Below are 57,671 nucleotides of genomic sequence, written 5' to 3'. Positions count from 1 at the left end.
TTATTTTGGAGAGCGAGGAGTCATATTATCAACTGGCAAAGTAAGCTGGGAGCATGTAATTAATCCTGCATCATGATTTAGTCTGCTGATGATTATTGAGTGTTCCGATTTCCGTGGATCATATGCAGGGTTGTCAGCACAGTTAATTAGTGCGGATTGCCCGTGGAGCCGCGCCGTTCGGGAGGGGATTGGCAAGGTTTTAAGACGCGACTGTTTGAGCTGCGCGACGTTAGCGCGCAGCGAGTTTTCGCGTCGCCTTGCCAATTGCCGGACGGACGGGGTTTCGTGGTGATCGGGCGCGCGGGGGTTGCAAGGGGCGGGGCAAGACCCACCCCTTGCTCGTTTGGCGGGCGAAACCGCCGGTTCACCGCCTGCGCAGCAGGCTAATTGCTGATTTTGGTGCGCAAATCTTTGCAGGATTTTCACACATCTATAATGCTGGTGTATGTATTTCAACGTAAGCATTTATAAATAATGGTTAGAGTCATATACCCACTGAATTGATACAAATCCAAGCCCAAAAAAACGCTGACTCGCAGCGGTTTTTTTATCAAAACATTCAACAAGCAAGTGGGGTGATATAAACCCCGCACATCCCAATGCATCCCACCGCAGCACGCCGCGTCCCGCTGCATCAAGGTGGAATGCACTTCGTTTATTCCACCCTACGTATACTTTCTGTTTATATCTGACGCTAAGTTATTGTCTTGGGTCATGCTCAAATAAGCTTTTGGCGTGGCTGAGTCTTGGCTGGGGTGTTGGCTGTGATGTCAAGGTTAAAAATCAGCGTTAACCGTGGGGGAGCATACTCAATTTAGGTGTGGGATGTTGACTGTGTAGCGGCTGTAAATTGGGCGCATTTGTAATTGGCTATCTCGAAGGTGGGTCAGATTGTGTGGTGCTTATATGGTTAAAAAACACCAAATATAGTTGGGTATTGTACTTTAGGTCTTTATTTATAAGGCTTTTAGCTAGATACCTATGGTATTGCGATGGTTTTCTGCTGTGCGAGTGTTGATGGTTTTTAAAGTGTGAATCAAGGGGTAGGCTGATTTTTCACCGTGTTTCGGGTTGAGCGTGGCGGGTTTTAAATTTTTGCGCTATTGATTTTGTATTGTGTGAGTTTTTGCGTCGCCCTTCGTTATGGCAAGGCGCACAATAGCGCGTTTATGAAGGCGGGTTGCAACCGCTATTTCGACCAACCTAGCAATCACAGTGAAGCTATGAACCACCAACAAATTGATACCATTCACAATGCCGCCAAATCTGGGCATGTCGAGCTCATTCGACTGGGCATTGCCTTAATCTTTATTGTCGGCATTGTGCTGTATACCGCTTCACGTGGCACCACGCCGAGCATCATGCTGATTGTGGCTTCGGTTGTTGGTGCATATATGGCCATCAATATTGGGGCGAATGACGTGGCGAATAATGTGGGTCCTGCGGTCGGCTCTAAAGCGCTGACGATGGGTGGGGCTTTAATTATTGCTGGGATTTTTGAGGCGACAGGGGCGATTGTGGCGGGCGGCGATGTGGTGTCGACCATCCGTAGCGGCATTATTGACCCGAGTTTGATTCCGGATAAACAAACCTTTATCTGGATTATGTTGGCGGCTTTGTTGGCGGGTGCATTGTGGCTCAATATTGCCACGGTGGTAGGGGCGCCAGTTTCGACCACGCATTCCATTGTTGGGGCGGTTTTGGGGGCGGGTGTCGCGGCTGGTGGCATGGGGATCGCCGATTGGGGGCAAGTGGGGATGATTGCCATCAGTTGGGTGATTTCGCCTTTGCTCGGTGGTATTTTTGCGGCGATATTTTTATATCTGATTAAACGAACGATTACTTACCAAACCAATATGCTCGCCGCGGCGGCGAAAATGATTCCAGTGTTGGTGGGGTTGATGGCGTGGACTTTTAGCACTTATTTAATGCTCAAAGGTTTGAATAAAATTTGGAAAGTTGATTTTTGGTTTGCTGTTGGGATTGGCTTCGCAATCGGTGCGGTTGTTTGTGCCATTTTGGCGCCGGTGATTCGGTCGCGAATTAACGATGTGGCCAATAATAAGCAAAGCGTGAATCGTTTCTTTACCATTCCTTTGATTTTTGCTGCCGCCTTGTTAAGTTTTGCCCATGGCGCCAATGATGTGGCCAATGCAATTGGTCCTTTAGCCGCAATTAATGATGCGCTAATCAGTAGTGGGACTAGCTTGCAAGACAGTGCCAGCATTCCACTGTGGATTATGGTGATTGGCGCGATGGGTATTGCACTCGGTTTGGCGCTGTATGGGCCTAAGGTGATTCGTACTGTCGGTTCGGAAATTACTGAACTCGATCAAATGCGGGCTTTCTGTATTGCGATGGCGGCAACGATTACGGTGATTTTTGCCAGTCAATTGGGTTTGCCGGTGAGTTCGACACATATTGCGGTCGGTGGCGTGTTTGGCGTTGGTTTCTTGCGTGAATACCTTAAAGCCAACCATGCGCGTACGCTGGATGAAATTAAGGCGCATCATCCAGAAGGCGATGAGACTGCGGTAGATACGTTCTTGCTGCGCTTTAATAAAGCCGGCTTAAAAGAAAAAGCCTTGATGTTGCAAGAGCTGAAGCAGCAAGCCAAATCGCAACTTGATCCGGCGCATTTTTCTAAAATGGAGCGCAAAGGCTTGAAAAAAGTCTATCGCCAAGAACTCGTGAAACGCTCGCAAATTATGAAGATTGCGGCCGCATGGATTGTAACGCTACCCATTTCGGCCTTGCTGTCGGCGATGTTGTTCTTTATGTTGCGCGGCATGTTGATGCCGGCTTAAGCCACTCGATGAAAATAGCGCCAGCAAATGACTGGCGCTTTTTTATTGGTTTCGATTGAAGGCGATTGAGGAATTAGATTGGTATGGGTATGTTGTATTTTATTGCTGGTGATGTAGTAGGGGTGTGTTTTGTTTAGCGTATCTATGTTGGGTATTACTTTGTAATCGTTATTGCATAATGGCTGTATCTATATACTGATGGCGCTAAATAGTTAAGCGCAAAAAAACCGCTGACGTGTCAGCGGTTTTTTTATCCAAACTCAAGCAATTTAGTCTTGGTGGTAGTTTGGTGCTTCTTTGGTGATTTGCACGTCATGAACGTGTGATTCACGGATACCGGCTGAAGTGATTTGTACGAATTCAGCTTTGGCGTGAACGTCGTCAATCGTTGCGCAACCGAGATAACCCATTGATGAGCGTAGGCCGCCAACCAATTGGTGGATCACGGCAGACAATGGGCCTTTGTACGGTACGCGGCCTTCGATGCCTTCGGGTACCAATTTGTCGGCATCGGCAGTTTTGTCTTGGAAGTAACGATCAGACGAGCCGTTCGCGCCGCTCATTGCGCCGAGTGAGCCCATACCACGGTAGCTCTTGTATGAGCGGCCTTGGTAGAGTTCAACTTCGCCCGGCGCTTCTTCAGTACCACCGAACAAGCCACCCAACATCACCATATGCGCACCCGCGGCGATGGCTTTAGCGATGTCGCCCGAGAAGCGAATCCCGCCGTCGGCGATCAATGGTACGCCAGTGCCAGCGAGGGCTTCAGCGACATTGGCCACTGCTGAAATTTGCGGTACGCCAACACCAGCTACGATACGGGTGGTGCAGATTGAGCCTGGGCCGATGCCGACTTTAACGGCGTCTGCGCCAGCTTCAACCAAGGCTAAAGCGGCTGCGGCAGTGGCAATGTTGCCACCGATGACTTGAACGTGTGGGAAGTTGGTTTTAACCCAACGCACGCGATCAAGAACGCCTTGACTATGGCCGTGTGCGGTATCGACTACGATCACGTCAACACCTGCTTCAACCAATAATTTAACGCGCTCGTCAGTACCAGCGCCAACGCCAACAGCGGCACCAACGCGTAAACGACCTTGTTCATCTTTAGCCGCTAGCGGATGCTCGCTGGTTTTGATGATGTCTTTTACGGTGATGAGGCCTTTAAGGCGGAATGCATCGTCGATCACCAGAACGCGTTCCAGACGGTGTTCGTGCATTAGGGCGCGAGCGTCGTCGATGCTGGTGCCTTCGCGAACAGTAATCAAGCGTGCTTTGGGTGTCATGATCGATGAAACAGGCACATCAAGACGCGTTTCAAAACGAATGTCACGGTTGGTAACGATACCAACGAGCAAGCCTTGGTCAATGACCGGCAAGCCAGAGATTTTGTGTTGTTGAGTTAGTTGCAATACATCACGAACCAACATGTCGGGGGCAACGGTGATCGGGTCTTTTACAATCCCTGATTCATAGCGTTTTACCTTGGCGACTTCTTGTGCCTGACGGGCTGGGGTCATGTTTTTATGCAAGATACCGATGCCGCCTTCTTGTGCCATCGCAATGGCTAATGGGGCTTCGGTAACGGTATCCATCGCAGCGGAAACCAGCGGCAAATTCAGGCGGATATTGCGCGTGAATTGCGTCGCCAGCGAAACATCGCGCGGCATAACATTGGAATGAGCGGGTACAAGCAAAACGTCGTCGAACGTAAGGGCTTTTTGCACGATGCGCATGAGTAGAATCCTTTTCGCCAAAAAAGCATTATACCGAAACCATGATGACACGCCTATTGCATTAATCGTGAAATAGGGGGTTGCGGCGTGAAATTAGCTTGAGTTTAGCTGCATTTTTAGATTGCCAATCCAAAAATGCAGGGTAATTGCCGTTTATTTGCTTGTTGTGTGTGTCATATTTATATCGGCAAACCAGCCACTGGGTTGGTATTGATGCGTTAAATTCAGCGCGCCATGCGCCCTTTACTGGCTTAGGGTTTATTCGTTGTTCCATTGTCGTGACTGGAGAATTCAATCATGAAACCAGTTGGCTCAATTGCGCCAAAAACGGCGCTGATTTTGTCTGGCGGTGGTGCGCGGGCGGCTTATCAGGTGGGGGTGTTGTTGGCGATTGCCAAAATATTACCACGTGGTAGTCAAAATCCATTTCCGATCATCTGCGGTACTTCGGCGGGGGCGATTAATGCCGCGGCGATGGCGGTGGGGGCAGGGGATTTTCATCGTGCAGTGCTGCAATTGGCGCGGATGTGGCAAGGTTTGCGGGGTGAATCGATTTATCTGGCCGATTTGCCATATTTAAGCAAAACGGCAGCGCATTGGTTGTTGGCTTTATTGTGTGGTGGTTTGGGCGAGCGTAATCCACGCGCCTTTTTAGATAATGCGCCTTTGCGTGCTTTATTGAGCCGCGAAGTGGATTTTGGCCAAATTGAACGACATATCCAAAGTGGTGCTTTACGTGCGGTGGCGATTTCGGCGCTCGGTTATAGCAGTGGGCAGTCAGTGTCTTTTTTTCAAGGTGCGGCGGATCTGTCTGTTTGGTCAAGAGCGAAGCGAGTAGGGGTACGTACTGAGCTCAATGTCTCGCATTTAATGGCGTCTAGCGCTATACCGCTGATTTTTCCTGCGGAACATATCCATCGTGAATATTTTGGTGATGGCTCAGTGCGGCAAATCGCCCCGCTGAGCCCGGCGATTCATTTGGGCGCTCGACGCGTGTTGGTGATTGGGGTTGCGCCGCGTTCTGATCATGGACCGACGCGGCTGCATAGTCCGTCTTATCCCACTTTGGCGCAGGTGACGGGGCAACTTTTTAATAGTGTGTTTTTAGATAGTTTGGATACCGATTTAGAACGAATGACGCGGATTAATCGAACCTTGTCGTATGTGCCGCTGGCCGCGCGGCTTAACGGTCAGCTTGAATTGCATCCGATTGAGGTGCTGACGATTTCGCCATCCAAACCGCTAGAAAAATTAACTTTAAGCTTTAGTCGGGATTTTCCATTGGGAATGCGGTTTTTATTGGGCGGCTTGGGGGCGTTTCGACGGCAGGGCTCGGTGGTGGCGAGTTATTTATTATTTAGTCAGGCGTATTTGCGGCAGTTGATTCGATTGGGCTATCGAGATGCGATGGATAAAGAAGCTGAGCTGAGTGTTTTTTTGACTGCAAATTCTAAGGCAAGCAGCGTAGAATAGTTATTTTCTATCTTGTCGGAGTTTGGGCATGGCTTGGTTGCGTTGGCGTGTGGGGTTTTTTGCTCTGTTTTTGCTCTGTGTCGGCATGATGGGGTTTGCACTTTATCACCAGTTTTATCAGTGGCTTATGCCGTGTTTACTTTGTGTTTACGAACGCATGCTAGTTATTACGCTGGGTTTACTGAGTTTGCTTTCGGCAATCTGGCAGCCAACTACCAGGCGCGGGGTGATGTGGTTTTCTGGCGTGTATGCCGCAGTGGCATTGTGGGGCGCAGGAATCACTGTTTGGCATTTAATGCTGCAATATGCGCCGGCAGAAACGGGGGTGAATTGCGCGTCTAGTTTACCGTTTCCTATTGATTTAAATGCCTTACCTGCTTGGATTTCTGCGGTGATTCGTCCGGTTGGTGATTGCTCGGTCGTGGATTTTTCTTTGTTTGGCATGTCGATGCCATTTTGGCTGCTGGTGGCCTTTGTCGGCTTTTTAGTGCCTTTGTCGTATTTGGCTAAAATCCGTTTGCTTGAAATTCGTCGCCGAGGTCTGTGATATGACATTGACTGAATTACGTTACATCGTTGCTGTGGCGCGTGAACGTCACTTTGGGCGCGCAGCCAATAGCTGTTTTGTATCGCAGCCCACGTTGTCGGTGGCGGTAAAAAAACTAGAAGAAGAGTTGGGTGTGGTGCTGTTTGAGCGCGCCGCTGGTGAAGTGACGGTAACGCCGAGCGGTGAGCGTATTGTTGAGCAGGCGCAGCGCGTGCTTGAAGAAGTGTCGATGGTGAAGCAGTTGGCCGAACAAGGGAAAGATCCGTTGGCTGGAGCCTTGCGCTTGGGGGTGATTTACACCATTGGGCCGTATTTATTGCCGCATTTGATTCCGCAATTGCGCCGTATCGCGCCGCAAATGCAATTATTGCTCGAAGAAGATTACACCGTGCGTTTGGCCGAAATGCTCAAGCAAGGCGAGATTGATCTGGCGATTTTGGCTGAGCCGTTTCACGAAGGCGGTATTTCTACCCAAGCGTTGTATGACGAAGATTTTATCGTGGCAACGCCTAAAGGGCACGAGTGGGAATTGCTCGAGTCGGTATCGTCTGAGCAATTGTCAGATGAAAATGTATTGTTGTTGTCGCCAGGTAATTGTTTTCGCGATCAAGTTTTGCAAACCTGCTCCGATTTAAATCGCGAAAGTATGTCGGTGGGGAGTTTGCAGCGGACATTGCAAGGCTCGTCATTAACGACGATTCGGCATATGGTCGCCGGTGGTATTGGTGTGACCGTATTGCCTGCGACGTCGGTGAGTGTGGCCGATGAGGCTTTGTTAACCTTACGTCCGTTCACGGGGCCAGTGCCTTCACGGCGCGTTATCTTGGCTTGGCGACGCAATTTCCCACGTCAGGCGGCGATTGAAGCGGTGCGGCAAGCTTTGTTGCAATCCGATTTAGAGCCGATTCATCGTCTGCCGGATGCGCCGATTAATTCATAGTCTTTGACTAATTTCTTTGACTAATAGAAATCCACGGCGGCCGATTTTTTGATGCGCTATTGCGTTCTTAATACCGGCTCAATCCCGAGTTGCCGTAGTTTTTTTACGGCGATATCGGCTTGTGATTTGCTCTTAAACGGGCCAATTTGCACTCGGGTTTCTAGGTAGGCCGGAATGCCAGCCGTTTGTAATTGTACGAGTAGTTTTTCGGCATTATTCGCGTGCAAAAAGACCCCGGCTTGAACGCTATAGCCTTGCTGCCCAGTGGTTGCTGCTGGGTAGTTATTGCTTGGTTTGACGGGTTGGCGAGCGGCCATTGGCGTTGGTGCATTCATTAATGGTATGGGTAACGGGTCTGGTTTGGGCGCACTGCGCGTTTGCTCCGCCACGACGGCACGCGGTGTCGTTGTGCTTGGCTTGGGGGCCGGATTGCTAATGGCTTGAATCGGTGTTTGATTGTGACTGAGACTTGAGCTCGGACTCGGACTCGGACTCGGACTCGGACTGAGGGTAGGAGCGCTTGCCACTTCACTGCTGATGTTCGGATTGGGCGTTGCCGATTCGATCTCGGAGGCGGCAACGAGTGGCGTGAGGATTTTTGCTGTCTCCACATCACTGGCGATTTTAACTTCAGGTACCGCATTTTTTCGTTCTTGATCAAACCATGCAATGGCAGCAAGTACAATGCCGATCAATGCGGCAGCGATGCCGAGTCGCCACAAGAGTTGGGTTTTTAATTGCTGCTGTTCTTTCTGCTGCAAGATGGGGTCAAGTCCATCACTCATCTGTCAGGTGCTCGCTATGGTGTTATACTGTTGGGCTATTTGCCTCAGATTTAAGGCTTCAAGTCTCTTGCTCAAACTCCCTGTGTTGCGGCGAGGTGGATACGATGTGATCCATTTTTTGTGTTGCCGCTGATTACGGGGGCTTAAATAGGGCTTGAATTCGGTCTTCGTGAAATAAATATAATTCGCACGAGGCTAGCTTAAATTACATTATGCTGCAAAGTTTCTTTCGTTAAATTGAAAATAACGACTCACACTGGAGATAAAAATGGCTGTTGAACGTACCCTATCGATTATTAAACCTGACGCTGTTGCAAAAAATGTCATTGGTAAAATTTATGATCGTTTTGAAACTGCGGGTTTAAAAATCGCTGCGGCGAAACTAAAGCACCTAACACGTGCCGAAGCTGAAGGCTTTTACGCAGTACATAAAGAGCGTCCTTTCTTTGGCGCTTTGGTTGAATTCATGATTTCAGGTCCAGTCATGATTCAAGTGCTTGAAGGCGAAAACGCGATGAAATTGAATCGCGATTTGATGGGCGCAACCAATCCAAAAGATGCCGCTGCCGGTACGATTCGTGCTGACTTTGCCGATAGTATTGATGCCAATGCAGTACACGGCTCAGATAGTTTGGAAAATGCCGCAATTGAAATCGCTTATTTTTTCGATGCAGCTGAAGTGTACGCACGTTAAGTTTTAGCTTGTAAGTAGTGGTGGTAAAGACGCTCGCTTGGCTCGCTAAGCGAGCGTCACTGATGAAATAAATGGCGTAAGCCTTGGTGGATAAAGACATGGCAATAAATTTGTTGGATTACGATGCGGAGCGTCTAGGCCAATTGATGGTACAACTCGGTGAAAAGCCGTTTCGTGCCAAACAACTGATGAAATGGATTCATCAGCGCGGCGTAGCGGATTTCGATGCGATGAGTGATATCGCCAAATCGTTTCGGCAAAAATTAGCTGTCGATGCCTGTATTGCACCACCGGCGATGATGGCCGAACAAATTGCCAAAGATGGCACACGTAAATGGTTGTTGGATGTTGGCACGGGTAACGGGGTTGAGGCGGTGTTTATTCCCGAAGATGACCGCGGTACTTTATGTGTTTCTAGTCAGGTGGGCTGTGCGCTCGATTGCACTTTTTGCTCGACGGCACGGCAAGGATTTAACCGTAATTTATCGACTGCTGAGATTATTGGGCAGTTATGGTGGGCCAATCGTCGCCTCTCTTTTGATGCGGCGCGTGTTGGTACTGCGACCAATGACGATACCCGGATTGTATCGAATGTGGTCATGATGGGCATGGGTGAACCACTGGCCAATTATGATAATGTGGTTGCTGCGATGCGTTTGATGTTGGATGACAATGCGTATGGCTTGTCACGCCGCCGCGTGACCTTATCGACCTCAGGCATGGTGCCGCAAATGGATAAGCTGCGCGAAGATTGTCCGGTTGCGTTGGCAGTGAGTTTGCATGCGCCGAACGACACCATTCGCGATCAAATTGTGCCGATTAATAAAAAATATCCACTCAAAGAATTGATGGATGCATGCAATCGTTATTTAGAAAAAGCACCGCGTGATTTTATTACTTTTGAATATGTGATGCTTGATGGCATCAATGATAAGCCTGAGCATGCGCATCAATTGGCGGCATTGGCGCGATCGACTTCGTGTAAGTTTAATTTGATTCCGTTTAATCCGTTTCCAAATGCGGGTTATCAGCGTTCAAGTCGTGAAGCGATTCATCGTTTCCGTGATATTTTATTACAAGCAGGTTACATTGTTACCGTGCGTAAAACGCGTGGCGATGATATTGACGCCGCTTGCGGGCAATTGGCGGGGCAGGTTTTGGATAAAACCCGCCGCACCGAAAAAATGCTCGAAACTCGGCCAATTATTTTTAAATCAGGAGGCGATGCGTGAAAAATACTTTATTGCTAGTGGCGTTGTGTCTTGGCCTAAGTCATTTTGCACTGGCGAATGAAGATTCTCGCGCAAGCGTTAGAACGCGACTCGCGTCCGAATATTATAAAGTGGGGCAGTACCCCATTGCCGTGGATGAAGCCAAAAAAGCCATTGCCGCCGATGCCAAATATGTCTTGGCTTACAATGTGATGGCTTTGTCGTATTGGGCTTTGGGTGATAAAACCACTGCGGCTGATATTTTTAAGCAGGCTTTAAAGATCGAGCCGAACAATTCAGATGTGAATCACAATTACGCGAATTTTCTTTGCGCTAATGGTCAGGTTCAGCAAGCTGAAACTCATTTTACTACCGCGCTCAGCGATCCTTTGTATCCAACGCCAGAAAATACCATGATGGCCGCGGCCAATTGCGCTTTAAGCAATCAAGACAATGCTTTGGCTGCGCAGTGGTATAAAAAAATTCTGATACAAAGACCAAATTATTTACAAGCTAAATTTCAGCTGAGTAATTTAATGTTAAAGTCGGGGGACTTGCCTGAGGCAAAGCGTTTGTTTGTTGATCTATATCGATCAAGTAAGCCAACCCCCGTTGAATTGTTATGGCTGGGTGTGAGAATCGAGCGTGCCATTGGCAATAAAACCGCCGAGCAACGCTATGCCAAAGAGTTACTCAGCGCTTTCCCCGATTCAGTAGAAGCCACTAAGTTACAGATTGGAAAATATGACTGATCAGTTTGAATCTTCATCGACCGCAAGCTTGTTGCCTGCAGGTCGACAATTACGCAATGCACGAGAAGCTTTAGAATTAAGTCCAGAGCAAGTTGCTAATCAATTAAAACTTGCGGTACGCCAAGTGCTGGCGATTGAGCAAGAAGCCTTTGATGAATTGCCAAGCAATTTATTTATCCGAGGTTTTGTGCGTAATTATGCGCGGCTGGTGCATTTAGATCCTGAGCCTTTGCTGGAATATTTGGCGCAGGTGTTGCCTGTAGAGCAAGTGTCGACCACCTTGCTTGATGCGCCTTTGGAAACAAATGGCACGATTCCATTTAAAAGTAAGCGTCGGCGTCAACCATCAGCAATTGTATTGATGGGCGTATTGGGCTTGGCTTTGGGGGTAGGGGGCGTATTTTGGTATTTGCAGCAACCGGCCCATCCTGAGCTGGCTTTGCCAGAGATGGAAAGCCAACCGATTGTTGATGTGGATCCGGCATCTGCAGTACAAGAAGAAGTTATTGTCGCCAGTGCCGCCAGTGCAATTGCGCCAGCGAGCGCACCACAAGCCGCCTTGCCGGTTGCTAGTGCACCACAGGTTCAAAAAACCGTTACGGTTCCCGCTAGTGCAGCATCGGCAGTGGCTGAAGCGCATTCAATTAAAATCACCTCGCAGACCGATAGCTGGGTGCAAATTGTGGATGCCAATGGCAATAAAGTGTTGTCCGAGATTATTCGTCCGGGTTACGAGCGCGTGGTGGCCGGTGTGCCGCCTTATCGCGTGAAGGTCGGTAACGCCCCAAAAACCCAATTGTATTTTAATGGTCAAAATGTGGATTTGAGTGCTTATCTCAAGCCCGGTTCTGATGTGGTTAATATGGAATTGAAATAATCGTATGTCGAGCCTGATTACACGTCGTAAAACCCGTCAAGTTCAAGTCGGCCATGTTTGGGTCGGTAGTGATCATCCTGTCGTCGTGCAGTCGATGACCAATACTGATACGGCCGATGCTGAAGGCACGGCAAGACAGATTTTTGAATTGTGGCGCGCCGGTTCTGAGGTGGTACGTATCACCGTGAATAGCCCAGAAGCCGCAGCTCAAGTTGCCAATATTAAAACCAAGTTAGAGAACTGGGGTTGTAAAGTTCCGTTGGTTGGCGACTTTCATTACAATGGCGATCGCTTATTGCGTGATTACCCAGACTGCGCACAGGCCTTGGCGAAGTACCGGATTAATCCGGGTAATGTCGGTAAAGGCAGTAAACGCGACGAAAAATTTGCGTCGATGATTGAAAAAGCCATCGAGTATAAAAAAGCGGTGCGCATTGGCGTGAACTGGGGATCGCTTGATCAAAGCATTGCTGCGCGGATGATGGACGAAAATAGCAAGCGCTCTAAACCACTCAGTGCGGATGCAGTGATGCGCGAAGCGTTGATTGTGTCTGCGCTCGAATCCGCTGAGCAAGCAGTGAAGTGGGGCTTATCACCCGATCAAATTTTACTGTCGTGCAAAGTGTCCCATGTGCAAGATTTGATCGCGGTATACCGCGATTTGGGTGCGCGCTGTGATTACCCATTGCATTTGGGTTTGACTGAAGCGGGCATGGGTAGCAAAGGGATTGTGGCATCGAGTGCTGCGTTGGCGATTTTGATGCAAGAAGGCATTGGTGACACGATTCGGATTTCGTTGACGCCAGAACCCAATGGCGATCGCACGAAAGAAGTGATTGTGGCACAAGAGTTATTGCAAACCATGGGTTTGCGTAGTTTTACGCCATTGGTTACGGCTTGCCCTGGTTGTGGTCGTACCACGTCGACGGTGTTTCAAGAGTTGGCACAAGACATTCAAAGCTTTTTGCGTGAAAAAATGCCGGTGTGGCGTAAAGACTATCCGGGTGTAGAAGAAATGAAAGTCGCGGTCATGGGCTGTGTGGTCAATGGTCCGGGTGAATCAAAGCTGGCTGATATTGGGATTAGTTTGCCGGGTACCGGTGAAGTGCCAGTGTGTCCGGTGTATATCGATGGCGAAAAAGACGTCACGCTCAAGGGTGAGCATGTGGCTGTGGAGTTTCAGGCCATTGTTGAGCGCTATGTGATGACGCATTACGCTGTGGGTGGTTCAAAACGGCGTGAACAAGCAGCAAAAATTATTCCATTAACTTCAATTTGAATGGGTATTGCTCTGTAGCCTTTTTAAATATTGAGCTGCAATCAAATACCCTTTCTTGATTTAATTTAAAGTTTATAAAAATATGGCTCAAACCATCCAAGGTATTCGCGGCATGAATGATGTGCTGCCGCAAGAATCAAGTCGCTGGCAGTTTTTTGAACAAGTTACACGTGAATGGCTAGCCGCCTATGGCTATAGCCAGATTCGGATGCCGATTGTTGAATCAACGCATTTGTTTATTCGCGGTGTTGGTGAACATACCGATATCGTTGAAAAAGAAATGTACGCCTTTGAAGACAGCCTTAACGGTGAAAAACTGACGCTGCGCCCAGAAGGGACGGCGGGTTGTGTGCGAGCCTGCATTGAGCATGGCTTACTTTACAATCAAACCCAACGTCTGTGGTACACCGGCCCAATGTTCCGCCATGAACGTCCGCAAAAGGGGCGCTATCGTCAGTTTCATCAAATGGGCATTGAGGCATTTGGTTTTTCAACGCCCGATGTCGATGCCGAAGTGATTGTGATGCTGGCCGATTTATGGCCACGCCTTGGTTTGAGCGGAATGAGTTTAGAGCTTAATTCTTTGGGCGATATTGAAGAGCGCGCAGCACATCGCGCCAAGTTGATTCAATATTTGGAAGGGTATATCGATATCCTCGATGAAGATAGCAAGCGCCGGCTCTATACCAACCCATTGCGTGTTTTGGATACCAAAAATCCAGACTTGCAAGAAATGGCTGAAAACGCGCCGCAACTGATCGACTTTTTGGGTGAAGCATCTAAAACACACTTTGAAACGGTCAAAGCGTTGCTCGATGATGCAGGGATTGCCTATACCCTAAATCCACGCTTAGTGCGTGGCCTTGATTATTACAATCGAACTGTTTTTGAATGGACGACCACACAATTGGGCGCGCAAAGTACTGTGGCAGCCGGTGGTCGTTATGATGGTTTGGTTGAGCAATTAGGCGGTAAGCCTTGCCCAGCGGTTGGTTTTGCGATCGGTATTGAGCGCTTAATGTTGCTATTGGAAATCAACGAAGTTGCGATTCCTGCTCAATTGCCAGATGCTTACGTGGTGCACCAAGGCGAAGCCGCGGCTCGCAATGCATTTACTGTGGCGCGTCAATTGCGCGCAGCAGGCTTGAATGTCATTTATCATGGCGGCAGTGGGAGTTTTAAATCGCAATTTAAAAAAGCCGATCAATCAGGGGCACGTTTTGCCGTGGTGATTGGTGAGGGTGAAGTGGCGTCACAGACCGTTAATTTAAAAACACTGATCGGCGAGCAGCAAGGCAAACAAGAAATCGTGCCGCAAGATCAGTTGGCACAAGTGATTCGCAGTATTTAATTTATTCAGGGGATAACCATGGCCGCATTTGATTTACAAGAACAAGAACAAATCGCCACCATGAAAGACTGGTGGCAAAACTGGGGTAAATGGTTGGCGCTAGGGCTTGCAGCATTTTTGATTTCGTTTTCGGCTTGGAAAGGCTGGCAAGGATGGCAAAAGCAGCAAATTGCTAAGGCCGCTGAAGTGTATGCGCAAATTGAAAACAATTTGACTGACGATGGCAAATTTAAAGCGGGTGTTTTGTTATTGAAAAATGATTACAGCAAAACACCGTATGCGCCACGCGCGGCTTTAATTGCCGCTAAATTGGATTATCTAAAAGGCGATGCAGCGGCTTCACGCGCTGAATTAACTTGGGTGATTGATCATAGTCAGGAAGCGGCATTGCGCGATACAGCGCGCTTGCGATTGGCCAGTATTTTGGCCGAAGAGAAAAAATATTCAGAAGCTTTGGCGCTATTGAAAACGCCAGAAGAAGAGGGCTTTTCTCCGCTTTATGCTGAGCTACGCGGTGATATTTTCCAAATGCAAGGTCAAATTGCCCCTGCCGCTGATGCGTATCGCCAAGCCATTGCCAAGCTGCCAAAAGACGCACCGAATTTGAAATTAGTAGAAATTAAATTGGATGTATTGGGAGATAAGTAAGCATGAAATGCCTTCGTCCATTATTGCTACTCAGCGTCTTTAGCATTAGTGCTTGTAGTACTACGAGTAATGCGCCTGAACCCGCCAAATTGCCTGTTGTTACGACAACAGCAAATATCAAGATTGATTGGAAATCCGCTGTCGGCGGGAAAACAGAATATCGTTTTCAGCCCGCTTTTAATGGTGAATTGATTGCTGCTGTCGGTGGCGATAATGAATTGGCGTTGTTTGAGCGCGCGAATGGCAAAAAACGTTGGCAAATTAAAATTGCGCAACCCGTTGCTGGCGGTGTCGGTATATCGGGTGGTGTGATTGCGGTTGGTAGCAGTAATGGCGATGTGTTGACGTATGATTTAAATGGTCAACCGATTTGGTCGGCTAAAGTCACGAGTGAGGTGATTTCTGCCCCTGTTGTGAGTGATGACTTGGTCATTGTGCGCTCTGGCGATGGCAAAGTGAGTGCTTTTTCTGCGGATAAAGGCGAATTAAAATGGATTTATCAGCGTCCACAACCGGCTTTATTGTTACGTAATTATGCGCCGCCCGTGGTTGCTGACGGCGTGGTGTATGTGGGGCAGGCTGCCGGACGTTTGACCGCAATTTCGATCGCAGATGGTCGTGTACTCTGGGAAGCACCAGTTGCTTTGCCGCGTGGCGCGAGTGAGCTCGAGCGAGTGACTGATATTGTTGCACCGCCAGTGGTGCGTGGCGATATGGTTTGTGCCGTGGCTTTCCAAGGGCGTGTTGCTTGTTTAGGCGCTAAGCAAGGCAATTTGCTATGGACGCGGGAAATTTCCAGCTGGACGGGCTTAGCGATTGATAGTCAAAACGTGTATGTTACCGACGCCAAGGGGCAAATTAATGCCTTTGAACGCACAACAGGTCGCAGTATTTGGCGCCAAGATTTATTAGCTAACCGTTTAATTTCTGCGCCAGCGATTTTGGCTGGCAATATCTTAGTCGGTGATTTAGATGGTTATATCCATGTTGTAAACCCAGAAGATGGTCGCTTTGTTGGGCAATTGCCTACCGATGGTGGCCGCATTTATTTAGCACCGCAATCTGATAGTTCGCAAGCGATTGTTCAGACCGGAAAAGGCAGTATTTATCTGCTCAGCACTCAGTAATACCCATCGACATTAGGGCGGCGCAGTTGCGCCGTCATATGGATGGAATAAGGAATTGAATTGAAACCAACTATTGCCCTCGTCGGGCGCCCCAATGTGGGCAAATCAACACTATTTAATCGTTTAACCAAAACCCGTGATGCTTTGGTGGCCGATCAGCCAGGCCTGACGCGTGATCGTCACTATGGTCATGGTAAAGTTGGAGAGAAACCTTACTTGGTGATCGATACTGGTGGATTTGAGCCGGTTATTGATGAAGGTATTATGTTTGAAATGGCCAAGCAAACTTTGCAAGCCATTGATGAAGCCGATGCCATTGTTTTTATTGTTGACGGTCGTAATGGCTTAACACCACAAGACAAAATGATTGCCAATCGTTTGCGTCAAGGTGATCGCCCTGTTTGGGTGGCGGTCAATAAAATTGAAGGCATGAATAGTGCGGTGATGACCGCCGAGTTTCATGAGTTCGGTTTAGGTGACCCGGTTGCGATTTCAGCCTCGCATGGCGAGGGTGTTCGTCACCTGATTAATGAAATCTTGGAAGGATTCCCAGATCCTGAGCCAGAAGAAGAACAAACACACCCTAAATTTGCCATCGTGGGTCGTCCAAACGTGGGCAAGTCAACCTTGGTGAACGCCATTCTTGGTGAAGAGCGCGTAATTGCTTTTGATGCGCCAGGTACAACTCGTGATTCAGTTGCTATTGATTTTGAACGAAATGGCTCCAACTATACGGTAATTGATACTGCCGGTGTGCGTCGCCGCGGTAAGGTGACCGATATGATCGAAAAGTTTTCGGTCATTAAAACCATGCAAGCGATTGAAGATTGCAATGTGGTGATTTTAGTTTTGGATGCAACGCAAGATGTATCGGATCAAGACGGTAAGATTGCTGGCTTTGTTTTAGAGTCAGGTCGTGCTTTGGTCGTCGCCATTAATAAATGGGACTCGGCCAATTTAGAGCAGCGTGAAATTATTAAACGCGATATGGCGCGCAAGCTCGCCTTCCTCGATTTTGCGAAGTATCACTATATTTCGGCTTTGCAAGGTAGTGGTGTTGGTGATTTGTTTGGTTCAATTAATCAAGCCTATGATGCGGCGATGATTAAGATTCCTACGCCAAAACTAACACGTGCATTGCAGTTGGCAATGGAGCGTCAACAACCGCCATTGGCCGGTAAGATTCGTCCAAAAATGCGTTATGCTCACCAAGGTGGTAGTAATCCACCGGTTGTGATTATTCACGGTAACGCTTTGGAAGCAGTTCATGCATCATATTGGCGTTATTTAGAGCATTTCTTTATTAAAACCTTTAAATTGCAAGGTACGCCTTTGCGGGTGCAGTTTAAAAAGACTGATAATCCATTTGAAGGCAAAGAAGCGCCAAATCGTGGACGTCGTGGTCCACAAAGTGCAAAAAATGCACTAAAAAAGCGCTAAAAATTGCGTTATAGTACTAAGCTGCCAATAATTGTATTGTCGGTGTAAGATGTTCCAAGCGAAACCGTACAGACGGAAAACTAATAACAAGTCGGAGAATAATAATGAGTGCTAAGGGACAAATGCTGCAAGATCCGTTTTTAAATATCTTGCGTAAAGAACACGTGCCCGTTTCAATCTACTTGGTCAATGGCATTAAATTGCAAGGGCAAATTGAATCATTTGATCAGTACGTTGTATTGCTTCGCAATACGGTGACTCAGATGGTTTATAAGCATGCTATTTCAACGGTTGTTCCTTCTCGCGCGGTGAATGTACCGCATGATAATCCTGCCGCAGCCAGTGCAGAAAGCTAATTAGATCGAGCATTCGTTAGCCCCGAAGGCTTCGCTTTTCGGGGTTTTATCTTGCGCGGCGTTTTGTTTTTCTGGAAGTGAAGAGGTATGCATGTTTGAACGCCATCAGGGCGGTGATGAAGCAATTTTGGTTTGTCTGGATTTTGGCGAAGCTGATTTTGCCGACAGTCAAGAAGAATTCATCGAGTTAGTGAAGTCCGCTGGAGTTCATCCACTGGCGGTTATTCAAGGTAAGCGTCAGCGGCCTGACCCAGCTTATTTTTGTGGTAGTGGTAAAGCGGATGAAATTGCTGAGGCGGTTTTAGCGCATGATGCAGGGTTGGTGATTTTTAATCATCAATTATCCCCAGGCCAAGAGCGAAATCTTGAAAGTAAAGTCAAGTGTCGAGTGCTCGATCGTACCACCTTGATTTTGGATATTTTTGCGCAGCGTGCCCGAACCTCTGAAGGTAAGCTCCAAGTTGAGTTGGCCCAGCTGGCGCACATTCAAACGCGATTAATTCGTGGCTGGACTCATCTGGAACGCCAAAAGGGTGGGGTGGGTTTGCGTGGGCCGGGTGAAACGCAGCTCGAAACTGACCGGCGCTTAATTGGGATTCGAGTTAAGCGCTTGAAAGATCAGTTGCTGATTGTGCAAAAGCAGCGCGCGACACAAAGAAAGCGACGAGATCGATCTGGGCAGTTCACCGTTTCAATTGTTGGTTATACCAATGCTGGAAAATCAACGCTATTTAATGCATTAACCAAAGCAAAGCTCTACGCAGCAGATCAACTTTTTGCGACGCTAGATACTACCAGCCGCAAGTTATACATCGATGCTGATCATTCGGTGGTGATTTCCGATACTGTTGGTTTTATTCGCGATTTGCCTCACACCTTGGTAGCGGCATTTCGTGCAACTTTAGAAGAAACGATTGAAGCGGATGTGTTATTGCACGTGGTTGATATCAATCATTCAATGCGTGATTTGCAAATTAGTGAAGTCAATAAAGTATTAACTGAAATTGGTGCGGAACATATACCGCAGTTGATGGTCTTTAATAAGATTGATCAGCGTGATTTGGCTGCCGAAGTTGAACGTGACGAATATGGTAGTATTCGCAGCGTTAAATTAAGCGCCTTGCGTGGCGAAGGATTAAATCTTTTGCGCGAAGCACTGGTTGAAGCGATGAATCAAACCGTTAAGGAAGATAAATGAGTCAAAATGATCCGCAATGGGGTGGTGACCGAAATAAAAAAGGTGGTCCACCGAATTTGGATGAGATTTTTCGTAATATCATCAATAAAATCAATGCTTTGCTCGGTAATAAAATCCCTCAAAATAATGCGCCAGTGAATCAATCATCTGGCTCTGGTGCGACTGGGGTATTTGTTGTTTTGGGTGCTTTGTTGGCTTTGTGGCTGGCATCGGGTACCTACATGGTCGACGAGCGTGAAGATGCAGTGGTAACTCGCTTTGGTAAGTATGTTGAAACCGTGGTTCACCCCGGTTTGCACTGGCATTTGCCGTATCCGATTGAATCGCGCGAATTGGTGAATATGACCGAAATTCGCAGTCTTGATGTCGGCGTGCGTGGCGATGCGGGTTCAAATAGTGAAGCCTCTTTGATGCTGACATCTGATCAGAACATTATTCAGATTCAATTGGAAGTTCAGTACACCCTCAATTCAGCGAAAGACTTCTTGTTTGACAATCGTTTTATTGATGGCGGTCGTGATGTTGTAAAGCAAACGGCCGAATCAGCCATTCGTGAAGTGGTTGGCCGCAATAAAGTGGACTACGTGCTCAATGAAGGTCGTGGCAAGATTGCAGAAGATACCAAAGAAATTATGCAGTCGCTGCTGAACCGATATGGCACAGGGATGACGATTGCACGGGTGAATATTTCGGATGTACAGCCACCTGAGCAGGTACAAGCCGCTTTTGCCGATGCCGTTAAAGCACGTCAAGACAAATCGCGATTGATTAACGAAGGTACTGCTTACGCCAATGACGTGATTCCAAAAGCCAGCGGTATGGCTGCGCGTTTGAATGAAGAGGCAGAAGGCTATCGTGAGCAAATTGTTGCTCGAGCAGAGGGTGATGCCTCACGCTTTAAACAAATCGCCGCTGAATATGTGAAATCACCACAAGTAACCCGTGATCGTATGTATTTAGATGCAATGCAAAGCATGTATCAAAACACGACCAAAGTTTTGGTTGATCAAAAGGCCGGTGGTAGTTTGTTGTATCTACCTTTGGATAAATTGATGCAAATGAATGGCGCAGCTGCATCGGTTAATGCGGACGCAGCCAAACCAGCGGCAACGTCTTCGGCTCCTGTAGCTGTTAATTCTGAAACCCCAGCGAATCGCGTTAATCGCGGTGAGCGTGACGGTCGTTAAGGAGGAAGGCAAATGAATCGTATTCTTCCTGTGTTATCAGCGGTAATGCTGGTGTTATTTTTAGCTTCATTGTGTTTGTTTACTGTAGATCAACGTCAATATGCCGTGATTTTCCAGTTTTCTGAAGCTAAACGGGTCATTAAAGATCCTGGTATTCATTTCAAATTACCATTTGTACAAGATGTTCGTTATTTTGATAAGCGCATTCAAACCATCGATGAGAATATGCCTGCACGGATTCAAACCATTGAAAAAATGAATGTGAATGTAAATAGCTACATCAAATACCAGATTTTCGATGTAGAGAAATACTACAAAGCTGTCGGTATGGATGAGCGCAAAGCGGTAGATCGACTTCGCAATACCGTGAACAACATGCTGCGTGATGAATTTGGTAAGCACACCGTACAAGATGTGATTTCGGGCAAACGCGATAAGGTGATGGAATATGTTGGCAAAGTGGCCAATATTGATGCCGAACGTATTGGTATCCGTGTCATTGATGTCCGTATCAAGCAAGTTGATTTTGAGCCAAGCACTTTAAACTCGGTGTATGAGCGGATGCAATCTGAGCGTAAAGCCGTGGCCAATCAATTACGTGCAGAAGGTAGTGCTGATGCTGAAAAAATTAAAGCCGATGCTGATAAACAGCGCGAAGTAATCATGGCAGATGCGTATAATAAGGCGCAGCAACTTAAGGGTGCTGGTGATGCTAAGGCGGCAGCGATATACTCGGATGCTTATGGCAAAACCCCTGAGTTCTATGCTTTTTATAAGAGTCTAGATGCTTACAAACAAAGTTTTGGTAAGAAAAGCGACTTGATGGTGGTTGATCCAAGTTCGGACTTTTTCAAATACATGAAAAATCCACGTGCTGGATCAGGCAAATAAGTTTGTAGTGTAACGGTTGTTGTTTTATTAGGGCTTGGGGCTAATACCTTTTAAAGGTATTATGCCCTTTGCCTTGTCTGCCATTGGGTGTGCAAGTGGATTAAAAATTGCCGCCATGAGTGATCGCCAAATATGAATTTTGGATTTCGCTTGCTAATGGTTGGCGTGTTGATTTCGCTGGTGGTGTAGTAGGTATTGCTACCCATATCTTGTTTTACGCCCGCTCTGTGGGGATACCGCAGGCGGGCATTTGATTTGTCTGGACTATGCGCAACTGGATCCTACCCGAATACATTTCCGATGTACTCCCTATGGAGTCGCGTCAACTTGAAACGCTACGTCGTTCCTTACTCGATCTTTATGCTCGGTATGGCTATGAGCAAGTTGAGCCACCGCTGGTTGAGTATGTCGAATCACTCTTTACGCAAGACGATAGCGCACTCGATTTAAAAACCTTTAAATTGGTCGATGAGTTGTCGGGCCGTCAAATGGGCTTGCGTGCCGACATCACGCCGCAAGTTGCACGAATTGACGCGCATATCTTGAATCGCAAAGGTGTTGCGCGCTTGTGCTATGCCGGATCGGTAGTGACCACGCGACCAGATGGCTTGATGTCGAATCGTCAGCCGCGTCAAATCGGTGCTGAAATTTATGGTTGTGCCAGTATTGGTGCGGATATTGAAGCGATCGAATTAATGTTTGCCAGTTTGGCTTTAACTGGCGTGACTGATTTTTGTCTTGAGATTGGACACATCGGTTTATTTAACGCGATGGCCGATGTAGCGCATTGGCCAAATGATGCTAGACAAGCGGCATTTAACGCTTTGCAGCAAAAAGATGTACCGGCATTAGAAGCGCTGACTGCCGATTTGTCGCCAGAGTTGCGCCAAGGCATTTTGGCTTTGCCGCTTTGCTATGGTGGCAGCGATGTGCTGGTCCGCGCTCGTCAAGCCTTGCCTGCCATTGATGCGGTCACTGCGGCGTTGGATGCTTTGCATGAATTAGAGGCCGCATTGCTCAATCGCGGAATGAGTGTGCGCTTTGATTTGGCCGAGTCGCCAGGTAGTTACTACCATACCGGCTTGGTATTTAATGCTTACGCCAATGGCTTTGCCAGCGCCGTGGCGCGTGGCGGGCGTTATGACCGTGTCGGTGAAAAATTTGGTCGCTCACGTCCGGCAACTGGGTTTAGTTTGGATTTACGTGCATTGACTTCATTGCCATTTCCAACGCATCAGGCCGCGATCTTAGCGCCGCAAAGTGACGATATGGCGTTGATTGAGGTGATACGCACATTGCGTAATGCCGGTGAAATTGTGATCGTAGATTTGGGCGTTGATGTCACAGAAGTGCATATTAACCGCTCATTGCAATTGATTAATGGTCAATGGCAGGTTGTGCCATTGCAATAAATTGGTGTTTTCCCTGTAAAGGGCTGGCTCATTGAGCATTTTAAAGTTAAAGTTCGGGCGCGTTGCGTTGCTGTTGCGACGATAGCCATTGTTTTGAATAGCATTGAGGTTTGGAAATGAGCAAAAATGTCGTCGTAATCGGCACACAATGGGGTGACGAGGGTAAGGGTAAGATTGTTGACTGGTTAACGGATCACGCCCAAGGTGTGGTGCGCTTTCAAGGCGGTCATAACGCAGGCCATACATTGTGGGTTGGCGGTAAAAAAACAGTTTTGCGCTTGATTCCATCGGGCATCTTGCATGCAGGTAAAGCCTGCTTTATCGGTAATGGCGTGGTGATTTCTCCGACGGCCTTGCTGCAAGAAATTGATGAGCTTAGCGCAGCCGGCATTGACGTTGCCAGCCGTTTGACCATTTCTGAAGCTTGCCCATTGATTTTGCCGTACCACATTGCCATCGACCAAGCGCGTGAAGCGGCTAAGGGCGAGAAAAAAATTGGCACGACAGGTCGTGGTATTGGCCCAGCGTACGAAGACAAAGTGGCGCGTCGCTCAATTCGCGTGCAAGATTTATACCATCCAGAACGCTTTGCAGCTAAATTGCTGGAAAACCTCGATTGGTACAACTTTGCATTGAAGAACTACTTCAACGCACCGACGCTCGATTTCCAAACTGTTTACGATGAAACCATGGCCTACGCCGAGCGCATTCGCCCAATGGTTGGCGATGTATCGCGTACCTTGTATGACATGAATAAAGCTGGCGAGCCATTGTTGTTTGAAGGCGCGCAAGGCACCTTGCTTGACGTCGATCACGGTACTTACCCATTTGTGACTTCAAGTAACTGTGTTGCCGGTGCTGCTGCGCCGGGCGCGGGCGTTGCACCACAAATGTTGCAATACGTATTGGGCATTGTGAAGGCCTACACCACCCGTGTTGGCTCTGGTCCATTCCCGACTGAATTGTTCGACGACGTTGGCGCAGGCTTGGCTGAACGCGGTCACGAGTTCGGGTCGGTAACGGGTCGTGCACGTCGTTGTGGTTGGTTTGACGCTGCAGCGCTGAAACGCTCAATTCAAATCAACGGTGTTTCAGGTTTGTGTGTGACCAAACTTGACGTGATGGATTCGATCGAAACCATTAAATTGTGTACTGGTTATATGTTGAATGGCAAAGCCATCGACATCTTGCCAATTGGCGCAGAAAACATTGCCTTGTGCGAGCCAATCTACGAAGAAATGCCAGGTTGGTCTGAATCGACATTCGGCGTGAAAAAATTCGAAGAATTGCCATTGAACGCGCAAAACTATCTGAAACGCATCGCAGAAATCTGCGAAGCGCCAATCGCCATTATTTCGACTGGCCCAGATCGCGACGAAACCATCGTTCTGCAACACCCATACCAAGACTAATCGTCTGTGTATATGAAAAAACCGCTGTGCTTGCAGCGGTTTTTTTTACGTCTGGGCTTTGGGCGCAAATAAATAGATTTATTAATCCGCCACTTTACTAAACCGTGCGAGAGTAGCGCCATCAATGATCACGTTCTCTATAAACATTGAGTACGGCCGCACCCACAAAGCGCCTTCGCCATACAGTGGCCGATACACCACCATCCATTCTGTCGTTTCACTGTGCCGTGCCAAGTCGATGACTTGGTAGCGATTGCCTTTGTAATGCTGATATTCGCCAAGGGCGAGTTCTGGACGTGGGGTCATGGGTATTGCTCTCTAAGTTTTATTTAATAGTGGCTATAAGCAGATACATACTAAAAGACCTATGCTGCTGATTTGTTATTGATCTTACTTTAGTGCTTTTTGATCATTATTTCACAACGCGTGCTTGTTGCGATAATTTCAGCCTCGCCACCGATTGGGAAGGTGAGTTGTGGTGTTGTATGTCCAAAATCAAGGTTGCATATGACGGGGATTGAATTCAATTCAGGTTTTGAGTGAATCAGTTTACAAATTTGTTCGAGCGTAATCTGTGACGCTGTTTGAAACCGACCAATCACAATACCTTTTACAGAATGAAATGATTTTAGATGGATGATAGATTGTAAATTACGGTCAAATTCACTGAGTGTATTCAGCTCCAGCAGATTATCTTCCTCGAGGAATAAAATTGCATTTTCTGGTTCTGGTAAAAAGCAACTGCCTTGCAATAAATTGAAAGTGCATAAATTTCCACCAATAATCGTTCCTGATGCTTGGCCTGTATTAATGACCTGATATCCTGTGTTGGGATAGAAATCACGTTGATCTTGATTGATGTACCACTCATCATCCGACCAATATTGGGATGGCGTGATTGAATATCCATTCTCACTCATTAAACATTTTTTAAAATATTCGATGGTGTAATCAAGCTCTTGCGCCATGCCTAATGTCGAAAAATGTGGTCCGTTATAGGTAATGAGCTCTGTTTTTGTATAAATGGCATTGCTTAAAGCCGTGATATCTGAAAATCCACACAGTATTTTGGGGTTAGATTTGATGATTGAATAATCAATTTTATTCAGTAATTGATTTGAGTTGTGGCCGCCAATTGCAGTCAAAATACCTTTAACGGTTTTATCAGAAAACGCAGTATGCAGATCGTCAATTCTAGCTTCAATCGATGATGAGTGAAACTCATCCATTTGATGGCAATTTTTAGAAAAACAAACTTCTAAGCCGATTTCATTGAGCCTTGTAGTGGCGAGTTCGATCACGTGCTGAGAAATGATGCCAAGGCTTCTTGATGGTGCAATCACACAGATTTTATCGCCGCGCTGCAATTTGTCTCCTGTCATTTGTTCCTCTGTTTTGCGCTATGCTGGGTTAAATATCTATTGGGTATGTTGTTATAAGCTTTGTTAATTAATGGTTTGATACCCATACTCTTGTTGGCGATGGGTGTTTTTCATCGTCATTGTTACTTGCTTAATCTAATCCGATGATTTGGCATAAAAAAACAGCCACCGATTATGGGTGGCTGTTTGCTTTAGCGTGTTGAGATTACAATTTGCTCTCAACCCAGACTGCGGCCGCTTGCATGGCTTCTTGCAGTTTGGCGGGCTCAGTGCCACCTGCTTGAGCGATGTCAGGGCGTCCGCCGCCTTTGCCGCCAACCAGTTGTGCCGCGATATTGACCAGTTCACCGGCTTTGATTTTGCTGGTGAGATCTGGCGAAACACGGGCGATCAGGCTGACTTTACCTTCAGAGACACAAGCGAGTAGGGCGATGCCGCTGCCCAGTCTATCCATCAATTTATTGCTCATTTCACGCAAAGTAGCTGGATCAACGTCTTCTACCACGCTGCCAATACATTTCACGCCATTGATGGTGCGTAGCCCAACGCCAATCAGTTGGTCCAATTGGCCAAACGCCATTTGACCTTTGAGCGTGCTGACTTCTTTTTGCGCCGCTTTCAGGTCAAGTTGCAGTTTTTCCAATTTGCCAATCAATTCGCCTGGATGTGCGCCAACGATAGACGTTGCGGTTTTCAGTTCAGCGTCTTGGGCTTGCACTGCGGCGAGCGCAGCGGTGCCAGTGATGGCTTCAATCCGGCGTACACCGGCCGCAATGCCGCTTTCGGCGACGATTTTGAATAGGCCGATATCGCCAGTGCGTTTAACGTGCGTACCGCCACAAAGTTCCGTCGAGAAGTCGCCCATTTTCAAAACGCGCACTTCATCGCCGTACTTTTCGCCAAACAAGGCCATCGCGCCAAATTTAATGGCGTCGTCGTAGCTCATTAAGCGCACTTGGGCTTCTTCGTTAGCCATGATGACGTGATTGACCAAGCTTTCGATTTTGGCGATTTCGTCCGCAGTGACCGCTTTCGGGTGTGAAAAGTCAAAACGTGTGCGTTCGGCATTCACCAGCGAGCCTTTTTGCTCTACGTGCGTACCAAGTACTTCGCGTAGCGCTGCGTGCAATAAATGCGTCGCCGAGTGATTGCGTTGGCTGGCTTGGCGTTTGGCAATGTCGATACTGGCAGTGACTTCGTCGCCGACATTGAGCGAGCCGCTGATGATTTGGCCTTGATGACCAAATACATCGGCTTTCACTTTTTGTGTGTCGGTCACATTAAATACGCCAGGGCCAGCAATCACGCCAACATCACCAGCTTGACCACCGGATTCGGCATAGAACGGCGTGTGATCGAGTACGATCACGCCTTCGTCGCCATTCTCTAGTGTTTGAACTGGTTCGCTGCCTTTGTACAGTGCTAACACTTTAGCTGAACGGCTAGCTTCGGTGTAACCGTGGAAGCACGATGCCTCGCCTTCGTAGGCCAATCCTGCCGTCATTTTAAATGAGCCTGCAGCTTTGGATTGCTTGCGTTGAACATCCAGTGCGGCTTCAAAACCAGCAATATCAACGGTGACATTGCGCTCGCGGCAGACGTCAGCAGTCAAGTCAATCGGGAAGCCGTAGGTGTCAGATAATTTGAATGCCACATCGCCATCGAGTACTTGCTTGCCGCCGGCCAGAACGGTGTCGAGTAAAGCCATGCCGTTTTCAAGTGTGCGGCCGAAGATTTCTTCTTCGTTTTTGAGGGCCTCAACGATGTGTTCTTGGCGTTGACGCAATTCTGGGTACGCATCACCCATGACTTCAGCCAATGGCGCAACCAGCTTGTGGAAGAAGTGGCCTTTTTGACCAAGCTTATAACCATGACGCACTGCGCGGCGAATAATCCGGCGCAATACATAGCCACGGCCATCGTTGGCCGGTAAAGCACCGTCGGCGATCAAGAACGCACAAGAGCGAATATGGTCGGCAATGACGCGTAGCGATGGCGAATCGGCATCCGCTGCGCCGGTTTCACGTTTCGCTGCAGCGAGCAGATGTTGGAACAAATCGATTTCGTAATTGGCGTGCACACCTTGCATGACCGCAGAAATACGCTCCAAGCCCATGCCGGTGTCTACCGATGGTTTTGGTAGTGGATGCAAGACACCCGCTTCATCGCGGTTAAATTGCATAAACACGTTGTTCCAGATTTCGATGAAACGGTCACCGTCTTCTTCTGCCGATCCTGGAGGGCCACCCCAGTGATGCGCGCCATGATCGTAAAAAATTTCGGTACATGGGCCACAAGGACCGGTGTCGCCCATTTGCCAGAAGTTATCCGATACGCCAGGGCCTTTATTGTCACCAATGCGAACGATGCGATCGCTCGGGATGCCAATTTCTTGATTCCAAATATCAAAGGCCTCGTCGTCCGTGGCGTACACGGTAACCATTAGTTTTTCTTTGGGAATGGCTAGCCATTCTGGGCCAGTCAAAAATTCCCAAGCAAAGAAGATGGCATCGCGCTTGAAGTAATCGCCAAAGGAGAAATTACCTAGCATTTCAAAAAAGGTGTGGTGGCGCGCGGTATAGCCGACGTTTTCTAAGTCGTTATGTTTGCCGCCTGCGCGAACGCATTTTTGGCTTGAGGTGGCGCGAGTGTACGAGCGTTTATCAAAACCTAAAAAAACGTCTTTAAATTGGTTCATCCCAGCATTGGTGAACAAAATGGTCGGGTCATTCAAAGGAATTAAGCTGGATGACGCCACAATTTGGTGGCCCTTGCTGGCAAAAAAGTCCAAGAACTTTTGGCGAATCTGAGCGGATGTCATGGCTACCTGCGGTAAACGAAGCAAACCGTCGATTTTACGGTAAAAGGCGCTATATCGGTAGTCGTGTCGTGCATACGTCGGCTTTCTAACGCAGCTGTGCATGAAAATTGGCGGTAAATGAAGTATTACAGAGGCTGTTCCAGATGGGTTTGTAGATTGATGAACTGATTTTAGTGATGGCAATGTAAAGCTTTCCCCTCCTAGTTGCCTTGTATGGCTAGTGATACATTTCATTTTTTGTAAGAATTTGTTTGTTGTTTGCGCTGATGTTTGTCGGTGGTGTTAGTCGTAACTCGCGCTGCTTGTTGAGTGGCGGTTTGTTATTTTGCATTTTAATGAATTGGCTTTAGTCAAAGGATCTTGAAATGAAAAGCATATTTAAATGGTGTTCGACTGTGGTGCTTGGCATTGTTTTGGCAGGCTGCGCAGGGATGGGTATGAATCAGCAGCAAACTTATGAAGTCCAGCAAGGGGTAATCGAACAAATTTCTTTGGTACCTTTAACGCATTCCGATCAATTGGGGGTAGGGGCGATTTTAGGGGGTGCAGCAGGTGCGGGGTTGGGTAGTTTGATTGGCGCAGGTACTGGGCGTGATGTTGCGATGGCAGTGGGGGCGATCGCCGGTGCGGTGGCAGGGAAGTATGGCGAAAATCGTTATGATGGCAATCAGCAAGGGCAACAAGTTGTTGTGCGCTTAAATAGTGGTGTGTTGGTGGTGGTGACTCAGCCGTATGAAGCCAATATTTATAAAGGCCAGCGTGTTTATATTGAGGGCTCTGGCTCAAGTGCGCGTATTGCACCGATGTAATTGTGGCGGGGGTTTTAAATAAAAAAGCACGAATGAATTCGTGCTTTTTTATTGGGTATATCAATGTAGCTTATGCTAAATAAGGCATGTCGCTAAATACCTAGATAAGTCCAAGTCCTTTAAGCATGATGACTAGAATCAGTGTTGGTGTAATGTAGCGAACCAAAATAAACACGGCTTTAATGACAAGGCCATTATTGAGTTGCCCATCATTGCTCAGTTGTTTTTGTAGCTGTGGCAAGCCATAAACCCAGCCGACAAATAGACAAATCAAGATGCCGCCAATTGGCATTAAAATGTTTGAGCTGATGTAGTCAAAAAGATCGAATGGATTTAAGCCAAATAAAGTCCAGCTGGCGGTCAGTGAAGATGATAGCGACGCCGGAATCCCAAATAAGCCAATCACCCCTAATGTGAGTAAAGTGGCTTTTTTGCGACTGAATTTAAAGCGTTCAGACAGCATGGCTACCGGCACTTCCATGATCGATAAAATCGCACCCGTTGCTGCAATGGCGGCCAAAACAAAAAACAGCGCCATAAAAAACTGCCCAAAAGGCATGCTAGCAAAGACGGCTGGGATGGTCATAAATACCAGCGATGGACCGGCTGCCGGCTCAAAACCAAATGAAAACACCGCAGGGAAAATCGCTAAACCCGCCAGTAATGATACGGATAAATCAGCCAGCATCACGCGAGTGGCCGTTAATGGAATGTTTTGTTCTGTGCGGAAGTAGCTGCCATACGTGAGCATGGTGCCCATGCCGATCGATAGCTTGAAAAAAGCTAAGCCAACAGCAGTCAGCATGACCGAGGCGGTAATTTTGCTAAAGTCAGGCGCAAACAAAAATTTCACGCCTTCCATTGCGCCTGGCAGCGTCAAGCTACGGATGCACAATAAAATTAATAGCAAAAACAAAATGGGCATTAATTTTTTGGCTGCAGCTTCAATGCCTTTGGAAACGCCCATCATAATGATGGTGCCTGCCCATGCTAATACCACCCATTGCCAAAATAAGGCTTCTAGCGGATTGGAAACCAGGGCGCCAAATGCTGCTTTAGCGCTGGCGGGGTCTGTGCTGTGGATGCTGCCGGTGATTGATTTGAAGATATAGGCAAACACCCAGCCAGCAACACCAGTGTAAAAGGCTAAGATCAGTACCGCCGAAATTAAGCTCATATAGCCAATCACGGGCCAAAAACGCTGTTTTTTCGGTGCGAGTACTTCAAATGTGGTGACCGCATTGGCGCGAGAGGCGCGTCCAAGCATAATTTCAGCAATCATAACAGGGAGGGCGACTAATAAAGTGGCCAGGACGTAAACCACTAAAAAACTCGCGCCGCCATTTGTGCCGGTCATATAGGGGAACTTCCAGATATTACCTAAACCAACTGCGGAACCTAGTGTGGCGACTAAGACACCAAATGTGGAGGTGAAACCATCGCGACTTGCGCTCATGCCATGCCCTTGTAGTAAATTGTAAACAACAGCACACTATTCAGAGTTAGCTAGTGTATTGTCCATGAGGGAAAACCCGAAACTTAGGCTTTGATTGATTCAAACTAAGGCTTTTAACGGGGTTGAAATAGTACAAAACCACTTTGCTTGGGTTTGATTTAGTGGCTTTGTTTTGTTTGATTCGCGTGGAATCTAGCGGGAAGCGATTGTAGTGGTTTAACTGATGACTTGTAACTAATTGCTTGAGTCAAAATTCAAATAGGACGTAGACAAATTTAATGAAAACACCAAAGAGATTAGAACCATTGGTGGAAGATGGTTTGGTTGACGAAGTCTTGCGTCAATTAATGAGTGGCAAAGAGGCCACTGTTTATGTCGTGCGTTGTGGCGATGAAGTTCGGTGCGCTAAGGTATATAAAGACGCCAACCATCGCAGCTTTAAAAAAAATGCCGCCTATCAAGAGGGCCGCAAAGTAAAAAATAGCCGCCAAGCTAGAGCGATGGAAAAAGGTTCTCGTTATGGTCGGCAAATGCAAGAAGAAGAGTGGCAAAATGCGGAAGTCGATAATCTGTATCGCTTAGCGGCTGCTGGTGTGCGTGTGCCAACTCCGTATATCTGTTTTGAAGGCGTGCTGTTGATGGAGTTGGTGACGGGTGAAGATGGAAATGCGGCCCCTCGCTTAAATGATGTCGAAATGAGTGCTGAACTTGCTCGTGTCTATCATGGCGAGTTACTTAAGCAGGTCGTTTTAATGCTTTGTGCTGGGGTGATTCATGGCGATTTGTCAGAATACAATATTCTGGTGGATGAGCATGGTCCCGTTATTATTGATTTGCCACAGGCCGTCGACGCCGCAGGTAATAATCAAGCTGCCGCAATGTTAGAGCGCGATGTGGATAATCTGGCTGAGTATTTTGGACAGTTTGCGCCTGAACTAAACGGTTCGCAGTACGGTAAAGAAATTTGGAAATTGTATGAGGGCGGCTTGCTGCATCCCGAAGTGCAACTCACAGGTAAAATTAAGCAAGATCATCGTAAAGTAGATGTGCGTGGTGTTTTGCGAGAGGTTGAGCATGTGAAAGAAGAGCATCTGCAGCGCCAGCTGCCAGATTTTCAGCCATAAATAGCGCTTGTTTTGTTGGTTTAAGAGAAAGGGCGCGTAAGCGCCCTTCGTTTCTGGTGGTTTTGTTTCGGTTTTTACATGTTTTAAAATCAAAGACTTAACGCGATACTTGGATTTTATTTTCACCTAGGTGTTGACCGAGTTGCGAGTCTGGCGTATATTTCGGCCTCTCTGCTGCTGACACAGCAAACGAAACAAGCGGTTTTCCAGCTGGTTTCGGTGTCTAAGCCACTGATCTTTAACAAAATACAGCCGATGAGTGTGAGTGCTTGGTTTGCCAGTCAAACAAGTGCTTACACTCAAGATTTAAAAGAAATCTTGGTTTTTAACCAAGTGTTTCTTTGAGTAATGAGTACTAAGCCAAGTATGTAAATTCAGCTAGATTAAACGAAAGAGTTTGATCCTGGCTCAGATTGAACGCTGGCGGCATGCTTTACACATGCAAGTCGAACGGTAACAGGGTGCTTGCACCGCTGACGAGTGGCGAACGGGTGAGTAATACATCGGAATGTACCCAGTAATGGGGGATAACGCTTCGAAAGGAGTGCTAATACCGCATACGCCCTGAGGGGGAAAGTGGGGGACCGCAAGGCCTCACGTTATTGGAGCAGCCGATGGCTGATTAGCTAGTTGGTAGGGTAAAGGCCTACCAAGGCAACGATCAGTAGCGGGTCTTAGAGGACGATCCGCCACACTGGAACTGAGACACGGTCCAGACTCCTACGGGAGGCAGCAGTGGGGAATCTTGGACAATGGGCGAAAGCCTGATCCAGCAATGCCGCGTGCGTGAAGAAGGCCTTCGGGTTGTAAAGCGCTTTTGTCGGGGAGGAAATCCTAGTGGTTAATAACTGCTGGGGATGACAGTACCCGAAGAATAAGGACCGGCTAACTACGTGCCAGCAGCCGCGGTAATACGTAGGGTCCAAGCGTTAATCGGAATTACTGGGCGTAAAGCGTCCGCAGGTGGCTTGATAAGATAGACGTGAAATCCCTGGGCTCAACCTAGGAATTGCGTTTATGACTGTCTCGCTAGAGTATGGGAGAGGGGGGTGGAATTCCACGTGTAGCAGTGAAATGCGTAGAGATGTGGAGGAACACCGATGGCGAAGGCAACCCCCTGGCCTAATACTGACACTCATGGACGAAAGCGTGGGGAGCAAACAGGATTAGATACCCTGGTAGTCCACGCCCTAAACGATGTCTACTAGTTGTTGGGCTTTTCGGAGCTTAGTAACGCAGCTAACGCGTGAAGTAGACCGCCTGGGGAGTACGGTCGCAAGACTAAAACTCAAAGGAATTGACGGGGGCCCGCACAAGCGGTGGATGATGTGGATTAATTCGATGCAACGCGAAAAACCTTACCTGGTCTTGACATGTACGGAATCCTTTAGAGATAGAGGAGTGCCTTCGGGAACCGTAACACAGGTGCTGCATGGCTGTCGTCAGCTCGTGTCGTGAGATGTTGGGTTAAGTCCCGCAACGAGCGCAACCCTTGCCATTAGTTGCTAACATTTAGTTGAGCACTTTAATGGGACTGCCGGTGACAAACCGGAGGAAGGTGGGGATGACGTCAAGTCCTCATGGCCCTTATGACCAGGGCTTCACACGTCATACAATGGTCGGTACAGAGGGTCGCCAACCCGCGAGGGGGAGCTAATCTCACAAAACCGATCGTAGTCCGGATTGCACTCTGCAACTCGAGTGCATGAAGTCGGAATCGCTAGTAATCGCGGATCAGCATGTCGCGGTGAATACGTTCCCGGGCCTTGTACACACCGCCCGTCACACCATGGGAGTGGGTTTTACCAGAAGTAGCTAGGATAACCTTCGGGAGTCCGGTTACCACGGTAGGATTCATGACTGGGGTGAAGTCGTAACAAGGTAGCCGTAGGGGAACCTGCGGCTGGATCACCTCCTTTCAAGAGAAAGATTGGTAGATTAAGTACTCACACTCATCGGCTGTAGATTTGAAAGAAACGATATGGGTCAGTAGCTCAGTTGGTTAGAGCACCGTGTTGATAACGCGGGGGTCATAGGTTCGATTCCTATCTGACCCACCAGTATCACGGGGGTTTAGCTCATCTGGTAGAGCACCTGCTTTGCAAGCAGGGGGTGAACGGTTCGAGTCCGTTAACCTCCACCATTATCTGCTGTAGAAAATAGAATTCTATGTATTGCACGTTGTTATGTGCAGTGTATTTTATTCTGGTTTCTAAAATTAGAATGATTAGTCATTTAATGATTAATTAAATATCGCTCTTTAACAAAATAGAAGAAGTAATTAATTCCAATAAACATTGTAATGGAATTAGATTTGAGAATAACTGCTTGCAGTTGTTGTTGAGTTTAGTTTCAAAGTAAAAATATTGGGTTGATTGTATCTGTTCAGTTGTGCTGGTCTCATGCCAGTGTAACTGAACCGCAAGTGAAATGAGAACTCACTTGCAAGTCGCAAATACGATTTCAGTAATCTGAGATACGTTTTACGTGTTTGAGGTTATAGGATCAAGCGAATAAGTGCATCTGGTGGATGCCTTGGCGATGATAGGCGACGAAGGACGTGATAGCCTGCGATAAGCGTGGGGGAGCTGGCAAAGTGCTTTGATCCCACGATTTCCGAATGGGGAAACCCGGCCCTTTTGGGTCATCCTAGACTGAATACATAGGTCTAGCGAAGCGAACCCGGTGAACTGAAACATCTAAGTAACCGGAGGAAAAGAAATCAACCGAGATTCCCAAAGTAGTGGCGAGCGAAATGGGAAGAGCCTGTACGTGATAGCAGTAGACTTAATAGAATGGAATGGAAAGTCCAACCATAGTGGGTGATAGTCCCGTATATGAAAAGTCAATTGTGGTACTAAGCGTACGAGAAGTAGGGCGGGACACGAGAAATCCTGTTTGAAGATGGGGGGACCATCCTCCAAGGCTAAATACTCATCATCGACCGATAGTGAACCAGTACCGTGAGGGAAAGGCGAAAAGAACCCCGGGAGGGGAGTGAAATAGAACCTGAAACCGGATGCATACAAACAGTGGGAGCCCTTGAAAAATGGGGTGACTGCGTACCTTTTGTATAATGGGTCAGCGACTTACGTTCAGTAGCGAGCTTAACCGAATAGGGGAGGCGTAGGGAAACCGAGTCCGAATAGGGCGCATAGTTGCTGGGCGTAGACCCGAAACCAAGTGATCTATCCATGGCCAGGATGAAGGTGCGGTAACACGCACTGGAGGTCCGAACCCACTAACGTTGCAAAGTTAGGGGATGAGCTGTGGATAGGGGTGAAAGGCTAAACAAACTTGGAAATAGCTGGTTCTCCTCGAAAACTATTTAGGTAGTGCCTCATGTATCACTGACGGGGGTAAAGCACTGTTATGGCTAGGGGGTCATCGCGACTTACCAAACCATGGCAAACTCTGAATACCGTCAAGTGCGAGCATGGGAGACAGACCTGGGGTGCTAACGTCCTGGGTCAAGAGGGAAACAACCCAGACCGCCGTCTAAGGTCCCAAATGATCAATTAAGTGGAAAACGAGGTGGGAAGGCACAGACAGCCAGGATGTTGGCTTAGAAGCAGCCATCATTTAAAGAAAGCGTAATAGCTCACTGGTCGAGTCGTCCTGCGCGGAAGATGTAACGGGGCTCAAATTGATAACCGAAGACGCGGATATGACCATTTATGGCATATGGTAGAGGAGCGTTCTGTAAGCCTGTGAAGGTGTCTTGAGAAGGATGCTGGAGGTATCAGAAGTGCGAATGCTGACATGAGTAGCGATAAAGGGAGTGAAAAGCTCCCTCACCGAAAACCCAAGGTTTCCTGCGCAACGTTCATCGGCGCAGGGTGAGTCGGCCCCTAAGGCGAGGCAGAAATGCGTAGTCGATGGGAAACAGGTTAATATTCCTGTACTTGATATAAGTGCGATGTGGGGACGGAGAAGGTTAGGTTAGCCAACTGTTGGAATAGTTGGTTTAAGTGTGTAGGCGGGTGTCTTAGGCAAATCCGGGACGCTGTTAACGCTGAGGCATGATGACGATTCACTTAGGTGATGAAGTAACTGATACCCTGCTTCCAAGAAAAGCCACTAAGCTTCAGCTTATATTGAACCGTACCGCAAACCGACACAGGTGGGTAGGAAGAGTATTCTAAGGTGCTTGAGAGAACTCGGGAGAAGGAACTCGGCAAATTAACACCGTAACTTCGGGAGAAGGTGTGCCTTATAGGTGAAGAACCTTGCGTTTGGAGCTATATAAGGCCGCAGAGAAATGGGGGCTGCGACTGTTTATCAAAAACACAGCACTCTGCCAACACGAAAGTGGATGTATAGGGTGTGACGCCTGCCCGGTGCTGGAAGGTTAATTGATGGGGTGCAAGCTCTTGATCGAAGCCCCAGTAAACGGCGGCCGTAACTATAACGGTCCTAAGGTAGCGAAATTCCTTGTCGGGTAAGTTCCGACCCGCACGAATGGCGTAACGATGGCCCTACTGTCTCCTCCCGAGACTCAGCGAAGTTGAAGTGTTTGTGAAGATGCAATCTCCCCGCTGCTAGACGGAAAGACCCCGTGAACCTTTACTGTAGCTTTGCATTGGACTTTGAAGTGGTTTGTGTAGGATAGGTGGGAGGCTTTGAAGCAGAGACGCTAGTTTCTGTGGAGCCGTCCTTGAAATACCACCCTGACCCCTTTGAGGTTCTAACCTTGGTCCGTTATCCGGATCGGGGACCGTGCATGGTAGGCAGTTTGACTGGGGCGGTCTCCTCCCAAATTGTAACGGAGGAGCTCGAAGGTCGCCTAGGTACGGTCGGACATCGTACTGATAGTGTAATGGCAAAAGGCGGCTTAACTGCGAGACCGACAAGTCGAGCAGGTGCGAAAGCAGGACATAGTGATCCGGTGGTTCTGTATGGAAGGGCCATCGCTCAACGGATAAAAGGTACTCCGGGGATAACAGGCTGATTCCGCCCAAGAGTTCACATCGACGGCGGAGTTTGGCACCTCGATGTCGGCTCATCACATCCTGGGGCTGTAGCCGGTCCCAAGGGTATGGCTGTTCGCCATTTAAAGTGGTACGTGAGCTGGGTTCAAAACGTCGTGAGACAGTTTGGTCCCTATCTGCAGTGGGCGTTGGAAATTTGAGAGGGGCTGCTCCTAGTACGAGAGGACCGGAGTGGACTGACCTCTGGTGTACCGGTTGTCACGCCAGTGGCATTGCCGGGTAGCTAAGTCGGGAAGAGATAAGCGCTGAAAGCATCTAAGCGCGAAACTTGCCTCAAGATGAGATTTCCCTAGGGTTTTAAATCCTCTAAAGAGTCGTTCGAGACCAGGACGTTGATAGGTTGGGTGTGGAAGCGCAGTAATGCGTTAAGCTAACCAATACTAATTGCTCGTGAGGCTTGATCCTATAACCTGAAGCGCGTAGTGCGACGATGGATATAATTGACCCAAAGTAGGACGGTGTGAAAGCGCTGAACTACAAAAAATACTTAAATGGTGTTGATTGGTGTGTAGTATAATTACTTCTTCTATTGATTTTACGAGTTAGCGTTGTAGGTTGCGGTCTGAAAAGATAGCGGCTGAATGCGATAACTCTCGTGTAGCTCGAAAGAGTTGCACCAGACAGTTTAATGTCTGGCGACCATAGCGAGGTGGTCCCACTCCTTCCCATCCCGAACAGGACAGTGAAACACCTCAGCGCCGATGATAGTGCGGATTGCCCGTGTGAAAGTAGGTCATTGCCAGACTTCCCTATAGAGAAGCCCGATTCGAAAGAGTCGGGCTTTTTGCTGCGCGTTAAATTAATAAATTCAGACTTAAAATTCCGCGATGACAAGTATAAAAAAACGCCAGCGAGCTGGCGTATTTGATTGGGGGGCTATTGAAATATTTGCTTTAAGCGCAATAAATCTTGCCAGGTTTTAGCTTTGTCGTGAACGTTTCTTTGTAAATAGCTTGGGTGATAGGTCACGATGGTCGGAATGTTTTGGCATTGCTGCTTAATTTGCCGCAATTCTCGAATCGGAGCAGGGGTGTTCAGCACGGCTTCGGCGGCAAATTGGCCAATTGCGAGAATGGCGGTGGGTTTAAGTAATGCAATTTGACGCTGCAATAAAGGCGCACAGGCTTTAATTTCTTGGCTATTGGGATTGCGAGAGCCATAGCATTTAACCGCGTTGGTGATTAAAGTATTTTGTAGTTGAGCTTCACCCAAGCTGATCAGCATTTGATTGACCATACGCTGTGAAGGACCAAAGAGGGCAAGATTATGCTGTTCTTCTGCTTTGTTGGGGGCGTCGCTGACAATTAGCAATTGGGCTTCAATCGCACCTGTTGCAAAAACGGCTTGTTGTCGCTGACTACTGCGTGGGCAGGCAGTGCAGCTGGCAACTTCAACGCGTAATTGTTCCCAATTGAGTTGGCCAATTCGCTCGCTACGAGCATCAAGTTGGCTGATTTCTTCGCTAGTCAAGGCTTGGTGATTTGGATTAGCCGCCTCACGATTTTGTTGTAACAACCGGTGGGCAGCAGCGGCTTTATTGGATTTACTGCCACGGTTGATTGGTGTTTCAGTCAAAGCGGGCGGGGCTGATTCAAGTGCGATACTCGGTGCTGCGCTTAAAACAGAGTTGGCTGTATCCTGCTCAATCTGCGTTGACGAATTGAGTGCTTGTAAAACCTCGTGCCGAATCCATTGTGGATTGAGGCCGAGTTCATTGAGGATGAGTGCGCGGCGATTCATGCCTTGTCCTCCAAATGCAGGGTATAGAGCAGTGCATCTTCTCTACCTTCGCTTGTAGGGTAATACCCTTTGCGTCGGCCTGATGGCGTGAAGTCGTGCTTTACGTATAGCGCCCGCGCAGCTTGATTGGACTCTCTAACTTCTAAAAATAGTACCACGATGCCATTGTGTAATAATTGGGCTTTGAGTGCCGTGAGTAGCTGGCTTGCCCAATGTTGGCGTTGCCATTGTGGCGCAATGGCGATGAGTAGCAATTCTGCTTCGTCCAAAGTCACCATGCAAACGCTAAAACCGATTAATGCATCCTGCAGCCACAATCCATCGCATTGATGATGATTGAGCGAGTCGAGCCATTGCGCCGCCGTCCAAGGATGAGGGTTGGTTGCGGTATCGATAGCAAGCACGGCGGCAAGATCGGCTTCAGTCAGCCGTTTTAGCATTATTTCTGCACCCGTTCATGGGTTTTAAGCGCCACTTTGTCACGTAAATAAACCAGCTCAGCTTCATCAGCCGGCCGGCCTTGGCCGGCCGCAAAAGTAGGCAAAGCAAGTGTCAGTAATTGCGCGGCATGTGGGAAAAGTTCGCTACGAACGATGTCGATTTTTGCACCTAAACGCGCGTCGAGCGCGGCTTGATACACGCTAAAACCATTGCCGACCCCGGTATAACCATCACCATCAGGCATGGGCACGTCTTCAGGATTGCACACCAAGGCATCAATGAGGGTTGTCCATTGGCCGTTGTGTTTTTCAAAGGCAGAAAAATAAACTTGGTTCATGCGGGCATCTAGACAACTCACTACCCGTATAGCGCCAGAAGCCTCAGCAATCGACAGCAAGGTAGATATACCAACTACAGGTATATTTCGAGCAAATGCCAAGCCTTGGGTAATGCCACAGCCAATGCGTAAGCCAGTAAATGAACCGGGGCCACTTGGATAGGCAATGCCTTCGATGTCGCGCATGGTTAGACCACATTCATTCAAGAAAGCCTGTAAATACGGTAGCGTGACTTCACTTTGTTTTTGTCCAACGAGCCATTCGCGTGACACGATCCCACTGGGGGTATTGATGGCAAAGGACAAATGTTCGGATGAGGTTTCAATCGCTAAAAAAGGCATGGCTAGGGGCTCAAATGGACAAGCAAAGAATGAAGTGTGATTCTAACACGCCAACTGCGTGGCGATTGCTGCCGATTGACCGAGTCTGGCTTATCATGGACAAATGAAATCTTACCTACTGCTACTACTGTCTTTATATCTGCTGCCAGCTTACGCTGAGCATGCGATTTCGCTTGGCGATGCGCCCAAATATGCCGCTGGTTTTACTGCGTTTGATTATGTGAATCCTGCCGCGGCAAAAGGCGGCGCGATTATTTTGCCCAATCCGGATCGGCGCAATAGTTTTGATTCATTTAATCCTTTTATTATTAAAGGTACATCGGCAGCGGGCTTAGGGGCGCTCATGTTTGAGTCGCTCGGGGTGATGAGTTGGGATGAAACCGCCACCATGTATGGGCTATTGGCCAAAGAGATCAAAGTGGCCAAGGATGGCTTATCGGTGACGTTCGTTTTAAATCCTGCCGCGCGCTTTAATAATGGCGCAAAGGTGACGGCTGCTGATGTCAAACACAGTTTTACCGTTCTCAATAGTCGCTTGGCCGCGCCGCAATATGCATCGCAATTGCGCGACGTGGCGGGCGTTGATGTGCTTGATTCGCAAACCATTGTGTATCGCTTTAAAACCGCCAATCGCGAATTGCCGCAAATCGTCGGCACGCTGCCGGTTTTTTCTCAGCAATGGGGCGCCGGCAAAACGTTGGATAAAATTGCCCTAGAACCGCCGATTAGCAGTGGCCCGTACCAGATTAAAGACTACAAACTCGGCCAATCGATCCGTTATCAACGGCGTAGTGATTACTGGGGAAACAATCAGCCAACCCGCCGTGGGCAATATAATTTTGATCAAATTACCTATCGCTATTACCAAGATGAAACCGCCAAACTTGAAGCATTTAAAGCCGGTGAATTTGATTTCATCACCGAATATGGCGCGCGAAATTGGGCGCGGCAATATCAAGGGCCTAAGTTTCGCTCAGGAGAAATTAAAAAAAGTGAATTGCGTCACCACAATAGCAGCGGCATGCAAGGCTATGTGATGAACCTGCGTCGTCCGCTGTTTGCCGATCTTCGCGTGCGGCAAGCCTTGGGCTTAGCGCTTGATTTTGAATGGTTAAATCGCCAATTGTTTTACCGCCAATATCAACGACTTAATAGCTTTTATGCCAATAGCGAACTTGCCGCCAGCGGCGCGCCGACTGCGCAAGAATTACAATTATTAAGACCACTGCAATCGCAATTGCCCGCCGCAACATTGACTACGCTCGCGGCGCCACCCAATACCGATCCGCCCAATTCATTACGACAAAATCTCAGGCAAGCACGCGAATTATTAAAACAAGCGGGTTGGCAATACCGCGATGGCGCATTGCGTAATGCGCGTGGCGAGCCTTTTGAATTTGAACTGTTAGATGATGGCGGCCCCATGGGGCGTGTATTTCCGCCGTTGGCTCGCAATTTAGCCAAGCTGGGTATTGTTGTTAAACAGCGCGATATTGATTTTGCTTTATACCAACGCCGACTGGATGATTTTGACTTTGATATGGTGGTGTTGCGCTTTCCGAATGTACAAAGCCCTGGCCAAGAGCTTCTCGATTATTACGGTAGTCAAGCTGCCGACACCAAGGGTAGCAGCAATGTGATTGGCTTAAAAAGCCCCGCGATTGATCGCTTGATTGAGCATGTGTTGCAGGCCCCCAATCGCCAACAGCAAATTACCGCCGTCCACGCTCTTGATCGCGCCTTACTCGCTGGGCATTACATTATCCCGCATTGGTATAGCGCCACCCACCGCGCCGCATGGCGTGACCGTTTTGCGATGCCCAAAACGATGCCGCTGTATTATCAGGCGGGGGATTGGATGTTGGCGACGTGGTGGCAGAAGTCGCCGTAGGCTTAATTGGTTTTTCGATGAGTAAGGTTTTAATGCATGCTGCATCATCTTTCTTTTGGCGTTAAGGATTTAAACTTATCTGGACTATTTTATGATGCGGCGCTGTCTGCTTTGGGCTTTCGTCGCGTTTTCGAAGATGATTCCGCAATAGGTTATGGTTTGATCGATGGCAAAGATCTTTTTTGTATCAAGCTTTGTCCCGATCTCGTGCCGCCTAGGGGCGGATTTCATTTGGCATTTGCTGCGCCGTCGCGAAGTGCTGTGGACCAGTTTTATCATGCTGCGCTTAAAGTTGGCGGTCTATGTAATGGCGCTGCTGGATTACGGCCTCAATATGGCGCGTATTATTACGCAGCATTTTTGATTGATCCTGATGGTTATCGGATTGAAGCAGTGATCAATACGCCGCTTTGATGTGTATTGAATTAGTTAAAGGCTAGAGCGAATGCTGCAATACATCCTCAAACGTTTACTGCTAATGATCCCCACCTTGCTGGGTGTATTGTTGGTGAGTTTTGTCGTGATTCAATTTGTTCCCGGTGGGCCGGTGGAGCAGATGGTGTATCAACTTAAAGGGCGCGGTGCTGCTGAAGCAGCGGGCAATACCTCGGTAGGGTCGTCAAGCAGTTATCAGGCGGCGCGGGGCTTAAGCGAAGAGCAACTGAGCCAAATTAAGGCGCAATATGGTTTTGATCAACCGGCGCCGGTGCGATTTTGGCAAATGCTAAAAAACTACGCGACGTTTAATCTGGGCGACAGTTGGTTTCGTCACGCCAGTGTCACGCAATTGATTTGGGATAAATTGCCGGTGTCGATGAGCTTGGGGATTAGCAGTTTACTGCTGACGTATTTGATTGCGGTGCCGCTGGGCGTGGCCAAAGCGCTGCGTCATGGCTCGCGTTTTGATGCGGTGACCACGGTGATGCTGATGGTGGGGTATGCGATTCCATCGTTTGTGTTGGGGGTGGTGTTATTGGTGTTATTTGGTGGCGGCTCATTTTGGGCGGTGTTTCCGTTGCGAGGGTTAACCTCCGATGATTTTGCGACGATGTCTTGGTCGGCGCAGGTGATGGATTTTTTCTGGCATTTGGCTTTGCCGGTGACGGCGTTGGTGGTGGCGGGATTTGCTAGCTTAACGATGCTGACCAAAAATAGTTTTCTAGAGGAAATTCATCAGCAGTATGTCACCACAGCGCGGGCCAAGGGCTTGACTGAGCGACGGATTTTTTGGCGACACATTTTACGCAATGCCGCGTTGCCCTTGGTGGTGGGCTTGCCAGGGGCCATTATTGGCGCTTTTTTTACTGGTAGCTTATTGATTGAAACATTGTTTTCTCTCGATGGTTTGGGTTTGTTGGCTTACGAATCAGTGATTCGTCGCGATTATCCGGTGGTCTTAGGAACGCTGTATTTCTTTACTTTATTGGGTTTGTTGGGGCGCTTGCTGTCGGATATTGCGTATGTGGTCGTTGATCCTCGCGTGCAGTTTGGTGCGGTGGGGGCAAGCACATGAGCGAGCTGCATTCAGTAGGACCATGGGCACGAGCATGGGGACGGTTTAAATCGCAACGACGTGCGTTGGTCAGTTTATGGTTATTGGGGATTTTATTGGGCATCAGTTTGCTGGCTGAACTGGTGTCTAACGATAAGCCGTATGTGGTGCGTTATCAGCAGCAACTGTATTTCCCGCTGTTTAAAACCTATCCAGAAACCACTTTTGGTGGCGATTTTCCTACGCCAAGCGATTATCTCGATCCATTTATGCAGCAGCAATTGGCTAGCGACGGCAATTGGGCGATCTTTCCGCCAAATCGCTATGCCGCGGATACGCTCAATTATTTTGCCAGTGCGCCCAATCCAGCGCCGCCGTCGCCCGACAACTTGCTCGGAACGGACGATAAGGGGCGTGATTTATTGGCGCGATTATTGTATGGCTTTCGCACTTCGGCGTTATTTGCGCTGGCATTGACGTTAACCGGCTCGGTGCTTGGTGTGGTGATTGGCGGGATTCAGGGCTATTTTGGCGGGCGCGTTGATTTATTCGGCCAGCGGGTTTCTGAAATTTGGGCCGCATTGCCTGAGCTGTATTTATTAATTATTTTTACAGCGATTTTTGCGCCCAGTTTGAGCTTATTGCTGATTTTGATGACGCTATTGGGGTGGATGGGCTTGGCCGATTACACGCGCGCAGAGTTTTTACGTCATCGCAATCGAGAGTACGTGCTGGCGGCGCGCAGTATGGGCTTGAGCGATTGGCAAATTATTCGTCGGCATGTGTTACCCAATAGCTTAACGCCGGTGTTGGCGTTTTTGCCGTTTCGAATGGGGGCGGCGATTTTGGCGCTGACCAGTTTAGATTTTCTTGGGCTTGGCGTGGGCCAACAAACCGCCTCGCTCGGTGAATTGTTGGCACAAGGGAAGGCCAATTTAGATGCGTGGTGGATTTCGATGTCGACGTTTGCCGTGTTGCTAAGCTTGATGTTGCTGCTGGTATTTATTGGTGAAGGCCTACGGCAAGCACTTGATCCGCGCAGCAAGGTTGGCTGAGGCCTGTCACCACAAAAAGCCAAACCTAAGCTTTTTGTGGTGACTCGTGGAGCGGATTAAAACACATCAAAAACTAAGACTTCAGCGGCGTGGCCATTTTGGATTTTGAGCGCGTCTTCTTGTTTGAGCATAATGGCATCGCCCGCGTCGAGGGCTAAGCCATTGATTTGAACCTGCCCCTTGGCAACATGAATATAGAGTTTTCGACCGGCTAAGATTGGCATTTCGGCGTATTCAGCGCCGTCAAACAAACCAGCATACAACTTCACATCTTGCAAAATGGTCACCGAGCCGGCTTCACCTGTTGGGCTGGCGATCAGGCGTAATTGGCCACGTTTATCCGCGTCGCTAAAGGTTTTTTCCTCATAAGACGGTGCGCCGCCTTTTTGTGCCGGCAAAATCCAGATTTGTAATAAATGCGTTTCTGTATCGTTACTGGGGTTGTATTCGCTATGGCGCAGTCCTGTGCCGGCGCTCATTCTTTGTACATTGCCGGGTAAAATCACCGAGCCATTGCCCATGCTGTCTTTGTGGGCAATACCCCCAGATAGCACATAGGTAATAATTTCCATGTCTTGGTGTGGATGCATGCCAAAGCCCATGCCCGGTGCAATTCGATCATCGTTAATCACGCGTAGTGCACCATAATGCATATGCGCAGGGTCGTAATATTCGGCAAAGGAAAAACTAAAATTCGAGTCGAGCCAACCATGGTTGGCATGCCCGCGTTCAGTGGCTTTTCTTAAGGTAATCATATTAAACCCTTCATTAATTTTGAATGATGTATGCCATAATATGCTTAGGTTTGCTGCAGTGATAGCAAAAAAATAGCACGATATCATTCAAAATTTTGGAATAAGACTATGTTACGTCTTTCGATCGAAGCGTTAGAAATCCTCGATGCCATTGCGCGGCGAGGCAGTTTTGCGGCGGCCGCCGCTGAAGTGCATCGCGTGCCCTCGGCAGTGACCTATATGGTGCGAAAATTAGAAGATGATTTGGGCGTTGAGATTTTCGATCGCAGCGGTCATCGCGCGCAATTAACGCCAGCAGGGCTTGAGCTACTCACTGAAGGGCGGCACTTATTATTGGCCGCCGGTGAGCTTGAATGCCGAATTAAGCGCGTGGCGACCGGGTGGGAAACCGAGCTGGTGATTGCGGTGGATACTGTGTTGCCGTTTGATTTAATTTGGCCGATGATTGCCCAATTTGATACGTTGCAATCAGGAACTCGCTTGCGTTTTATTGAAGAATCGTTAGGTGGTTCGTGGGAAGCATTGCAAGAGCGCCGCGCTGATTTAGTCATTGGTGCCATTAGCCATTTGGGTAATCATTCGGCAACGCAATCAAGTCATGTGTTGGGTGAACTCAATAGCGTGTTTGCCGTTGCGCCGAGTCATCCTTTAGCTGGCGTGAGTGAGCCACTGGCCGCGAGCATGATTCAGCAATATCGGGCGATTGTGGTCCCCGATTCTTCGCATCATTTATTGCCGTATACGATCGGTTTATTGTCAGGACAGCAAACTTTACGCGTGCCCAGTATGCAGCATAAAGTGAACGCGCACATTGCCGGGCTGGGATGTGGTTATTTACCGGTGGCACTGGCCGCCGCACCGCTCGCCGATGGCCGCTTGGTTGCCAAAGCGGTGGCCGAGGTGAGCCCGCCGATTCGAATGTGTTTTGCTTGGCAAAATAATAATGTCGGTCATGCGCTGAAATGGTGGCTTGATTTCTTGATGCAAGACACCAGCATTAAACAATGGCTAGCACGCGGTTTGAATTAATACTGTTCATGCACCCTTGGTGATTAAAGCTCAACCCGATTACGGCCTAAACTTTTGGCACAATACAGCGCTTGGTCGGCACGCTCAATTAAGCTACTCAGGCTGTCACCTTGATGCGCTTGCGCTACGCCAATGCTGATGGTCACGGCGCGATGACCTAAGCTGGCTGGCCATCGATGTTTTTCTACTTGGTGGCGAATACGTTCAGCAACTTTGGCCGCCGAAAATAAATTTAAGCCGCGCAACGACAATAAAAATTCCTCACCGCCATAGCGCACCGGGGTGTCGACATCACGGCAAGCTCGTTGCAAAATAAAACCCAATTCCCGTAAGACTTCATCACCGATTAAATGCGAGAAGTCGTCGTTGATTTTTTTAAAGTGGTCTAAGTCCAATAATAAAATCGACAATGGTTCTTGCTCGCTAATGCTGCGTAATTGCTGTGGCAAATGGGTGTCGAGCCAACGACGATTGGCGAGTTTGGTGAGTGGGTCTTGCTCGACTTCGGTGCGTAATTGATCGAGCTTTTGGCTTTGCTGGGCTTGGACTTCGATGAGTTGGCGGTTTTCTTGGCGGCTAATTTCCAGACTAAAGCGGGTTTCTAGCAAGGCCAATTGCTTGAGAATGCGCGGTTCTAATTCTAAAATCGGCGCGCGTTTGGCGAGACCATGTTCTAAATCGTGTGCTGCTTGCAAAGCCAATAAGGCCTGTTTGGCTTGTCCCATTTGTTCATAGAGTGTTGAAAGTGCCAATAAACAATCCCGCAGTAATTGCATAAATTCACTGTCTTTGGCGATGGCCTGCGCTTCAAGTAGAGATTGTTCCGCGTCGGCATAACGCTGTTGTTGGGTGTAGACCAAACCCAGTTGATGTCCGCATTTGATTTGGGCCCAGAAGTGGTGTGTTTTTTCGGCGTAGGCTAACGCTTGATTTAGGTAGCGAATGGCCTCGTCGTTTTGATTGAGTTGCAATAGTGCTTGTGCGCGCCAAAGATAAGATTCGGCGAGCTCATGATGAAATTGATGTTGCTGGATAATCGGGTCGGCTTCATCAAGCAATCTGAGGGTATCTGCAGGGCGCTTAAGCCACATGGCATCTGCAGCTAGATACAGTCTAATTGTGCAGTAAATATAAGGGGTGGCAATATTGCGACAATATTGCAGGGCTTGTAGATGCAGCTTGTAGGCGCGCTCATGCTCATCGGCGGCATTAAAAATACCGCCAATAGAAATAAAGGCGGAGATTGCGGTGGTGGTGTCGCCAAGCTCCAGCCCGAGTTCAATGCAACTGAGCCATAATTGAATCGATTGCCGATAGTTGCCCATCGTGTACATTTGATCAGCAAGCTGATTCATAATTTGTAAGCGCTCTAAAGCCAAGTCGGCGCCTTGTGATAAACCCAAGGCTTCATTGAGCGTATTGCTTAAGGCATGGCTTTGGCCTAATTCAGTTTCTGCTTGAGCTTTGAGTAGTAACAGTGCAATTTTTTGCTTAGGATTGACGCGAGGATTGGCGCTATTCATTTCATGAATCAAGGCCAAAGCCGGTAGTGGCGCATGTTGCTCTAAATTGTGGCTGATTTGTTGCAGCTGGCGGCTAAATAAGGTGGCGTGGTTCATAGGGCAGCATCCGAAAAAAGCTTGGCCTCGATTTGAGTCAGGATATCCTTGAGCGTATGAGGCGCTTGAGCGCGCATCGCCGCTGTGCGTGCCGGGGTTGTTTCCCACGGTAGTAATTGCAAAATTCGATCAAGATGATGTTGTGTTTGCAATAAGTCAGCGTTGCTGATTGCTGGCGTGAGTAGGGCGTAGACCCCATCGGCGTAATGGCAAAGCACAGTGTGCTCGCTACAAAGGGCCGAGAGTAAAAAAAGCCGTTGCTGATGGTTGTGGCTATTTTGGGCCAAGCTAAAACGAACAAAAATTAAGCCGACGGCAGTTTCGTCGCTGATGAGTTGTTGTAACTGGGCCAGCCAAAAATGACGAATAACTACTTTATTGAAGTCGTCACTTTTTTTGACTTCAATTGTATTTTTAAGTAATTGCTGCTCTTTTTCTATTTTTTGTGCCAATTGCATTAATGGCAATGAATTAAAATTATGTAGGCCGTATTGTTGTTGTTGGGCGAGCGCGCCTAATTCTAATTGTCGATGTGTTTTAAAGTGATTTAAAGCATCATCCCAGTGCTCTTGTTTTTCGGCATATTGCGAACGGATTAAAGCAATTTGGCTTAAAAACGCATACAAATTAAAATGCTCCGCCAGTGCGCTGGCGTGATTGAGTGATGGGCTTGGATCCATATTTTGAGCCAATGCGACTTGCGCCAAACTCACTTGCGTGAGGCATTGGGCCCAAGCGAGATTGTCGTGTTCGGCAATTTGTTGCCATGCCTGAAGGCACTCAGCATGCGCTTGATCGGTCAGTTTAAGTGATAACCACACCCGAGCGCGGTAATTATAGATTTCGGCATACCATGTGGGATTGGTATATTTACTCACATGGCGATCGGCTTGTGACAGACTAATTAATGCATCTTCAAACAAGCCTTGTTTTAAATGTTCTCGACTTAAACAAATCGCCGCTTTGGCGGCCAATTGCGCATCGTTAATTTGATTGGCGCGAGTTAATGCTTCATTGAGTGCCGCTTGCGATTTTTCGTATTGCAAATCGAGCGCCCATAAATTGCCTAAGCCGATGAGTACTTCAATTTGTAATGATTCAATGCGTAAAGTGCGGAGTAATTTAAGGCATTTGTACCATGCGCTTAAAGCATGGGTATAGCTTGATTCTGCAACGTGAATCAGGGCTGAAAGGTGATACCCTTCAGCTAATAAATCGTCGGCTTGATTTTTTTTGGCATAGTGCAAAGCTTGGCGTATGGCCTGTTTGGCCGCAGCAAAATCCATATCAGCCCAATGAAATTGAGCTTGCAATAAAATCGCTTCAGCAATGCCGTGCTGATATTCAATAGCTTGGGCGCAAGTTTGAATCAATTGCGCTTGTTGCAGCAACGCTTTGGAGGTGACTGGGGTTTGTTGTTTGAGTGCTAACAATTGCAGATCAATAGATAAAATATTCTCAGCCATCATGACGATTTATTTCTTTAAAAATCGAAATTAAATCCGATTTAATATATTGATGAAGTGATGGCTTGTAGTGTAACTGATTTGTACTACATTCTTGTATTTATAAATAATTTAATCGCAAATTCAGCGCATTTAAATACAGATGATTGATAAGACGGTTTTATCGTTTTACTGCTTTTGCGGCGTGATTGACGTATTGATTTTGCGCCTGAAGTGCATAAGCCAAGCTCGATCGCTTAGCTTATGCAAATGAAGCGTTCATTGGGGAGAAAACCGCCATTGCTGGCGGTTTGATGCTTATTGGCTTGCTTCTACTTGAATGCGTAAAGTCACTTCGTCGCTGACTGCAGGGACATAGGCGCTCATGCCAAATTCACTGCGTTTAATGGTTGCGATTGCATCCGCGCCGCAGGTTGGTTTTTTGCTCATCGGGTGTGGGCTGCATTTGAAGTCAGTCACTTTTAATGTAACGGGTTTGCTCACGCCTAATAAAGTCAATTGACCGACCACACTGACTAACTGATCACCAGCAAATTTAAAATCGTTGCTTTTAAACGTCATGGTTGGAAATTTTGCGGTATTAAAGAAATCTTCGCCTTTTAAATGCGCATCACGTTTTTCCCAGCCTGAGCGTAGGCTAGAGGTGTCGATGGTGATCTCGGTGGCCCCTTTTTTGGCCGCCAGATCCAGCGTGATGCTGCCACTGGTTTTATCAAATGAGCCGCGTTGGGTTGAGTAACCTAGATGCTTCACTTCAAATGTAGGTAGGGTATGGGATGGATCGATGGTATAGACCTCTGGTGCGGCAAAGGCAGTTGCAGCCAGAGAGACAAAAAGAGCCGAGCGAATGAATTGATGCATGGTTAAAACTCCAGTGGGTAAGTCGATAGAGAGGTACAAAATTGTATGCTCGCTAAGATCTGCGATGAAGTCGCTGCGAGCATACTGTTTCTAACGGCGCTATGGATTAATCTGCTTTGCCTGTGAGCAGCAGTTTGTATTTCACAATGACTTCGTCGGCCACGGTGCCGGTGTCGGCCCAAACGCCGTCACCAATTTTGTATTGCAGGCGCAGCACCGGAATGCTGCCTTCAAGTAATAAGTCATTGCCAACGGTTTTAGCGGTCATTTTGCCGGCGACATCGTGGCTAACCCCTTTGATCATGAGTTTGCCTTTAGTTTCAAATTGGCCGCCACCCAGTGCTTTCACACTGGTCGCAGTAAATGTCGCTTTGGGATTACTCGCAATATCAAACCAAGCTTTTTTCTTGGCTTCGCCATTACCGTCAGGTCCGCCGACATCAATACTGGCTAAATCGACGATGATTTCCGCTTTGGCGGTTTCTGGTTTGGCAGGATTAAAATTAATTTTGGCGGTGAAGTTTTTAAAATTACCGTCAACTGGGGTGTTCATTTGCTTAAAAGTAAAGTTCAGCTGACTTTTAGCCGTATTTAAACTTTGTGCAGCGATGGCATGGCTGCCAATCAGTAATAAGCTTGCGGCAATCAAGGAACGGAACATCATGCTCTCCAGTGTTGAATGATTTATTTGTGATTTAAGAAAGGCAGCATCCGCGCCAAGGTACCGTCTTTATCAATGAGCTGATGTTTAATCGCCCCAGCGACGTGCAGTACGATCAGCGCTAATAATGTGTAAGCGATTAACTCATGGGCTGAGACGAGCCAATTGCCGATTTGTTCATTTTTTGCGATTAAATCGGGTAGTTTGAATACGCCAAAGTAGACAACGGAAAAACCTTTAGCGGAGCTCATTAACCAGCCGACCACAGGCAATAAAAACATCAGAAAATACAGTAAATGGTGGACGCCTAGGGCGAGTTTGCGCTGAATTGCCGGTAACTCGGGATCGACGACAGGGGTACCCCTGAGGAGTTTGTAGCCAAAGCGCACGAAAAATAGGCCGAGTACGGTGATACCCGTCCATTTGTGCCAGTTGATCATTTTAAATTTATCTGGCGATAAGGGCATATCGTCAAAAACCCATGCCAAAATAAATCCCGCAATGATCAGTAGTGCCATCAGCCAATGCAGGCTGATTTGCAGATGATCATAATTTTTGGGCGCTGAATGTTTCATTTTGATTGTTCCTTATTCAGTATTTCTGAATTGTGTAGGCATCATAAGCGTTCACGATCTTTACGAATAGCGTAAATACTTGTGTGTTTTGTTCAAATATTTTGAACTTAAGTGGCATGCTGCATTGGGGCGCTGTAAACACGAGTTAATATACGATGACTTTTTGTTACTTCACAATCGAATACGCTTGAATACGCACACCCTGCGGAAAACCAGTAGAATTGCGCGAAAATCAAAATAGCAATAGGGGATTTCAAGTGGAAGAGATTGAAAAGTTTATTGGCGGATTTCGCCGCTTCCAACATAAATATTTTGGTGAGCACCGGGATTTATTTGCCGAGTTGCAATCAGGCCAAAATCCAAAAACATTATTGATTGGCTGTTCTGATTCACGCGTTGACCCTGCATTGTTAACCGATTGCAATCCTGGGGATTTATTTATTGTTCGCAATGTGGCCAATTTAGTGCCGCCGTATGAAATTGATGGTGCTTTTCACGGGGTTTCATCGGCGATTGAATACGCCGTTGAGCATTTAGAAGTCAGTAAAATTATCGTGCTTGGCCATTCTGGTTGTGGTGGTATTCAAGCGTTGATGGAAGCGAGTGAGCCCAAAACCGAGGCTAATTTTATTGGTCGTTGGGTGAGGATCGCTGAGGCCGCGCGAGATCAAGTCAAACGTGAATTGGCGCATAAATCACCCGATCGACAAATTCGTGCGTGTGAGATGGCCGCCATTATCGTTTCTTTGGATAATTTGATGAGCTTTCCGTTTATTGCTCGCCGAGTTCAAGAAGGATCGTTGAGTTTAATTGGGTGGTATTTTGATATTTTACGCGGTGCTTTATACGATTTTGATCAAGAAAAAAATTCGTTTCAAGCTTTGGTGACGTCGTTAAAAGAATAAAAATGGCTTTGAGTGACTCAACGCTCTGCCTAGCGGTCAGTCGTTGAGTTGCTCAAAGCCATTTGAATATGTGGGGCTATTTTTTGCGTTAATTTAAAGCTTAAAAATCTGTCTTAATTGCTGCGCTACGCCATGTTCATCATTACTTCCAATGACTGGCGCATTGGGGTGGGCCGCTTTGAGTTTGGGGCTGGCATTGCCCATTACAAAAGGATGACCAGCCACCGCAAGTAGCTGAATGTCATTTTGACCATCACCAAAGGCGTAGCAGTGTTCGGCATCAATCGAGAGACGAGCTAAGACTTCAGTCAAAGCGTGGCCTTTGGATACGGTCGGCGCCATCACTTCTAAGCAATCATCGGCAGAAAAAGTAATATAAATTTGGTCGCCAAATCGATCGATAATTTTGCTTTCAATGGCGGTGAGCGTGGCGTGATCGCCAATGTATAAAATTTTGGCGATATCTTCGCCGTTGTGGTGTTTCAAATCGGTCACTTGGTAGCCAAATCCCGAGTCCTTGTAATACACCCCCACTAATTCAGGGCATTCCCGTTCCACTAACCAGCCGGCATCCACATAGGCATTGAGTAATGAGCCATGAGAAAACTCGGGCTGCATTAAAGCACGTGCGAGCTCTGGATCTAGGTTTTCTGCAAAAATTTCATTGTTTTCAGGGTCATGAACGCGTGCACCATTGGAGGTAATTAAGTGCGCCTTCACGCCGAGCGTTTCTCGAATACCTTGTACATCTAAAAAATGACGCCCTGTGGCAATTGCAAGGAGCACCCCTTGCTGAGCAAGTGCTTGGAATGTAGCTGCAGTGAACGCATCGACTTTGTGTTCGTGGTCAAGCAAAGTACCATCCAAGTCAGAAACAATCATTTTTTGCATGGGTTCAATCCTAGGGATTTATCAGTGTGCTGTAATTTTACGCCGCAAAGTGAATGAGTGCGTCAGTAATAATGCCATTGGGGTTCAGCTTTAGCGGTGAGGGGGGGATGAAAGCGGTACAATTGAGACTAAATATAAGGACGGTTTTGATGAATAAAACGGATGTCATTGTGATCGGCGCAGGCGCTGCAGGTCTGATGTGCGCGGCCACCGCTGGCCAGCGTGGTCGTAAGGTGGTCTTGATGGATCACAGTGAAAAATTGGCCGAAAAAATTAGAATTTCTGGCGGTGGACGTTGCAACTTTACCAATCTCAATGTCCGACCAGAATGTTATCTCTCGAATAATCCGCATTTTGTAAAGTCGGCGCTGAAGCAATTTACGCAGTTTGATTTTATGGCTTTATTGGATAAGCACGGCTTAACTTACCATGAAAAAACCTTAGGGCAATTGTTTTGTGATCAAAACTCACAAGGCATTATTGAGATGCTCAAAGCGGAAGTGAATTTGGGCGATGTGATTTGGCGTATGGGCACAGAAGTCATTGCGGTGGCACAAGTGGAGGGGCAGTTTCAAGTCACAACAGCGACCGAAGTCTGGCTTAGCGACGCCTTAGTAATTGCGACGGGCGGCTTATCCATCCCACAAATTGGCGCGACGGCCTTTGGCTATGAAGTGGCAAAACAATTTGGACTCAATTTACAACCCTTGGCGGCAGCATTAGTGCCTTTGACTTTTCAATCCGAGGATTTGTGGACTGAGCTTGCCGGTGTTGCCTTAGAGAATGTCGTAGTCAGTTGTGAAAATACATCATTTCGCGAGGCGATTTTATTGACGCATAAGGGTCTTTCAGGCCCAGCTATTTTGCAAATATCGAGTTTTTGGCAAGCAGGTAAAACCCTCGAAATTGATTTAATTCCTGATTTAGATTTGGCTGATTTTTTAAGAGCAGCGAATCGAGATGCCTTGTTGTCGACCGTTTTAGCTGATGTATTACCAAAACGATTTGTAGCGGTATGGTTGGCTAAATATGGTGAAATAAGGCCGCTAAAGCAATACACTAGTAAAGAGCTGCAGCGATTAGAGGCTGAGCTGCATCAATGGCAAATTAAACCATCGGGGAGTTTGGGGTATAAAAAAGCCGAGGTGACACGCGGTGGTGTAGATACCGATCAGTTGTTGTCTAAGTCGATGATGGCGCGGGAAATTCCGGGTTTGTATTTCATTGGCGAGGTCGTTGATGTGACTGGATGGTTGGGCGGTTACAATTTTCAATGGGCCTGGTCATCAGGATATGTTGCAGGAATGAATATTTAGGATTAGAGTAATACTACAGCAACAAAAGAGCAGTCTTTAACGATGATCTTATTGCTGATTTTGGCTAAACAGTAGATAGGGGGCAATATTAAATTGATTCCAGTGTCATGTGTTTGGTGCCTAGCATTTTATGCTAATTAAGATCAATCTTTTGATCTCTGCCCATAGTGGCTTTATTTAGTTTTGTATTGCAAATTGAGAGCAATCGAGCTAACGCTTTCAACGGGAATGTAGTTACATTTCGATGATCTTTGAGTCGCACTGGTTTTTTGTAGTTGAACTGTAGCAAAGGAGGTCATATTTGATTGATTCCGATGTGTTTAGTTTACTCAACCTAGCTGGCTAGTTCATGCCATTTCTGGTCATTGTTATGATCATTGCCGTAGTGCCGTATTTTGTAGTATGAATATAATGAGTTGCGTTAATTAACGGGGTGTCGATCGGGCACCCCATCTATAAACCTTTACTTTGTTTCAAATGATTCATACTTTTTAGTTTAAATGTGCAGGTTGATTTTATACTTGTGTTTTCATTTTAATGATTCAGCACTTTTTATAAACTGAAGTTTGTTTTTTGATCAGGTTTTGGTTGTATTTAGTTTTGCTTGTATTTATTGAAAAATGTTTTTGCATTAGAAAAACGAGGCTTTGTGCCTCGTTTTTTTTTTGTACTCATCAAAATAAATGTGAATAATTGCTGGTGTTATTTTAAGCCTAATACTTCTTGCATATCGTAATGACCCGTTTCTTTATGCTGTAAAAATCGAGCAGCGCGTAGGCTGCCTTGGGCATAAATCGTGCGATTGCTGGCTTTGTGAGTGATCTCAATCCGCTCACCTTCTCCTGCAAAGACCACCGTATGATCACCAATCACATCGCCACCACGTAACGTTGCAAAGCCAATTTTGCCATCTTCGCGAGGACCAGTAATGCCTTCTCTAGACCACACCGCAATCTCGCTTAATGTCTGATCCCATGCTTTGGCAATCGCTTGTCCCATGGCAATAGCAGTGCCTGAAGGCGCGTCAACTTTATGTTTGTGATGCATTTCGACAATTTCTGCATCATAACCATGGCTAAGTGCACCAGCAGCAATCTCAAGTAATTTAAACACTAGATTGACGCCAATGCTCATATTGTAAGCAGAGACGATGGCGATTTTTTGGCTGGCTGCTTCGAGCATGGCGCGACCAGCTTCATCGAAACCGGTGGTGCCAATAATCATTTTTACGCCGTATTGTTGGCAAACAATCAGGTGCTCAAGTGTGCCTTCTGGTCGGGTAAAATCAATCAAAATATCCGCGTTTTGCAATGCCGATAATTGATCGGTAATCAAAACACCGCAATTTTTTCCTGTGTGGGCACAAGCATCTTGACCAATTGCATCGCTACCGAGGCGATCAAGGGCGACGCTCAGTTCGACGTCATCTGCAGCTTGTACTGCTTCAATAAGCATGCGGCCCATACGGCCGCTACTACCAGCAATGGCGATTTTAATCGTCATGGTTTAAAACCCTTCATTCAATAGCGGTTTCACTTCGATGATTTTTGAGTCAGGATTGCTCGGGTCGACTGCCATTAATAAATTATCGTTGGCAGGTGGTAATGGCCGAGTCTTCTCTGCTGGTGTTGCTGTTGGATCCGGTAAATAATCGCCATCCCAGCGTACTAAGCTGTTTTCATTAAAGAAAACCACAAAGTTTTTGGCTTCTTTAACCTTTCCGCCGCGGGTATCCCGATAAATATAATCCCAGCGATCTTTATGGAATGGATCGGTCAGCAAGGGGGTGCCAAGAGCAAAACGAACTTGCGAACGGGTCATTCCCACGCGCAGCAACGCAACTTGCTTGGCAGTGATTTCATTGCCCTGCGGAATATCTAATTTATATGGAGTGATAAAATTGACCACGCTGCAGCCACTTAATAATAAGCTGCCGGTCACTAATGCGGTTAATAGTCTGGCCTTCATCTTGGTTTGATTCGCTCGTGGATGCCGGTGCGCGTCACCGGGAAACGCTATATCATAACCGGATTGTGTAACTCCCGCACGGTTGGGGAACAAAGAAGGGTAGAACAATGAGTAAAGCGTCTGAATTAAAAGGCATGGGTTTGAAGGCAACAGGGCCAAGATTAAAGATCTTGAATCTGTTTGAAACCAGTGGCGCACGCCATCTGACTGCCGAAGATGTTTATCGGATGTTATTGGTTGAAGAAATTGATGTTGGCTTGGCAACGGTATATCGCGTCCTTACTCAGTTTGAGCAAGCTGGGATTTTGGAGCGTCATCATTTTGAGACTGGCAAAGCGGTTTTTGAATTAAAACAAGAAGAACATCACGATCATTTAGTTTGTGTGAAATGTGGCGCGGTTGAAGAGTTTTTTGATCCTGAAATCGAAGCGCGTCAAGACGCGATTGCGGCTAAGCATGGGTTTGAAATTCAAGATCACGAAATGTATATCTATGGGATTTGTAATCCCTGCCAAATTAAAGCCAAGAAATAGTTTTTTGTGATCACCTTACTATGATCCCGTGGTTAGATCATCATTCGCCTTTTCCGCCGTTAAGTATGGCGCTCAAAGAACCCAGTGGTTTATTGGCGGCGGGGGGCGACTTGTCGTCAGAGCGCATTTTAATGGCGTATCGGCAGGGTATATTTCCGTGGTTTATGCCCAATGAGCCGATTTTGTGGTGGAGCCCAGATCCACGCATGGTCTTGTTTAGCGCTGAGCTGATTATTCCGAAATCGTTACGCAAAGTATTGCGTCATCGTCCGTATCGTGTGACTTTTGATACCGCGTTTACTGCGGTAATGCAAGGTTGTGCAGCGCCGCGAGCTGGCGTTGCTGCAACGTGGATTAGTGACGAGATGTTGGCGGCCTATCACGCATTGCATCAACAAGGGATTGCACATAGCTTTGAATGCTGGATGGATGACGAGCTAGTGGGCGGTTTATATGGTGTGGCCATTGGCAAAATGTTCTATGGCGAATCGATGTTTGCGCGTCGTTCTGATGCATCAAAAATCGCCTTTGTGCATGCGGTGCAATGGCTCGCTGCTGCGGGTTTTGTCATGATTGATTGTCAAATGCATACTGAACATTTGGCGCGATTTGGGGCGAGAGAGATTGCTCGTGATGAATTTATTGCTAAGCTAGAAGTTCAGCTTGTCCAGCCTGATCTCCTTGGGCCGTGGTCATATTCCCATACCAATTAGCTTGTCTATAGGTGTCGCATGAACGATACATTTCGTAAGCATACAGTTCAATTGCAGTTTTATGCCACCGCTCCCTATCCTTGTAGTTACCTAGAAGATCAGGCTGCCCGTTCACAAGTTGCGGTGCCTTCTGAATTGATCTCCACTGGGGCTTATAGCCAATTAGTTCAGCAAGGCTTTCGCCGTAGTGGTTCGTTTGTGTATCGGCCCTGGTGTGATCATTGTCAGGCCTGTGTGGCAGTGCGTTTGCCGGTGCTGGATTTTGTCGCCAGCCGTAGTCAGCGCCGTGCATTAAAGCGTAATGAATCGCTCAAGGTGCGGATTATGAAGCTTGAGTTTCGTGAAGAGCATTTCTTGTTATATCAACGCTATCAG

Annotated in this window: 50 protein-coding genes, 2 tRNA genes and 3 rRNA genes (2 of these 55 running past the window's edge); 37 read left to right on the top strand and 18 right to left on the bottom strand. The window is 47.5% G+C overall.

The window, feature by feature from the left end; all coding sequences use genetic code 11:
* Positions 1-76 carry the 3' end of a hypothetical protein gene (locus tag HQN60_RS00610; protein WP_173531871.1) on the top strand. The gene continues 803 nt to the left of window position 1, outside the view, so the window shows 76 of its 879 coding nt (coding positions 804-879); the start codon falls outside the window, past its left edge; its stop codon occupies positions 74-76.
* Between the two features lie 1,147 nt (positions 77-1,223).
* Entirely contained in the window at positions 1,224-2,807 is a 1,584-nt protein-coding gene (locus HQN60_RS00605; protein WP_173531870.1) for an inorganic phosphate transporter, read from the top strand.
* Positions 2,808-3,076: 269 nt separating this feature from the next.
* Here the strand turns inward: HQN60_RS00605 and guaB are convergent, their stop codons facing one another.
* A complete protein-coding gene (gene guaB, locus HQN60_RS00600) occupies positions 3,077-4,543 on the bottom strand; it encodes an IMP dehydrogenase (protein WP_173531869.1) in 1,467 nt (488 codons plus the stop codon).
* A gap of 297 nt (positions 4,544-4,840) precedes the next feature.
* On the opposite strand from guaB, the gene HQN60_RS00595 reads away from it, so the two are divergent.
* The 3 genes from HQN60_RS00595 to HQN60_RS00585 are packed head-to-tail and all read left to right on the top strand — an operon-like array spanning position 4,841 to position 7,503.
* A complete protein-coding gene (locus HQN60_RS00595) occupies positions 4,841-6,016 on the top strand; it encodes a patatin-like phospholipase family protein (RefSeq protein WP_173531868.1) in 1,176 nt (391 codons plus the stop codon).
* Between the two features lie 28 nt (positions 6,017-6,044).
* The gene (locus HQN60_RS00590; protein ID WP_173531867.1) at positions 6,045-6,563 is read left to right on the top strand and encodes a disulfide bond formation protein B; all 519 of its coding nucleotides are present in this window, start codon (positions 6,045-6,047) and stop codon (positions 6,561-6,563) included.
* A gap of 1 nt (position 6,564) precedes the next feature.
* Entirely contained in the window at positions 6,565-7,503 is a 939-nt protein-coding gene (locus HQN60_RS00585; protein ID WP_173531866.1) for a hydrogen peroxide-inducible genes activator, read from the top strand.
* Between the two features lie 56 nt (positions 7,504-7,559).
* Here HQN60_RS00585 and HQN60_RS00580 read toward each other — a convergent pair whose 3' ends face one another.
* Positions 7,560-8,288 carry an SPOR domain-containing protein gene (locus HQN60_RS00580; protein ID WP_173531865.1) on the bottom strand — a complete coding sequence of 243 codons (729 nt, stop codon included), beginning with the start codon at positions 8,286-8,288 and terminating at the stop codon, positions 7,560-7,562.
* Positions 8,289-8,556: 268 nt separating this feature from the next.
* Here HQN60_RS00580 and ndk point away from each other — a divergent pair, with 268 nt between their 5' ends.
* The 15 genes from ndk (at position 8,557) to HQN60_RS00505 (ending at position 24,123) form a co-directional block, all read left to right on the top strand.
* Positions 8,557-8,982 carry a nucleoside-diphosphate kinase gene (ndk, locus tag HQN60_RS00575; RefSeq protein ID WP_173531864.1) on the top strand — a complete coding sequence of 142 codons (426 nt, stop codon included), beginning with the start codon at positions 8,557-8,559 and terminating at the stop codon, positions 8,980-8,982.
* Between the two features lie 98 nt (positions 8,983-9,080).
* Positions 9,081-10,214, top strand: a complete 1,134-nt coding sequence (gene rlmN / locus HQN60_RS00570; protein WP_173531863.1) for a dual-specificity RNA methyltransferase RlmN — start codon at positions 9,081-9,083, stop codon at positions 10,212-10,214.
* On the top strand, positions 10,211-10,945 hold the full coding sequence (gene pilW, locus HQN60_RS00565; protein ID WP_173531862.1) for a type IV pilus biogenesis/stability protein PilW: 735 nt from the start codon (positions 10,211-10,213) through the stop codon (positions 10,943-10,945). Before rlmN ends, pilW begins: the two co-directional genes overlap by 4 nt.
* Complete coding sequence (locus HQN60_RS00560) at positions 10,938-11,822, top strand: RodZ domain-containing protein (protein WP_173531861.1); 885 nt, start codon at positions 10,938-10,940, stop codon at positions 11,820-11,822. Before pilW ends, HQN60_RS00560 begins: the two co-directional genes overlap by 8 nt.
* A 4-nt stretch (positions 11,823-11,826) precedes the next feature.
* Positions 11,827-13,101 (top strand): flavodoxin-dependent (E)-4-hydroxy-3-methylbut-2-enyl-diphosphate synthase, encoded by a 1,275-nt coding sequence (ispG, locus tag HQN60_RS00555; RefSeq protein WP_173531860.1) that lies wholly within the window; start codon positions 11,827-11,829, stop codon positions 13,099-13,101.
* A gap of 82 nt (positions 13,102-13,183) precedes the next feature.
* Positions 13,184-14,452 (top strand): histidine--tRNA ligase, encoded by a 1,269-nt coding sequence (gene hisS, locus HQN60_RS00550; protein WP_173531859.1) that lies wholly within the window; start codon positions 13,184-13,186, stop codon positions 14,450-14,452.
* 18 nt (positions 14,453-14,470) lie between these two features.
* Positions 14,471-15,100 carry a YfgM family protein gene (locus HQN60_RS00545; protein WP_173531858.1) on the top strand — a complete coding sequence of 210 codons (630 nt, stop codon included), beginning with the start codon at positions 14,471-14,473 and terminating at the stop codon, positions 15,098-15,100.
* 2 nt (positions 15,101-15,102) lie between these two features.
* Entirely contained in the window at positions 15,103-16,227 is a 1,125-nt protein-coding gene (gene bamB / locus HQN60_RS00540; protein ID WP_173531857.1) for an outer membrane protein assembly factor BamB, read from the top strand.
* Between the two features lie 60 nt (positions 16,228-16,287).
* Positions 16,288-17,667: a ribosome biogenesis GTPase Der gene (gene der, locus HQN60_RS00535; RefSeq protein WP_173531856.1), complete on the top strand. Its 1,380-nt coding sequence runs from the start codon at positions 16,288-16,290 to the stop codon at positions 17,665-17,667.
* A gap of 104 nt (positions 17,668-17,771) precedes the next feature.
* Positions 17,772-18,023 (top strand): RNA chaperone Hfq, encoded by a 252-nt coding sequence (gene hfq, locus HQN60_RS00530; protein WP_173531855.1) that lies wholly within the window; start codon positions 17,772-17,774, stop codon positions 18,021-18,023.
* 91 nt (positions 18,024-18,114) lie between these two features.
* Positions 18,115-19,221 (top strand): GTPase HflX, encoded by a 1,107-nt coding sequence (hflX, locus tag HQN60_RS00525; protein ID WP_173531854.1) that lies wholly within the window; start codon positions 18,115-18,117, stop codon positions 19,219-19,221.
* Positions 19,218-20,408: an FtsH protease activity modulator HflK gene (gene hflK, locus HQN60_RS00520; protein ID WP_173531853.1), complete on the top strand. Its 1,191-nt coding sequence runs from the start codon at positions 19,218-19,220 to the stop codon at positions 20,406-20,408. Before hflX ends, hflK begins: the two co-directional genes overlap by 4 nt.
* A 12-nt stretch (positions 20,409-20,420) precedes the next feature.
* Positions 20,421-21,299 carry a protease modulator HflC gene (hflC, locus tag HQN60_RS00515; protein WP_173531852.1) on the top strand — a complete coding sequence of 293 codons (879 nt, stop codon included), beginning with the start codon at positions 20,421-20,423 and terminating at the stop codon, positions 21,297-21,299.
* 266 nt (positions 21,300-21,565) lie between these two features.
* Complete coding sequence (locus HQN60_RS00510) at positions 21,566-22,711, top strand: ATP phosphoribosyltransferase regulatory subunit (RefSeq protein ID WP_173531851.1); 1,146 nt, start codon at positions 21,566-21,568, stop codon at positions 22,709-22,711.
* 116 nt (positions 22,712-22,827) lie between these two features.
* Positions 22,828-24,123, top strand: coding sequence for an adenylosuccinate synthase (locus HQN60_RS00505; protein WP_173531850.1), 1,296 nt, complete (start codon positions 22,828-22,830; stop codon positions 24,121-24,123).
* An 81-nt stretch (positions 24,124-24,204) separates the two neighbouring features.
* Here the strand turns inward: HQN60_RS00505 and HQN60_RS00500 are convergent, their stop codons facing one another.
* From HQN60_RS00500 to alaS, 3 genes are all read right to left on the bottom strand, one after another.
* Positions 24,205-24,429 carry a DUF1653 domain-containing protein gene (locus tag HQN60_RS00500; protein ID WP_173531849.1) on the bottom strand — a complete coding sequence of 75 codons (225 nt, stop codon included), beginning with the start codon at positions 24,427-24,429 and terminating at the stop codon, positions 24,205-24,207.
* Positions 24,430-24,518: 89 nt separating this feature from the next.
* A complete protein-coding gene (locus tag HQN60_RS00495) occupies positions 24,519-25,505 on the bottom strand; it encodes a S66 family peptidase (protein ID WP_173531848.1) in 987 nt (328 codons plus the stop codon).
* Positions 25,506-25,710: 205 nt separating this feature from the next.
* Positions 25,711-28,326, bottom strand: coding sequence for an alanine--tRNA ligase (alaS, locus tag HQN60_RS00490; protein WP_173531847.1), 2,616 nt, complete (start codon positions 28,324-28,326; stop codon positions 25,711-25,713).
* 365 nt (positions 28,327-28,691) lie between these two features.
* On the opposite strand from alaS, the gene HQN60_RS00485 reads away from it, so the two are divergent.
* Entirely contained in the window at positions 28,692-29,135 is a 444-nt protein-coding gene (locus HQN60_RS00485; protein ID WP_173531846.1) for a glycine zipper 2TM domain-containing protein, read from the top strand.
* Between the two features lie 100 nt (positions 29,136-29,235).
* Here HQN60_RS00485 and HQN60_RS00480 read toward each other — a convergent pair whose 3' ends face one another.
* The gene (locus HQN60_RS00480; RefSeq protein WP_173531845.1) at positions 29,236-30,591 is read right to left on the bottom strand and encodes a sodium-dependent transporter; all 1,356 of its coding nucleotides are present in this window, start codon (positions 30,589-30,591) and stop codon (positions 29,236-29,238) included.
* 278 nt (positions 30,592-30,869) lie between these two features.
* Between HQN60_RS00480 and HQN60_RS00475 the strand changes: the two genes are divergently transcribed.
* From HQN60_RS00475 to rrf, 6 genes are all read left to right on the top strand, one after another.
* The gene (locus HQN60_RS00475; RefSeq protein WP_173531844.1) at positions 30,870-31,715 is read left to right on the top strand and encodes a PA4780 family RIO1-like protein kinase; all 846 of its coding nucleotides are present in this window, start codon (positions 30,870-30,872) and stop codon (positions 31,713-31,715) included.
* Positions 31,716-32,100: 385 nt separating this feature from the next.
* Positions 32,101-33,634, top strand: a 16S ribosomal RNA gene (locus HQN60_RS00470).
* Between the two features lie 64 nt (positions 33,635-33,698).
* A tRNA-Ile gene (locus tag HQN60_RS00465) sits at positions 33,699-33,775 on the top strand.
* A 7-nt stretch (positions 33,776-33,782) separates the two neighbouring features.
* Positions 33,783-33,858 (top strand) — tRNA-Ala (locus tag HQN60_RS00460).
* 360 nt (positions 33,859-34,218) lie between these two features.
* Positions 34,219-37,111: ribosomal RNA gene (locus HQN60_RS00455) — 23S ribosomal RNA — on the top strand.
* Positions 37,112-37,337: 226 nt separating this feature from the next.
* Positions 37,338-37,451, top strand: a 5S ribosomal RNA gene (gene rrf, locus HQN60_RS00450).
* The 16S, 23S and 5S rRNA genes sit together here with 2 tRNA genes alongside, the layout of an rRNA operon.
* Positions 37,452-37,582: 131 nt before the next feature.
* Here the strand turns inward: rrf and HQN60_RS00445 are convergent.
* From HQN60_RS00445 to tsaB, 3 genes are read right to left on the bottom strand one after another with little or no spacing between them, the layout of a single operon-like run.
* Entirely contained in the window at positions 37,583-38,446 is an 864-nt protein-coding gene (locus HQN60_RS00445; protein ID WP_173531843.1) for a uracil-DNA glycosylase, read from the bottom strand.
* Positions 38,443-38,886, bottom strand: a complete 444-nt coding sequence (gene rimI, locus HQN60_RS00440; RefSeq protein ID WP_173531842.1) for a ribosomal protein S18-alanine N-acetyltransferase — start codon at positions 38,884-38,886, stop codon at positions 38,443-38,445. The genes HQN60_RS00445 and rimI overlap by 4 nt, the downstream gene beginning before the upstream one ends.
* Positions 38,886-39,566, bottom strand: a complete 681-nt coding sequence (tsaB, locus tag HQN60_RS00435; RefSeq protein WP_173531841.1) for a tRNA (adenosine(37)-N6)-threonylcarbamoyltransferase complex dimerization subunit type 1 TsaB — start codon at positions 39,564-39,566, stop codon at positions 38,886-38,888. Before tsaB ends, rimI begins: the two co-directional genes overlap by 1 nt.
* A gap of 103 nt (positions 39,567-39,669) precedes the next feature.
* Between tsaB and HQN60_RS00430 the strand changes: the two genes are divergently transcribed.
* Genes HQN60_RS00430 through HQN60_RS00415 form a run of 4 tightly spaced genes read left to right on the top strand, consistent with a single transcriptional unit; the run spans position 39,670 to position 44,004 of the window.
* Positions 39,670-41,457, top strand: coding sequence for an extracellular solute-binding protein (locus HQN60_RS00430; protein WP_173531840.1), 1,788 nt, complete (start codon positions 39,670-39,672; stop codon positions 41,455-41,457).
* A 36-nt stretch (positions 41,458-41,493) separates the two neighbouring features.
* The gene (locus tag HQN60_RS00425) at positions 41,494-41,871 is read left to right on the top strand and encodes a VOC family protein (RefSeq protein WP_173531839.1); all 378 of its coding nucleotides are present in this window, start codon (positions 41,494-41,496) and stop codon (positions 41,869-41,871) included.
* Positions 41,872-41,902: 31 nt separating this feature from the next.
* Positions 41,903-42,970: an ABC transporter permease subunit gene (locus tag HQN60_RS00420; protein WP_173531838.1), complete on the top strand. Its 1,068-nt coding sequence runs from the start codon at positions 41,903-41,905 to the stop codon at positions 42,968-42,970.
* A complete protein-coding gene (locus HQN60_RS00415) occupies positions 42,967-44,004 on the top strand; it encodes an ABC transporter permease (protein ID WP_173531837.1) in 1,038 nt (345 codons plus the stop codon). Before HQN60_RS00420 ends, HQN60_RS00415 begins: the two co-directional genes overlap by 4 nt.
* Positions 44,005-44,060: 56 nt before the next feature.
* On the opposite strand, the gene HQN60_RS00410 is transcribed toward HQN60_RS00415, so the two are convergent.
* A complete protein-coding gene (locus tag HQN60_RS00410) occupies positions 44,061-44,759 on the bottom strand; it encodes a pirin family protein (protein WP_173531836.1) in 699 nt (232 codons plus the stop codon).
* Between the two features lie 108 nt (positions 44,760-44,867).
* Here HQN60_RS00410 and HQN60_RS00405 point away from each other — a divergent pair, with 108 nt between their 5' ends.
* On the top strand, positions 44,868-45,788 hold the full coding sequence (locus tag HQN60_RS00405) for a LysR family transcriptional regulator (protein ID WP_173531835.1): 921 nt from the start codon (positions 44,868-44,870) through the stop codon (positions 45,786-45,788).
* Positions 45,789-45,811: 23 nt separating this feature from the next.
* On the opposite strand, the gene HQN60_RS00400 is transcribed toward HQN60_RS00405, so the two are convergent.
* The 5 genes from HQN60_RS00400 to HQN60_RS00380 form a co-directional block, all read right to left on the bottom strand.
* The gene (locus HQN60_RS00400) at positions 45,812-47,407 is read right to left on the bottom strand and encodes a GGDEF domain-containing protein (RefSeq protein ID WP_173531834.1); all 1,596 of its coding nucleotides are present in this window, start codon (positions 47,405-47,407) and stop codon (positions 45,812-45,814) included.
* Positions 47,404-48,876: a hypothetical protein gene (locus HQN60_RS00395; protein ID WP_173531833.1), complete on the bottom strand. Its 1,473-nt coding sequence runs from the start codon at positions 48,874-48,876 to the stop codon at positions 47,404-47,406. Before HQN60_RS00395 ends, HQN60_RS00400 begins: the two co-directional genes overlap by 4 nt.
* 294 nt (positions 48,877-49,170) lie before the next feature.
* On the bottom strand, positions 49,171-49,734 hold the full coding sequence (locus tag HQN60_RS00390) for a YceI family protein (RefSeq protein ID WP_173531832.1): 564 nt from the start codon (positions 49,732-49,734) through the stop codon (positions 49,171-49,173).
* A gap of 106 nt (positions 49,735-49,840) precedes the next feature.
* The gene (locus HQN60_RS00385) at positions 49,841-50,398 is read right to left on the bottom strand and encodes a YceI family protein (RefSeq protein ID WP_173531831.1); all 558 of its coding nucleotides are present in this window, start codon (positions 50,396-50,398) and stop codon (positions 49,841-49,843) included.
* A 20-nt stretch (positions 50,399-50,418) separates the two neighbouring features.
* A complete protein-coding gene (locus HQN60_RS00380) occupies positions 50,419-50,970 on the bottom strand; it encodes a cytochrome b (RefSeq protein ID WP_173531830.1) in 552 nt (183 codons plus the stop codon).
* 257 nt (positions 50,971-51,227) lie between these two features.
* On the opposite strand from HQN60_RS00380, the gene HQN60_RS00375 reads away from it, so the two are divergent.
* Positions 51,228-51,875, top strand: a complete 648-nt coding sequence (locus HQN60_RS00375; RefSeq protein ID WP_173531829.1) for a carbonic anhydrase — start codon at positions 51,228-51,230, stop codon at positions 51,873-51,875.
* Positions 51,876-51,968: 93 nt separating this feature from the next.
* On the opposite strand, the gene HQN60_RS00370 is transcribed toward HQN60_RS00375, so the two are convergent.
* Positions 51,969-52,766 (bottom strand): Cof-type HAD-IIB family hydrolase, encoded by a 798-nt coding sequence (locus HQN60_RS00370; protein ID WP_173531828.1) that lies wholly within the window; start codon positions 52,764-52,766, stop codon positions 51,969-51,971.
* A gap of 149 nt (positions 52,767-52,915) precedes the next feature.
* Here HQN60_RS00370 and HQN60_RS00365 point away from each other — a divergent pair, with 149 nt between their 5' ends.
* Positions 52,916-54,082 carry a BaiN/RdsA family NAD(P)/FAD-dependent oxidoreductase gene (locus HQN60_RS00365; protein WP_173531827.1) on the top strand — a complete coding sequence of 389 codons (1,167 nt, stop codon included), beginning with the start codon at positions 52,916-52,918 and terminating at the stop codon, positions 54,080-54,082.
* Between the two features lie 702 nt (positions 54,083-54,784).
* On the opposite strand, the gene dapB is transcribed toward HQN60_RS00365, so the two are convergent.
* Positions 54,785-55,585 (bottom strand): 4-hydroxy-tetrahydrodipicolinate reductase, encoded by an 801-nt coding sequence (gene dapB, locus HQN60_RS00360; RefSeq protein ID WP_173531826.1) that lies wholly within the window; start codon positions 55,583-55,585, stop codon positions 54,785-54,787.
* A gap of 3 nt (positions 55,586-55,588) precedes the next feature.
* Positions 55,589-56,050, bottom strand: coding sequence for an outer membrane protein assembly factor BamE (locus tag HQN60_RS00355; protein WP_173531825.1), 462 nt, complete (start codon positions 56,048-56,050; stop codon positions 55,589-55,591).
* A 107-nt stretch (positions 56,051-56,157) separates the two neighbouring features.
* Between HQN60_RS00355 and fur the strand changes: the two genes are divergently transcribed.
* The 3 genes from fur to HQN60_RS00340 all read left to right on the top strand — a co-directional run.
* Positions 56,158-56,583 carry a ferric iron uptake transcriptional regulator gene (gene fur, locus HQN60_RS00350; protein WP_173531824.1) on the top strand — a complete coding sequence of 142 codons (426 nt, stop codon included), beginning with the start codon at positions 56,158-56,160 and terminating at the stop codon, positions 56,581-56,583.
* Positions 56,584-56,648: 65 nt separating this feature from the next.
* Positions 56,649-57,296: a leucyl/phenylalanyl-tRNA--protein transferase gene (aat, locus tag HQN60_RS00345; protein WP_254456648.1), complete on the top strand. Its 648-nt coding sequence runs from the start codon at positions 56,649-56,651 to the stop codon at positions 57,294-57,296.
* 18 nt (positions 57,297-57,314) lie between these two features.
* On the top strand, positions 57,315-57,671 hold the beginning of the coding sequence (locus HQN60_RS00340; protein WP_173531822.1) for an arginyltransferase. The gene runs 372 nt beyond the window's last position; the window shows 357 of its 729 coding nt (coding positions 1-357); the start codon lies at positions 57,315-57,317; its stop codon lies off the right edge, out of view.

It is taken from the genome of Deefgea piscis (genome assembly GCF_013284055.1).
GTDB classification, from domain to species: domain Bacteria; phylum Pseudomonadota; class Gammaproteobacteria; order Burkholderiales; family Chitinibacteraceae; genus Deefgea; species Deefgea piscis.
The sequence above is the reverse complement of the archived record's forward strand: the minus strand, read 5'-3'. Positions and strand labels throughout refer to the sequence as shown.

Excerpts from the sequence above, each read along its gene's own strand:
- HQN60_RS00605 (WP_173531870.1), top strand. The coding sequence starts at position 1,224 with ATGAACCACCAACAAATTGATACCATTCACAATGCCGCCAAATCTGGG.
- guaB (WP_173531869.1), bottom strand. The coding sequence starts at position 4,543 with ATGCGCATCGTGCAAAAAGCCCTTACGTTCGACGACGTTTTGCTTGTA.
- HQN60_RS00595 (WP_173531868.1), top strand. The coding sequence starts at position 4,841 with ATGAAACCAGTTGGCTCAATTGCGCCAAAAACGGCGCTGATTTTGTCT.
- HQN60_RS00590 (WP_173531867.1), top strand. The coding sequence starts at position 6,045 with ATGGCTTGGTTGCGTTGGCGTGTGGGGTTTTTTGCTCTGTTTTTGCTC.
- HQN60_RS00585 (WP_173531866.1), top strand. The coding sequence starts at position 6,565 with ATGACATTGACTGAATTACGTTACATCGTTGCTGTGGCGCGTGAACGT.
- HQN60_RS00580 (WP_173531865.1), bottom strand. The coding sequence starts at position 8,288 with ATGAGTGATGGACTTGACCCCATCTTGCAGCAGAAAGAACAGCAGCAA.
- ndk (WP_173531864.1), top strand. The coding sequence starts at position 8,557 with ATGGCTGTTGAACGTACCCTATCGATTATTAAACCTGACGCTGTTGCA.
- rlmN (WP_173531863.1), top strand. The coding sequence starts at position 9,081 with ATGGCAATAAATTTGTTGGATTACGATGCGGAGCGTCTAGGCCAATTG.
- HQN60_RS00560 (WP_173531861.1), top strand. The coding sequence starts at position 10,938 with ATGACTGATCAGTTTGAATCTTCATCGACCGCAAGCTTGTTGCCTGCA.
- ispG (WP_173531860.1), top strand. The coding sequence starts at position 11,827 with ATGTCGAGCCTGATTACACGTCGTAAAACCCGTCAAGTTCAAGTCGGC.
- hisS (WP_173531859.1), top strand. The coding sequence starts at position 13,184 with ATGGCTCAAACCATCCAAGGTATTCGCGGCATGAATGATGTGCTGCCG.
- HQN60_RS00545 (WP_173531858.1), top strand. The coding sequence starts at position 14,471 with ATGGCCGCATTTGATTTACAAGAACAAGAACAAATCGCCACCATGAAA.
- bamB (WP_173531857.1), top strand. The coding sequence starts at position 15,103 with ATGAAATGCCTTCGTCCATTATTGCTACTCAGCGTCTTTAGCATTAGT.
- hfq (WP_173531855.1), top strand. The coding sequence starts at position 17,772 with ATGAGTGCTAAGGGACAAATGCTGCAAGATCCGTTTTTAAATATCTTG.
- hflX (WP_173531854.1), top strand. The coding sequence starts at position 18,115 with ATGTTTGAACGCCATCAGGGCGGTGATGAAGCAATTTTGGTTTGTCTG.
- hflK (WP_173531853.1), top strand. The coding sequence starts at position 19,218 with ATGAGTCAAAATGATCCGCAATGGGGTGGTGACCGAAATAAAAAAGGT.
- hflC (WP_173531852.1), top strand. The coding sequence starts at position 20,421 with ATGAATCGTATTCTTCCTGTGTTATCAGCGGTAATGCTGGTGTTATTT.
- HQN60_RS00510 (WP_173531851.1), top strand. The coding sequence starts at position 21,566 with ATGCGCAACTGGATCCTACCCGAATACATTTCCGATGTACTCCCTATG.
- HQN60_RS00505 (WP_173531850.1), top strand. The coding sequence starts at position 22,828 with ATGAGCAAAAATGTCGTCGTAATCGGCACACAATGGGGTGACGAGGGT.
- HQN60_RS00500 (WP_173531849.1), bottom strand. The coding sequence starts at position 24,429 with ATGACCCCACGTCCAGAACTCGCCCTTGGCGAATATCAGCATTACAAA.
- HQN60_RS00495 (WP_173531848.1), bottom strand. The coding sequence starts at position 25,505 with ATGACAGGAGACAAATTGCAGCGCGGCGATAAAATCTGTGTGATTGCA.
- alaS (WP_173531847.1), bottom strand. The coding sequence starts at position 28,326 with ATGACATCCGCTCAGATTCGCCAAAAGTTCTTGGACTTTTTTGCCAGC.
- HQN60_RS00485 (WP_173531846.1), top strand. The coding sequence starts at position 28,692 with ATGAAAAGCATATTTAAATGGTGTTCGACTGTGGTGCTTGGCATTGTT.
- HQN60_RS00480 (WP_173531845.1), bottom strand. The coding sequence starts at position 30,591 with ATGAGCGCAAGTCGCGATGGTTTCACCTCCACATTTGGTGTCTTAGTC.
- HQN60_RS00475 (WP_173531844.1), top strand. The coding sequence starts at position 30,870 with ATGAAAACACCAAAGAGATTAGAACCATTGGTGGAAGATGGTTTGGTT.
- HQN60_RS00445 (WP_173531843.1), bottom strand. The coding sequence starts at position 38,446 with ATGAATCGCCGCGCACTCATCCTCAATGAACTCGGCCTCAATCCACAA.
- rimI (WP_173531842.1), bottom strand. The coding sequence starts at position 38,886 with ATGCTAAAACGGCTGACTGAAGCCGATCTTGCCGCCGTGCTTGCTATC.
- tsaB (WP_173531841.1), bottom strand. The coding sequence starts at position 39,566 with ATGCCTTTTTTAGCGATTGAAACCTCATCCGAACATTTGTCCTTTGCC.
- HQN60_RS00430 (WP_173531840.1), top strand. The coding sequence starts at position 39,670 with ATGAAATCTTACCTACTGCTACTACTGTCTTTATATCTGCTGCCAGCT.
- HQN60_RS00425 (WP_173531839.1), top strand. The coding sequence starts at position 41,494 with ATGCTGCATCATCTTTCTTTTGGCGTTAAGGATTTAAACTTATCTGGA.
- HQN60_RS00420 (WP_173531838.1), top strand. The coding sequence starts at position 41,903 with ATGCTGCAATACATCCTCAAACGTTTACTGCTAATGATCCCCACCTTG.
- HQN60_RS00415 (WP_173531837.1), top strand. The coding sequence starts at position 42,967 with ATGAGCGAGCTGCATTCAGTAGGACCATGGGCACGAGCATGGGGACGG.
- HQN60_RS00410 (WP_173531836.1), bottom strand. The coding sequence starts at position 44,759 with ATGATTACCTTAAGAAAAGCCACTGAACGCGGGCATGCCAACCATGGT.
- HQN60_RS00405 (WP_173531835.1), top strand. The coding sequence starts at position 44,868 with ATGTTACGTCTTTCGATCGAAGCGTTAGAAATCCTCGATGCCATTGCG.
- HQN60_RS00400 (WP_173531834.1), bottom strand. The coding sequence starts at position 47,407 with ATGAACCACGCCACCTTATTTAGCCGCCAGCTGCAACAAATCAGCCAC.
- HQN60_RS00395 (WP_173531833.1), bottom strand. The coding sequence starts at position 48,876 with ATGATGGCTGAGAATATTTTATCTATTGATCTGCAATTGTTAGCACTC.
- HQN60_RS00390 (WP_173531832.1), bottom strand. The coding sequence starts at position 49,734 with ATGCATCAATTCATTCGCTCGGCTCTTTTTGTCTCTCTGGCTGCAACT.
- HQN60_RS00385 (WP_173531831.1), bottom strand. The coding sequence starts at position 50,398 with ATGATGTTCCGTTCCTTGATTGCCGCAAGCTTATTACTGATTGGCAGC.
- HQN60_RS00380 (WP_173531830.1), bottom strand. The coding sequence starts at position 50,970 with ATGAAACATTCAGCGCCCAAAAATTATGATCATCTGCAAATCAGCCTG.
- HQN60_RS00370 (WP_173531828.1), bottom strand. The coding sequence starts at position 52,766 with ATGCAAAAAATGATTGTTTCTGACTTGGATGGTACTTTGCTTGACCAC.
- HQN60_RS00365 (WP_173531827.1), top strand. The coding sequence starts at position 52,916 with ATGAATAAAACGGATGTCATTGTGATCGGCGCAGGCGCTGCAGGTCTG.
- dapB (WP_173531826.1), bottom strand. The coding sequence starts at position 55,585 with ATGACGATTAAAATCGCCATTGCTGGTAGTAGCGGCCGTATGGGCCGC.
- HQN60_RS00355 (WP_173531825.1), bottom strand. The coding sequence starts at position 56,050 with ATGAAGGCCAGACTATTAACCGCATTAGTGACCGGCAGCTTATTATTA.
- fur (WP_173531824.1), top strand. The coding sequence starts at position 56,158 with ATGAGTAAAGCGTCTGAATTAAAAGGCATGGGTTTGAAGGCAACAGGG.
- aat (WP_254456648.1), top strand. The coding sequence starts at position 56,649 with ATGGCGCTCAAAGAACCCAGTGGTTTATTGGCGGCGGGGGGCGACTTG.